58 protein-coding genes (2 of these 58 cut by a window edge) are annotated in these 54678 nt (G+C 70.2%); 30 read left to right on the forward strand and 28 right to left on the reverse strand.

Translation table 11 applies throughout. From position 1 onward, the window contains the following. Positions 1-962 carry the 3' portion of a MocR-like pyridoxine biosynthesis transcription factor PdxR gene (pdxR, locus tag VPH61_RS14920; RefSeq protein ID WP_332064294.1) on the forward strand. 490 nt of this gene lie to the left of the window's left edge, so 962 of the gene's 1452 nt are visible here — the last part of the coding sequence; the start codon falls outside the window, past its left edge; its stop codon occupies positions 960-962. 38 nt (positions 963-1000) lie between these two features. Here pdxR and VPH61_RS14925 read toward each other — a convergent pair whose 3' ends face one another. After that, positions 1001-2149: an epoxide hydrolase family protein gene (locus VPH61_RS14925; protein ID WP_332064295.1), complete on the reverse strand. Its 1149-nt coding sequence runs from the start codon at positions 2147-2149 to the stop codon at positions 1001-1003. Then, positions 2146-2997: an MBL fold metallo-hydrolase gene (locus tag VPH61_RS14930; protein WP_332064296.1), complete on the reverse strand. Its 852-nt coding sequence runs from the start codon at positions 2995-2997 to the stop codon at positions 2146-2148. The genes VPH61_RS14925 and VPH61_RS14930 overlap by 4 nt, the downstream gene beginning before the upstream one ends. 161 nt (positions 2998-3158) lie before the next feature. Here VPH61_RS14930 and VPH61_RS14935 point away from each other — a divergent pair, with 161 nt between their 5' ends. Then, on the forward strand, positions 3159-3887 hold the full coding sequence (locus VPH61_RS14935; protein WP_332064413.1) for a GTP pyrophosphokinase: 729 nt from the start codon (positions 3159-3161) through the stop codon (positions 3885-3887). A 9-nt stretch (positions 3888-3896) separates the two neighbouring features. Here VPH61_RS14935 and VPH61_RS14940 read toward each other — a convergent pair whose 3' ends face one another. Continuing rightward, positions 3897-4592 carry an ArsR/SmtB family transcription factor gene (locus VPH61_RS14940; RefSeq protein WP_332064297.1) on the reverse strand — a complete coding sequence of 232 codons (696 nt, stop codon included), beginning with the start codon at positions 4590-4592 and terminating at the stop codon, positions 3897-3899. Between the two features lie 64 nt (positions 4593-4656). On the opposite strand from VPH61_RS14940, the gene VPH61_RS14945 reads away from it, so the two are divergent. After that, complete coding sequence (locus VPH61_RS14945; RefSeq protein ID WP_332064298.1) at positions 4657-5469, forward strand: hypothetical protein; 813 nt, start codon at positions 4657-4659, stop codon at positions 5467-5469. Beyond that, positions 5453-6286 carry an isocitrate lyase/PEP mutase family protein gene (locus VPH61_RS14950; RefSeq protein ID WP_332064299.1) on the forward strand — a complete coding sequence of 278 codons (834 nt, stop codon included), beginning with the start codon at positions 5453-5455 and terminating at the stop codon, positions 6284-6286. Before VPH61_RS14945 ends, VPH61_RS14950 begins: the two co-directional genes overlap by 17 nt. Position 6287: 1 nt before the next feature. Here the strand turns inward: VPH61_RS14950 and ligD are convergent, their stop codons facing one another. The 7 genes from ligD to VPH61_RS14985 all read right to left on the reverse strand — a co-directional run bounded on the left by ligD (position 6288) and on the right by VPH61_RS14985 (position 12322). Next, positions 6288-7307 (reverse strand): non-homologous end-joining DNA ligase, encoded by a 1020-nt coding sequence (gene ligD, locus VPH61_RS14955; RefSeq protein WP_332064300.1) that lies wholly within the window; start codon positions 7305-7307, stop codon positions 6288-6290. Positions 7308-7358: 51 nt separating this feature from the next. After that, positions 7359-7649, reverse strand: coding sequence for a DUF2277 domain-containing protein (locus VPH61_RS14960; protein ID WP_056008142.1), 291 nt, complete (start codon positions 7647-7649; stop codon positions 7359-7361). Between the two features lie 38 nt (positions 7650-7687). Next, positions 7688-8473 (reverse strand): lysophospholipid acyltransferase family protein, encoded by a 786-nt coding sequence (locus VPH61_RS14965; RefSeq protein ID WP_332064301.1) that lies wholly within the window; start codon positions 8471-8473, stop codon positions 7688-7690. A gap of 56 nt (positions 8474-8529) precedes the next feature. Beyond that, entirely contained in the window at positions 8530-9036 is a 507-nt protein-coding gene (locus tag VPH61_RS14970) for a nitroreductase family deazaflavin-dependent oxidoreductase (protein ID WP_332064302.1), read from the reverse strand. A 32-nt stretch (positions 9037-9068) separates the two neighbouring features. Further along, complete coding sequence (locus VPH61_RS14975) at positions 9069-10160, reverse strand: YihY/virulence factor BrkB family protein (RefSeq protein ID WP_332064303.1); 1092 nt, start codon at positions 10158-10160, stop codon at positions 9069-9071. 129 nt (positions 10161-10289) lie between these two features. After that, positions 10290-11090 (reverse strand): hypothetical protein, encoded by an 801-nt coding sequence (locus VPH61_RS14980; RefSeq protein ID WP_332064304.1) that lies wholly within the window; start codon positions 11088-11090, stop codon positions 10290-10292. A 299-nt stretch (positions 11091-11389) separates the two neighbouring features. Next, positions 11390-12322, reverse strand: a complete 933-nt coding sequence (locus VPH61_RS14985) for a lytic transglycosylase domain-containing protein (protein ID WP_332064305.1) — start codon at positions 12320-12322, stop codon at positions 11390-11392. Positions 12323-12534: 212 nt separating this feature from the next. On the opposite strand from VPH61_RS14985, the gene VPH61_RS14990 reads away from it, so the two are divergent. Genes VPH61_RS14990 through VPH61_RS15000 form a run of 3 tightly spaced genes read left to right on the forward strand, consistent with a single transcriptional unit; the run spans position 12535 to position 15895 of the window. Next, positions 12535-13074, forward strand: coding sequence for a hypothetical protein (locus VPH61_RS14990; protein ID WP_332064306.1), 540 nt, complete (start codon positions 12535-12537; stop codon positions 13072-13074). Beyond that, positions 13071-15053: an ABC transporter ATP-binding protein gene (locus tag VPH61_RS14995; protein WP_332064307.1), complete on the forward strand. Its 1983-nt coding sequence runs from the start codon at positions 13071-13073 to the stop codon at positions 15051-15053. Before VPH61_RS14990 ends, VPH61_RS14995 begins: the two co-directional genes overlap by 4 nt. Beyond that, positions 15050-15895, forward strand: a complete 846-nt coding sequence (locus tag VPH61_RS15000; RefSeq protein ID WP_332064308.1) for an ECF transporter S component — start codon at positions 15050-15052, stop codon at positions 15893-15895. The genes VPH61_RS14995 and VPH61_RS15000 overlap by 4 nt, the downstream gene beginning before the upstream one ends. Here VPH61_RS15000 and metH read toward each other — a convergent pair. After that, positions 15892-19464 (reverse strand): methionine synthase, encoded by a 3573-nt coding sequence (metH, locus tag VPH61_RS15005; protein WP_442879117.1) that lies wholly within the window; start codon positions 19462-19464, stop codon positions 15892-15894. The genes VPH61_RS15000 and metH overlap by 4 nt on opposite strands. A 186-nt stretch (positions 19465-19650) precedes the next feature. Between metH and VPH61_RS15010 the strand changes: the two genes are divergently transcribed. From VPH61_RS15010 to msrA, 3 genes are all read left to right on the forward strand, one after another. Continuing rightward, positions 19651-20937 carry a serpin family protein gene (locus tag VPH61_RS15010; RefSeq protein WP_332064310.1) on the forward strand — a complete coding sequence of 429 codons (1287 nt, stop codon included), beginning with the start codon at positions 19651-19653 and terminating at the stop codon, positions 20935-20937. Between the two features lie 183 nt (positions 20938-21120). Then, a complete protein-coding gene (gene msrB, locus VPH61_RS15015) occupies positions 21121-21582 on the forward strand; it encodes a peptide-methionine (R)-S-oxide reductase MsrB (RefSeq protein WP_332064311.1) in 462 nt (153 codons plus the stop codon). Beyond that, positions 21579-22100, forward strand: coding sequence for a peptide-methionine (S)-S-oxide reductase MsrA (msrA, locus tag VPH61_RS15020; RefSeq protein ID WP_332064312.1), 522 nt, complete (start codon positions 21579-21581; stop codon positions 22098-22100). The genes msrB and msrA overlap by 4 nt, the downstream gene beginning before the upstream one ends. A gap of 76 nt (positions 22101-22176) precedes the next feature. Here msrA and VPH61_RS15025 read toward each other — a convergent pair whose 3' ends face one another. From VPH61_RS15025 to VPH61_RS15035, 3 genes are all read right to left on the reverse strand, one after another. Continuing rightward, positions 22177-22410 carry a hypothetical protein gene (locus VPH61_RS15025; RefSeq protein WP_332064313.1) on the reverse strand — a complete coding sequence of 78 codons (234 nt, stop codon included), beginning with the start codon at positions 22408-22410 and terminating at the stop codon, positions 22177-22179. Between the two features lie 166 nt (positions 22411-22576). Then, entirely contained in the window at positions 22577-23482 is a 906-nt protein-coding gene (locus VPH61_RS15030) for a serine hydrolase (protein WP_332064314.1), read from the reverse strand. After that, positions 23472-24410, reverse strand: a complete 939-nt coding sequence (locus VPH61_RS15035; protein ID WP_332064315.1) for a LysR family transcriptional regulator — start codon at positions 24408-24410, stop codon at positions 23472-23474. The genes VPH61_RS15030 and VPH61_RS15035 overlap by 11 nt, the downstream gene beginning before the upstream one ends. A gap of 73 nt (positions 24411-24483) precedes the next feature. Between VPH61_RS15035 and bla the strand changes: the two genes are divergently transcribed. From bla to VPH61_RS15070, 7 genes are all read left to right on the forward strand, one after another. Beyond that, positions 24484-25407, forward strand: coding sequence for a class A beta-lactamase (gene bla, locus VPH61_RS15040; protein ID WP_332064316.1), 924 nt, complete (start codon positions 24484-24486; stop codon positions 25405-25407). 124 nt (positions 25408-25531) lie between these two features. Beyond that, positions 25532-26875, forward strand: coding sequence for a purine-cytosine permease family protein (locus VPH61_RS15045; RefSeq protein WP_332064317.1), 1344 nt, complete (start codon positions 25532-25534; stop codon positions 26873-26875). A 54-nt stretch (positions 26876-26929) separates the two neighbouring features. Next, entirely contained in the window at positions 26930-28477 is a 1548-nt protein-coding gene (locus tag VPH61_RS15050; protein WP_332064318.1) for a hydantoinase/oxoprolinase family protein, read from the forward strand. A gap of 1 nt (position 28478) precedes the next feature. After that, a complete protein-coding gene (locus tag VPH61_RS15055; RefSeq protein ID WP_332064319.1) occupies positions 28479-29582 on the forward strand; it encodes a DUF917 domain-containing protein in 1104 nt (367 codons plus the stop codon). Further along, positions 29579-30676: a DUF917 domain-containing protein gene (locus VPH61_RS15060; protein WP_332064320.1), complete on the forward strand. Its 1098-nt coding sequence runs from the start codon at positions 29579-29581 to the stop codon at positions 30674-30676. Before VPH61_RS15055 ends, VPH61_RS15060 begins: the two co-directional genes overlap by 4 nt. Positions 30677-30686: 10 nt before the next feature. Beyond that, the gene (locus tag VPH61_RS15065) at positions 30687-31724 is read left to right on the forward strand and encodes an S-methyl thiohydantoin desulfurase domain-containing protein (protein WP_332064321.1); all 1038 of its coding nucleotides are present in this window, start codon (positions 30687-30689) and stop codon (positions 31722-31724) included. Beyond that, the gene (locus VPH61_RS15070) at positions 31721-33238 is read left to right on the forward strand and encodes a PucR family transcriptional regulator (protein ID WP_332064322.1); all 1518 of its coding nucleotides are present in this window, start codon (positions 31721-31723) and stop codon (positions 33236-33238) included. The genes VPH61_RS15065 and VPH61_RS15070 overlap by 4 nt, the downstream gene beginning before the upstream one ends. A gap of 33 nt (positions 33239-33271) precedes the next feature. On the opposite strand, the gene soxR is transcribed toward VPH61_RS15070, so the two are convergent. Beyond that, the gene (gene soxR, locus VPH61_RS15075) at positions 33272-33766 is read right to left on the reverse strand and encodes a redox-sensitive transcriptional activator SoxR (protein WP_332064323.1); all 495 of its coding nucleotides are present in this window, start codon (positions 33764-33766) and stop codon (positions 33272-33274) included. Positions 33767-33846: 80 nt separating this feature from the next. Between soxR and fdxA the strand changes: the two genes are divergently transcribed. The 5 genes from fdxA to VPH61_RS15100 all read left to right on the forward strand — a co-directional run bounded on the left by fdxA (position 33847) and on the right by VPH61_RS15100 (position 36584). Beyond that, positions 33847-34194: a ferredoxin gene (gene fdxA / locus VPH61_RS15080; RefSeq protein WP_332064324.1), complete on the forward strand. Its 348-nt coding sequence runs from the start codon at positions 33847-33849 to the stop codon at positions 34192-34194. Next, the gene (locus tag VPH61_RS15085) at positions 34191-34730 is read left to right on the forward strand and encodes a flavin reductase family protein (RefSeq protein WP_332064325.1); all 540 of its coding nucleotides are present in this window, start codon (positions 34191-34193) and stop codon (positions 34728-34730) included. The genes fdxA and VPH61_RS15085 overlap by 4 nt, the downstream gene beginning before the upstream one ends. A 55-nt stretch (positions 34731-34785) precedes the next feature. After that, entirely contained in the window at positions 34786-35418 is a 633-nt protein-coding gene (locus VPH61_RS15090; RefSeq protein WP_332064326.1) for a superoxide dismutase, read from the forward strand. Positions 35419-35691: 273 nt separating this feature from the next. Next, positions 35692-36102, forward strand: coding sequence for a GreA/GreB family elongation factor (locus tag VPH61_RS15095; protein WP_332064327.1), 411 nt, complete (start codon positions 35692-35694; stop codon positions 36100-36102). A gap of 110 nt (positions 36103-36212) precedes the next feature. Continuing rightward, positions 36213-36584, forward strand: a complete 372-nt coding sequence (locus VPH61_RS15100; RefSeq protein ID WP_332064328.1) for a DUF4180 domain-containing protein — start codon at positions 36213-36215, stop codon at positions 36582-36584. Positions 36585-36600: 16 nt separating this feature from the next. On the opposite strand, the gene VPH61_RS15105 is transcribed toward VPH61_RS15100, so the two are convergent. Next, positions 36601-37182, reverse strand: coding sequence for a TetR/AcrR family transcriptional regulator (locus VPH61_RS15105; protein ID WP_332064329.1), 582 nt, complete (start codon positions 37180-37182; stop codon positions 36601-36603). Between the two features lie 191 nt (positions 37183-37373). Between VPH61_RS15105 and VPH61_RS15110 the strand changes: the two genes are divergently transcribed. The 3 genes from VPH61_RS15110 (at position 37374) to VPH61_RS15120 (ending at position 40156) form a co-directional block, all read left to right on the forward strand. Continuing rightward, on the forward strand, positions 37374-38492 hold the full coding sequence (locus VPH61_RS15110) for an aminotransferase-like domain-containing protein (RefSeq protein WP_332064330.1): 1119 nt from the start codon (positions 37374-37376) through the stop codon (positions 38490-38492). Between the two features lie 87 nt (positions 38493-38579). Beyond that, positions 38580-39464: an SDR family oxidoreductase gene (locus VPH61_RS15115; protein ID WP_332064331.1), complete on the forward strand. Its 885-nt coding sequence runs from the start codon at positions 38580-38582 to the stop codon at positions 39462-39464. Further along, positions 39464-40156 (forward strand): DUF4386 domain-containing protein, encoded by a 693-nt coding sequence (locus VPH61_RS15120; protein ID WP_332064332.1) that lies wholly within the window; start codon positions 39464-39466, stop codon positions 40154-40156. The genes VPH61_RS15115 and VPH61_RS15120 overlap by 1 nt, the downstream gene beginning before the upstream one ends. 42 nt (positions 40157-40198) lie before the next feature. On the opposite strand, the gene VPH61_RS15125 is transcribed toward VPH61_RS15120, so the two are convergent. After that, the gene (locus VPH61_RS15125; protein WP_332064333.1) at positions 40199-41230 is read right to left on the reverse strand and encodes an NADP-dependent oxidoreductase; all 1032 of its coding nucleotides are present in this window, start codon (positions 41228-41230) and stop codon (positions 40199-40201) included. 73 nt (positions 41231-41303) lie between these two features. Continuing rightward, positions 41304-41690, reverse strand: coding sequence for a DUF1304 domain-containing protein (locus VPH61_RS15130; protein WP_332064334.1), 387 nt, complete (start codon positions 41688-41690; stop codon positions 41304-41306). 101 nt (positions 41691-41791) lie between these two features. Between VPH61_RS15130 and VPH61_RS15135 the strand changes: the two genes are divergently transcribed. Further along, positions 41792-42367 (forward strand): TetR/AcrR family transcriptional regulator, encoded by a 576-nt coding sequence (locus VPH61_RS15135; RefSeq protein ID WP_332064335.1) that lies wholly within the window; start codon positions 41792-41794, stop codon positions 42365-42367. A gap of 26 nt (positions 42368-42393) precedes the next feature. Here the strand turns inward: VPH61_RS15135 and VPH61_RS15140 are convergent, their stop codons facing one another. The 4 genes from VPH61_RS15140 to VPH61_RS15155 form a co-directional block, all read right to left on the reverse strand. Then, entirely contained in the window at positions 42394-42906 is a 513-nt protein-coding gene (locus VPH61_RS15140; RefSeq protein ID WP_332064336.1) for a hypothetical protein, read from the reverse strand. Positions 42907-43068: 162 nt separating this feature from the next. Then, positions 43069-43521 carry a hypothetical protein gene (locus tag VPH61_RS15145; protein ID WP_332064337.1) on the reverse strand — a complete coding sequence of 151 codons (453 nt, stop codon included), beginning with the start codon at positions 43519-43521 and terminating at the stop codon, positions 43069-43071. Between the two features lie 5 nt (positions 43522-43526). Next, positions 43527-44066, reverse strand: coding sequence for an Imm21 family immunity protein (locus VPH61_RS15150; RefSeq protein WP_332064338.1), 540 nt, complete (start codon positions 44064-44066; stop codon positions 43527-43529). Continuing rightward, complete coding sequence (locus VPH61_RS15155; RefSeq protein WP_332064339.1) at positions 44066-44332, reverse strand: hypothetical protein; 267 nt, start codon at positions 44330-44332, stop codon at positions 44066-44068. Before VPH61_RS15155 ends, VPH61_RS15150 begins: the two co-directional genes overlap by 1 nt. An 80-nt stretch (positions 44333-44412) precedes the next feature. Here VPH61_RS15155 and VPH61_RS15160 point away from each other — a divergent pair, with 80 nt between their 5' ends. Then, the gene (locus VPH61_RS15160; RefSeq protein ID WP_442879113.1) at positions 44413-45768 is read left to right on the forward strand and encodes a flavin monoamine oxidase family protein; all 1356 of its coding nucleotides are present in this window, start codon (positions 44413-44415) and stop codon (positions 45766-45768) included. 13 nt (positions 45769-45781) lie between these two features. Here the strand turns inward: VPH61_RS15160 and VPH61_RS15165 are convergent, their stop codons facing one another. Then, positions 45782-46438, reverse strand: coding sequence for a M15 family metallopeptidase (locus VPH61_RS15165; RefSeq protein WP_332064341.1), 657 nt, complete (start codon positions 46436-46438; stop codon positions 45782-45784). An 88-nt stretch (positions 46439-46526) separates the two neighbouring features. Between VPH61_RS15165 and VPH61_RS15170 the strand changes: the two genes are divergently transcribed. From VPH61_RS15170 to VPH61_RS15180, 3 genes are read left to right on the forward strand one after another with little or no spacing between them, the layout of a single operon-like run. Beyond that, positions 46527-47222: a response regulator transcription factor gene (locus VPH61_RS15170; RefSeq protein ID WP_332064342.1), complete on the forward strand. Its 696-nt coding sequence runs from the start codon at positions 46527-46529 to the stop codon at positions 47220-47222. A gap of 10 nt (positions 47223-47232) precedes the next feature. Then, positions 47233-48309 (forward strand): sensor histidine kinase, encoded by a 1077-nt coding sequence (locus VPH61_RS15175; protein ID WP_332064343.1) that lies wholly within the window; start codon positions 47233-47235, stop codon positions 48307-48309. Beyond that, positions 48306-48983, forward strand: a complete 678-nt coding sequence (locus VPH61_RS15180; RefSeq protein ID WP_332064344.1) for a VanZ family protein — start codon at positions 48306-48308, stop codon at positions 48981-48983. Before VPH61_RS15175 ends, VPH61_RS15180 begins: the two co-directional genes overlap by 4 nt. A gap of 14 nt (positions 48984-48997) precedes the next feature. Here VPH61_RS15180 and VPH61_RS15185 read toward each other — a convergent pair whose 3' ends face one another. The 5 genes from VPH61_RS15185 to VPH61_RS15205 all read right to left on the reverse strand — a co-directional run. Next, complete coding sequence (locus VPH61_RS15185) at positions 48998-49849, reverse strand: DUF6999 family protein (protein WP_332064345.1); 852 nt, start codon at positions 49847-49849, stop codon at positions 48998-49000. A 1-nt stretch (position 49850) separates the two neighbouring features. Continuing rightward, positions 49851-50552 (reverse strand): iron-containing redox enzyme family protein, encoded by a 702-nt coding sequence (locus VPH61_RS15190; protein WP_332064346.1) that lies wholly within the window; start codon positions 50550-50552, stop codon positions 49851-49853. After that, positions 50549-51691 (reverse strand): 3-oxoacyl-[acyl-carrier-protein] synthase III C-terminal domain-containing protein, encoded by a 1143-nt coding sequence (locus tag VPH61_RS15195; RefSeq protein ID WP_332064347.1) that lies wholly within the window; start codon positions 51689-51691, stop codon positions 50549-50551. The genes VPH61_RS15190 and VPH61_RS15195 overlap by 4 nt, the downstream gene beginning before the upstream one ends. Positions 51692-51778: 87 nt before the next feature. Next, on the reverse strand, positions 51779-53416 hold the full coding sequence (locus VPH61_RS15200) for a GMC family oxidoreductase (RefSeq protein WP_332064348.1): 1638 nt from the start codon (positions 53414-53416) through the stop codon (positions 51779-51781). Next, positions 53413-54678: the 3' portion of an FGGY-family carbohydrate kinase gene (locus tag VPH61_RS15205; RefSeq protein WP_332064349.1), read on the reverse strand. 279 nt of this gene lie beyond the right edge of the window; 1266 of the gene's 1545 nt are visible here — the last part of the coding sequence; its start codon lies beyond the right edge, outside the window; it ends in the stop codon at positions 53413-53415. The genes VPH61_RS15200 and VPH61_RS15205 overlap by 4 nt, the downstream gene beginning before the upstream one ends.

Raw genomic sequence — 54678 nt, forward strand, 5'->3', positions numbered from 1 at the left:
GCGGCGTGTGGGCGAACGGTGCGGGCATCGCCGTGACCCGGGGTTTCGGCGCAGCCCTTGCGACGGTCGCGCGTGCGCTCGTGTCACAGGGTGCTCGACGCATCGCCGTCGAGGAGTACGGCCACGAGGCGCATCGCGGCATCCTCCGCGCCGCGGGACTCGACGTCGTGGCACTCGCCGTCGACGAGGACGGCGCCGTCATCAGCGAGCTGGCCGGCCTCGCGGTCGATGCCGTCCTCCTGACGCCGGCGCACCAGTTCCCGACCGGAGTCGCGCTCTCGCCCTCGCGGCGCCTCGAGGTCGTCGCATGGGCGGAACGCTCCGGCGCTCTCGTCATCGAAGACGACTACGACGGCGAGTTCCGCTACGACCGTCGTGCGATCGGCGCGCTGCAATCGCTCGCCCCCGACCTCGTCGTCTACCTCGGCACGGCGTCCAAGAGCCTCGCACCTGCTGTCGGCCTCGGCTGGGCCGTGGTGCCCGAGCGCCTGGCCACGGGGTTCGCCGAGCAGGTCGCCGCGGTGAACGGCATCGCCGACGCGCTGAATCAGTCGACGCTCGACGCCTTCATGACGGCGCACGAGTACGACCGCACCGTGCGCCGTCGCCGCGCCGAGTATCGCTCACGCCGGCTGCTCCTCGAGGAACGCGTCGCCGATGCGCTCCCCGGATGCCGGGTCAGCGGCATGCGGGCCGGCCTGCACTGCCTCATCGAGTTGCCGGCCGGCGTCGACGAGCGCGCCGTCACGGGCGCCGCCGCTCAGCTCGGGGTGCGGTTCGACGGCCTCGGATCCTTCCGGCTCGACGCGTCGATTGGGAGGGCGCCGCGTGCGCGGCGACCGCCGGCAATGGTCGCCGGCTACGGAGCACCGGCGCCGCATCGCTTCGCAGCGGCCCTCGACCGGGCGATCGCCGCGATCCGCGCGGAACTCGGAACCTCGACCGCGACCGATCGATCCTGAGCCGATCGTCGTCCGAGTGCCCGCGCCAGGCCGCTCCGTCAGCGGTCGCGCGGGCGACCGTGCTCGTCGAAGAACGCCGCGAGGTGACCGGCGAGCAGTTCGGGCTCCTCGTGCGCCATGAAATGGCCGCCGGATGTCGCGGGATGCCAGACCCTGACATCGCTGCAGGCGCGCTCGGCGATGCTCCTCGGCATGTCCCGGATGATCGCCTCGGCGCTCAGCGTGAATCCGGCGGGCACCGTGATCATCGGTCGCGGCCCGTTCGCCGGGAAGTCGAAGTACTGGCGGAACGAAGTGCCGATCGAGCCGGTCGACCAGTAGAGGGTCGCGAGGGTGAGGAGCGTCTCGCGATCGAACCGGCGCTCGAGGTCGCCGCCGGCGTCGCTCCAGTCACGCAGCTTGTCGACGATCCATGCGAGCAATCCGGCCGGCGAATCGACGAGCGCCGCCCCGATCGTGTCGGGCCGAGTGCCCATGATGGCGCTGTAGCCGCCGTCGCCCTCGTCGAACTCGGCTTCGGCCTCGAGCAGCGCGCGCTCGGCGGGTGTCAGCGGTTCCGTGAAGTCCGCGGGGAACGGCGGGTGGATCATGTACAGGCCGAGCACGCGATCGGGATGCTTCGCGGCGATCCAAGCGGCAACGGTGCCGCCGATGTCGCCGCCGTAGACCCCGAACCGCAGATCGCCGAAGAGCTGCTGCATGAGCTCGGTCATCACGTCGGCCATGCGTTCCCGGGTCAGGGCGCCGTCGGGCAGCTCCGAGAAGAGGAAGCCCGGCATGGACGGGATCACGAGATCGAATCGGATGCCGCGGGCCTCGCCCGCCGCCCGGAGCGCCTCGGCGAGCGGCAGCATCTCGAGGAAGCTCGACGGCCAGCCGTGCATGAGGAGGAGCGGCACTGCCTCACCGTCGGGCGCACCGACACTCGTGCGCACGAAGTGGACCCCGGCGCCCTGCACCAGGGCCCGCCGGTGGTCGAGCTCGTTCAGGTTCGTCTCGATCGCACGCCAGTCGAAGGCCTCCGCCCACTCGGAGACGAGGCTCCCGAGATAGCCGGGATCGACTCCGGCGGCCCAGGGCCGACTGCTGCTCGCCTCGACGAATCGGCTGCGACGCAGTCGTTCGCGGAGGTCCTCGAGCTCGGCATCGGAGAGGTGGATGGTGAAGGGGTCCCCGTCGAAGGTCATGCCCCAGTCTCCCGTGCATCGTCGAGTGCGAGATACGCCCGCTCGACGGCACCGGCGAGACCTTCGACCGGCATCGACCAGTCGACATGAGCAGCGAGCGCCTCGGCCGGCGTCAGCCCCGCTGCGTGCGCTGCACGGAAGCGGTCGGCGATGACTCCGAGTTCGGCCGCCTGCCGCTCCACGAACGCGCGATCGACGACGCGGCCGTGCCCCGGCACCACGGGGTCATCTGGCCGCATGGCGGCGGCGAGGTCGACGAGCACGCCCGGCCAGCCGAGCGGGTAACTGCCCGAGCCGTACATCACCGGCCCCGACTCCTCGATGAGGTCGCCGAGGATCCAGACCCGCTCGTCGGGCACGAAGAGCACGAGATCGGTGTCGGTGTGCGCGGGCGGCTGCGGTCGCAGCTCCACGAGGCGGTCGCCGAGGTTCAGCGAGAGTGATTCGACGAGCGGATGCGTCGGGGGTGTCAGCTCCACGTCCGTCCACTGCCGCTCGGGCTCGCGCGCGGGGTCGGTGCGCCAGGCGGCGAGACGCGGTCCCTCGAACTCCGCGAAGTGGGCGGCGATGTTCGCATGGCCGTAGATCGCGGCATCCGTCGCCGTGCCCGGCCCGAAGACCTGGTTGCCGAACGTGTGGTCGAAGTGCGCATGGGTGTTCACGACCCAGCGCACCGGGCGGTCGAACCGTGACGCGAGGTCATCGGCGAGCTCACGCGCCTCGCTCGGTTGCACTCGCGTGTCGACGAGCAACAGGCCGTCGGAGCCCTCGATCACGACGATCGAGATGTCGAACGGGTCGTACCGGCGCTGGTGGATGCCGGGCGCCACGGTGAGCCATCGAGTCATGCCTCGAGCGTAGCGACGCGTCCGACGCTGGGACGCTGCGCCTGCGGCGAACGCAGCGCGATTCAGGCGCAGATCAAAGCAAATGCAGAGGATCACGTCGTAGCGTGGCATCCGTGACTCCGCTCGACGGTACCCCGCCCACCCGGCACGGCACGCCGCCCATGCTCACGGCGCGCGCCCAACGCACGCTCGAGACGATCGACGGGCAGACGCTCGACGAGATGCGCGCCCTCCGCGACGAGACCGAGCGCTTCATGCTGCGCTACAAGTTCGGCATGGACGAGGTGATCACGAAGCTCTCGATCCTCCGCGAGGAGTTCAACCAGACGCACGACTACAACCCCATCGAGCACATCTCGAGCCGGCTGAAGAGCCTCGAGAGCGTCATCGAGAAGATGCAGCGCAAGGGAATCGACCCGACGTTCGACACGATCAGGGAGACGGTCACCGACATCGCCGGCGTGCGGGTGACGTGCAGCTTCGTCTCCGACGCGTACCGCATCTTCGAACTGCTCACCGCGCAGCGCGACATCCGGGTGCTGCGGGTCAAGGACTACATCGCCGAGCCGAAGTCCAACGGCTACCAGAGCCTGCACGTCATCGTCGAGGTGCCGGTGTTCCTCTCGACCGGCGCGCACCCGGTCGCCGTCGAGGTGCAGATCCGCACGATCGCGATGGACTTCTGGGCGAGCCTCGAGCACAAGATCTACTACAAGTACGACCGCCAGGTGCCGCAGGAACTGCTCGACGGCCTGACGGACGCCGCGCACACCGCCGCCGAGCTCGACACGCGCATGGAGCGCCTGCATCGCGAGGTGCACGGGGCACCGCGACCGCCCATCGGCGCCGACGTGCACCCCGTTGCTGGGCGGCCGGGCACCAAGGTCTGAGGGCCAGCTTCAGTCGCGAGCGAGTTCGGCGAACTTCCGCGACCCGGCCTCGGTCACCCGCAGCGAGCGGTCGCCCCGGCGCCGCTCGATCCACCCCTCGGTGATCACGTGCTCGAGCACATGGGCGCCGAGCCGCCCGGCGATGTGCGGGCGGCGCTCGGTCCAGTCGAGGCATCCGCGCAGCAAGGGCCGCCGCGTGGAGCCGCCAGCCGCGCCGACTCCTCCGGTGATGCCGAACCGCCGTGCAAGCGGGGTCGCCGGGTCGAGCACCCGCCCGGGCTCCCCCGCGACGAGCGGCGCGATCGCACCGTCGCGCACGAGCGCATCGGCGAGGTCGAGGGCGAGCCGGCCCGCGAGGTGGTCGTAGCACGAGCGCGCGAGCGCGAGTCGCTCCGCGGTGGCCGACTGCGAGTACGAGGAGACCTCGCGGCGCGGCGCGATCAGCTGCAGCGCCTCGACGGCGTTCGCCACCTCGGCGCTCGCGAGCGTGAAGTACCGATGCCGGCCGAGTCGCCGATCGGTCACCAGCCGGCCGGCGAGCAGTTGCGCGAGGTGCGTGCTCGCCGTCGAGGCGCTCACACCGGCCACCCCGGCGAGTTCGCTCGCCGGCAGCGACCTGCCGTCGAGCAGTGCCACGAGCATCGCGGCGCGGGCGGGCTCGCCCATGAGCCGGGCGGGTTCTGCGAGATCGGCGTCTCCGTGCATGCCCCCACGATACGTCGATGACACTTCGCCGGTCATCGAAGCGTTCCCGACGTAGCGTCGAGCCATGATCGAGATCACCGAGCGGGCCGAGGTCGAGCGGATCCTCTCGGATCCCGCATCGCGCGTGCCCCCCGCCGCCATCGCGGCGGCCCCCGTTCCGTCGCCGCTGGCATCCTTCCGCGCCGGCGTCTCGCGCTTCGTGAACGGGGCCGAGCACGACGTCAGGCGGACGAGGCTCGACGCACTGCTCGACGGGCTCGACCACGCGGCTCTCGCCGCCGACGCCGCCGCGCGTACCCGCGCCGCAACGCCCATCCGCGACCTTCCGGTCGCCGTGCTCGCGCACGCACTCGGCTTCGCCCGACCCGACGCCCTCCCAGCGCTCGTCGAGGTCGTCGCGGCCGCCTACCCCTTCGGCGAAGCGGCCGACCCCGATGAAGCGGATGCCGCGGTGACGGCGCTGCTCGAGGCATCCGCTGCCCTCGACGCCGACGAGCGCGTGCTGCGCGTGCAGCTGCTCGTGCAGGCGCACGCGGCGACCGTGGCCCTCGTCGAACGAGCCGTCGCCCTGGCCGGGTCGAGTGACGCCATGGTGTCGACTCGGTCGCTGCTCGAGTCCGTGCTCCGCGACGACTCGCCCGTGCCGGCGACGCGGCGGTTGGTGCCGGGAGGCGGTGCACCGGTCGTGCTGCGCCTCGACGGCCCCGACCGGGAGGCGACCGCCGACCGCCCGGCTCGGATCCTCGCGTTCGGCGCGGGCGCGCGAGCCTGTCCGGCGCCCCACCACGCGCTCGCGATCGCCGCCGCGATCGTCGACACCCTGCGAACCGGCCGGCCACGAGACGAGGAGAGCTCCCGCGATGCTGACCCCCGCTGAATTCCGTTCGCTCCACCGGCCGGGGGCTCCGATGCTGCTGCCGAATGCCTGGGATCTCGCTTCCGCACGATGGTTCGCCGCACGCGGCCACCGCGCGATCGGCACCACGAGCCTCGGCGTCGCCGTGGGCGCCGGCAAGCCCGACGGCGCCGGTGGGATCGCCGCCGAGTCGTTCGCGCTCACGGTCGAGGCTGCGCGGCACGGCATCGCCCTCAGCGTCGACCTCGAGGCCGGCTTCTCCGACGATCCCGACGAGGTCGGCCGATTCGCCGCCGAACTCGCGGCGATCGGATGCGTCGGGGTGAACATCGAGGACTCCACTGCAGACGGCGAGCTCGCCGACGTCGAGCTCGCGGCAGCGAAGGTCGCCGCCATCGCCGCCGCGGCACCGGCGCTCTACGTGAACGCGCGCACCGACGGATACTGGCTCGCCGGTGACGGCCGCCTCGACGAAGACGAGCCCGCCGACCGCTTCGACGAGGCGGTGACCCGGGCCGGGCGCTATCTTGCGGCGGGGGCATCCGGTGTCTTCGTGCCCGGCGTGCTGGACCCGAAGACGATCTCCGCGCTCGTGAGCGCGATCGAGGCGCCGCTCAACGTGCTCGTGCAGCCCGAGCTGCCGCTCGCGCGACTCGCCGAACTCGGGGTCGCCCGCGTGAGCACGGGCTCGCTGCTGTTCCGCATCGCGCTCGGCTCCGCGACTGCCGCCGTCGAGGCTCTCCTCGCCGGCCGCGACACGACGAGCCCGCCGGTCGGTGCGCGGCCCGCGGTGCCGTCGTATGCCGAGGTCGCCGCACTGCCCCTCGCCACCCCCTGAGTCAGGGCTGTTGCTTGGCCCGGCTCGGCTGCACGCGCATGGGCTCGCCCGGCATCTTCGGGAAATCGGGAGGGAAGGGCAGTTCGCCGAGACCGTCGTCGAGGTCGCGCTGCCACCACTCCAGAAGGGTGTCGATGCGCCCCGGCGCATCGTGCATGCCGTGCCACGGATCGCCGGACCGCTCCAGTCGTGCGGGCACCGTGCGCACCGTGTGATCGGCCGGGTCGGTCGAATCGAGTTCGTCCCACTCGAGCGGGCACGACACGGAGGCGCTCGGCAGCGGCCGCGGGCAGTACGCGCCCGCCATCGTGCGGTCGCGGTTCGCCTGGTTGTAGTCGATGAAGATGCGGTCGCCCCGCTCCTCCTTCCACCAGTTGGTGGTGACCCGGTCGGGCATGCGGCGTTCGAGTTCGCGGCCGAGCGCGATGACGGCGTGGCGCACGTCGAGGAACTCGTGCTCGGGCTCGATGGGAGCGAAGACGTGGATGCCGCGGCTGCCCGAGCTCTTCACGAACGCGGTCAGCCCGACCTCGCCGAGCAGCTTCCGGAGCTCGACCGCGACGGGTACCGCCTCGGCGAACCCCGTGCCGGGCTGCGGGTCGAGGTCGATGCGCAACTGGTCGGGATTGTCGGGGTCACCGGCTCGAGACGCCCACGGGTGGAAGACGATCGTGTTCATCTGCGCCGCCCAGACGGCCCCGGCGGGTTCGTCGATGACGAGCTGCGGGTGCGTGCGTCCGCTGGGGTAGGTGACCGGCACCGATCTCACCCAGTCGGGTGCACCCTTCGGCGGATTCTTGGAGAAGAACTGCTCGCCGTCGACGCCTCCTGGGAACCGCTGCAGCGACACGGGGCGATCGCCGTTCGCCTCGACGAACGGCACGCCCACGGCGATGAAGTACTCGGCGAGCTCGAGCTTGGTGACGCCGGCCTCGGGCCAGATCACGCGCGACGGACTCGAGATCCGCACGTCGCGATCGCCGTGCGGACCGGGGACGGTGAGAGTGACGGCATCAGCCATGAACGAGACGCTACTCCCCTCGCCGTCTCCGAGCCCAGGCGCGGCGGCGCGTCACGCGATCTGCGCGGTCGCCTGCGTCGCGTATCGCCGCGCCGCGCGTTCCCTGGCCTTGGCAGCCTCCTCGTCGCGGTTCTTCGGCGGCGCGGTGGTCACGAGGTCGTCGAGCAGGTGACGGGTCACGTGCGCGATCTCGGCCACGGCGCGGTCGAACGCTTCGGCGTTGGCCTTCGAGGGCTTCGTCGAGCCGCTCACCTTGCGCACGAACTGCAGCGCCGCGGCGTGCACCTCGTCATCGGTCGTCGCGGGCTCGAAATTGTGGAGGGTGTGGATGTTCCTGCACATACCACGAGCCTAACCCGCGAGTTCGAGGATGTCTCGGTTCAGCGCTGCTCGTCGCGAGCTTCCCGGGCCGCGTCGCGGGCGGCATCCCGAGCCGTGTCGGCGGCGGCGGCCTCTGCCGGCGTCGGGGCGGTGCCGCCGAGCGAACGGGGCTGCCACCACTTGCCCGTGCCGTCGACCGGGTACTCGGCCTGGAGTCGATCGACCATTCGCTGCAGTGTCTCGCGCAGTCGCTGGGTGACGGTGTGCGGGTCTTCGCCGGGGGCGACCGTGATCGGTTCGCCGAACGCGAAGCTCACCGGCACCCCGAACCGCTCGAAGAACCCGACCTTGCGACCCTTGGTCATGAGGCGGTGACCGCCCCATACCGCGACGGGGATGATCGGGACCCCGGCCTCAGCGGCGAGTCGGGCTGCACCGGTCTTCAGTTCGCGCACGGTGAAGGATGCGCTGACTCCCGCCTCGGGGAACACGCCGAGGAGTTCGCCGTCGCGGAGCGCCGAGACCGCTTTCGCGTACGCCGCGGCCCCGGCCTTCATGTCGACCGGGATGTGCTTCATGCTGCGCAGGAGCGACCCCACGACGGGCTTGTCGAACACGCTCTGCTTCGCCATGAACCGGATGCGCCGACGGTTCGCGAGCCACGTCGCCCACTCGACCAGCGCGAACTCGAAGTAGCCGAAGTGCGTCATGGCCACCACCGCGCCGCCGGTCGCGGGCATGTGCTCGGCACCCGTCACCCGGCGCTTCAGGCCCCAGAAGCCGAACAGCCCTCGCCCGGCGACGATCGCCGTGCTGTAGACCGGTTCACTCGGGCGTCTCGTCATGCTCCCAGCGTAGGCCGTGGCGCTGAGCGTGGCCTGCGTCCGCGCAGGCCGGAGCGTCACATCGATGCGTGATGCGTGTCGGCGACGGGTTGCAGGAGGAAGAGCCGCACGACCCGCCCCGACTCCCGTTCGTAGGCCCGGTACCCGGGCCACTGCGCCTCGATGCGCGCCCATGCGGCGTCGCGCTCGGCGTCGTCGATGCGGCTCGCCCGCACCGACATCCGCCTGCCTCGTACCGTGATCGCGGCATCGGGGTGTGCCATCAGGTTGTATGTCCAGCCGGGGTGGCGGTCGCGAGCGAAGCTCGTGCCGGCGACGATCGCGCGGCCGTGCCCGTCGGGCGTGTACATCAGTGCGGAGTCGCGCGGCTCGCCCGACTTCGCTCCCGTCGTGTGCAGCACGAGCGACGGCACGAGCAGGGCGCTCAGCTGCACCCGCCCGCCCGAGAGTGCGGCGATCACTCGCTCGATCGGTGGAAGAGCACGCGGGGCGCACCAGCGGAAGACCCGGGTACGGGTCAGCGGCGACACCACGGAACGGACGAGCAGCAGCACGGACGGCATCCGCCCATTCTGGTGCGTGAGCACGGTCGGCGTCACGCGCCCACGGCAGGCGGCTTCTCGGAACGCGTCGTCTGGGCACGCTCCTGCTCGACCGCTTCGCGCGCGGCGACGAGTTCTGCCGCGGCATCCGTCGCCCGTCGCTCGGCGCGCTGCATGCGCCGGATCGCCACCGTCGGCGCGCCGTAGCGCGCACGCACCCGATCGTGCTCGTCGTCGACGCCGGTCACGATGTAGGCGCCGGCGATGAGGATGACCTGGCTCGACAGGTTCAGCCAGATGAGCAACGCGATGAGCGAGCCGAACGAGGCGAGCAGCGGATTGCTCGTGGCGCCGCCGACGAAGAGGCCGGAGAGCACCTGCAGCACCGAGAGGCCGACGGCGCCGAGGAGCGCGCCGCTCCACAGCGAGCGGGCGCTCGGCCGCATGCCCGAGAGCACGCGGAACATGACCGCGATCAGCAGTGCGTCGATCACGAAGGTCACCGCGATCGTGATGAACCGGGAGGACGCGTCGAGCACCGCGTCGCCGCTCGAGATGCCGAGCCAGCCGAGCATGGTGCCGAGGGCGCTCGTGCTGAACACCGTGACCGTCGCCGCTGCCGCGAACGCGACGCCGAACCCGATCGCGAGGAGCAGGTCGCGGAGCATGACCCAGATGAAGAACGTCTGGTCGTCGGGTTGCGAGCCCAGCCGGCGGAAGGCGGTGCGGAGCGAACCGATCGCGCCGATCGCGGCACCGACGAGACCCACGAGCGCGAGGATGCCGGCGATGCTGAGCGTGAGCGGCTGCACGAGGTCGCTCGGGGCGATGAGGCCGCCCTCGCCGACCAGGCCCGGGATCGCCGCGTCGATCGACTGGACGAGCGCCTCGAGCGCGTCGGGATTGCCCGAGAGCCACACACCCGCGACCGCGAAGCCGAGGAAGACGCCCGCGAAGATCGAGAACAGCACCCGGTAGGTGACGCTGTCGGCGAGCATCGCGCCGTGCCGCTCGAGATAGAGCAGGAATGCCCGCACGGGCTTCAACGTGAGCGCCCATGCGGTCACCCGGGTTCCGAACGCCACGATTCGGGCGAAGGGCCCGTGTTTCGCGGCCTTGCCGGTCGCTGCCCCGTGCTCGGTCATGCCGTCAGGCTATCGAGGCGACCGGCCTCCGCGCAGTGGTTGACACGCGCCGAACCCGTCCTTCACGCGAAACGGCGACGACGCGGGCGAGGAGCCCGTGTCGCCGCCGTTCGGTCGATCTCGCGGGAATCAGTACCAGCCGGACGACTCCGACTTGTCCCACGCGGCGCACGGAGTTCCATAGCGGCCGGCGATGTACCCGAGGCCCCAGGTGATCTGGGTGGCGGGGTTCGTCTGCCAGTCGCTGCCGGCGGTGCCCATCTTGCTGCCGGGCAGGGCCTGCGGGATGCCGTAGGCGCCGCTCGACGTGTTCTCGGCGTAGACGTTCCAGCCCGACTCCCTGTCCCAGAGGGAGACGAGGCAACCGAACTGGTCGTCGCCCCAGCCGTACTGGGCAGCCATGAGGTCGCGGGCGATCGCCTGGGCGCCGCTCGGGTTCGCCGGTCCGCTCGGACGCGAGCCCGTCGACGGCGCCGCCGACTTCTCGGCCTCGGCGGCGGCAGCCGCAGCAGCCGCAGCGGCAGCGGCAGCGGCCTGTTCGGCCGCGATGCGATCGGCCTCGGCCACGGCGGCGCGCACCGGCGCCGCGTGCGCCTCGATGCGGTCGGCGAGTTCGAAGACCCGCTCGGGGGCCAGCAGGCGGTAGTTGCCGAGCGCTGCCGTCGACGAGGCGAGCTGCGAGGCATCCGCCTTGCCCTGGGCGGCGACGATCGTGTCGTTCGCGGCGGCGAGCGCATCGTTCGCCGTCTTGACCGCGCGGGCCTCGAGGATGCCGGCGTGCGAGCCGAGCTGCTCGACATCGAGGTTCGCGGCGTCGCGCAGGGCGTCGGTCGCGGCGACGCTGTCGTTCGTGGCGGCGACGGCAGACTGCACGGCGAACCCGGTGCCGACCATCGCACCGATGGCGACGACGGCGCCGGCTGCGAGCATGGGAGCGCTGCGCCAGAGAGGGCGGTTTCGGTGCGACCGGGGGCGAAGGGCTTCGGTCTCGCGGGCTTCGGACGGGGTGTTCTCAGAAGATGAAGGCTGGTTCTGCATGACTTTCACACGGCGGATCGATCGGCGCACTGCGCTGGACGACCCTTGTTCGACGTTCCACGAGCGGGGGCGCCCGGGCGAAGTGGCCAGTCTGCCGAGGCCTTCTGGACAGAACCTCAGCTTCTCCTGTGAAAGTCATCCGAAGCGGAGACCGGATCCTCATCGCTGAGGTAGTGCCAGTCGACCGGATTTCAGTACCAGTTGTTCGCCTGGAAGTGCGCCCATGCACCGCAGGGCGTGCCGTACCTTCCGGCCACGTAGCCGAGCCCCCAGCTGATCTGCGTGGCGGCATTCGTCTGCCAATCGGCGCCCGCCGAGGCCATCTTGCTCCCGGGCAGCGCCTGCGGAATCCCGTAGGCACCGCCGGGACTGCCAGCGGTGACATTCCACCCGGATTCCTTGTTCCAGAGCGCCACGATGCAGCCGAACTGGTCGTCGCCCCACCCGTAGCGGGCGATCATCATGTCGCGGGCGATGACCTGCGCCTCGCTCGGGTTCGCGGGTACCGCCGGTGCCGGTCCGCCGCCCGCGGGCGGCGTCGCGGCGTCGCGCTCGGCCGCTGCGCGTTCTGCAGCCGCGCGTTCGGCTGCGGCCTGCGCGGCTGCGGCCGCCTGCTCCGCGGCGAGGCGATCGAACTCGGCGACCGCCGCCTGCACGGTCACCGCGTGGGCGCGCGCGTCGTCGGCGAGCTCGAAGACGCGCTCGGGTGCGAGGAGTTCGTACGACCGCAGCGCGGCGACGGATGCCGCGAGGTCGGAGGCGTCCGATTTGCCGCCGGCTGCGGCGATCACGGCCTCGGCCTCGGTCAGCGCAGCCACCGCGTCCTGCGTGGCCCGCGCAGTGAGGATCCCCTCGTGCGTGCCCAGCTGACTCGCGTCGAGATCGGTGGCCGCCGAGAGCTGGGCGGTCTCGGCGACCTGTTCCGCAGCGAGTTGCGCGCGCTCCGCCACCGTGTCGGTCGAGATCACGCCGGTGCCCGCGACGGCGGCCAGCGCCACCACGGCCGCTCCGGAGAGGACCGCACGCCAGCGCCGGGGTCGTGGCCGGGTGCGTGGGAGCCCTGGTCCGGTCGGTCCGCCCGTCGAGGGTCGTGCGGTGGTCGAGACTCCGGACACGTCGCTCATGCTTCTCCCCAGTGGGGACGCGACGCTGCGGCCGATCCCCCATCGTGCGAGATCCGCGAGCGCCTTCCGCTCGCTGGAAGTTGCCGATTCGCACAGACTAACCGAAGGGTTCCTCGGGTTCGCAAGCCGATCGTGACAGGTGTCCCGCTCGTTCATGTCGCGGTGTTTCGCGCCACGGCTCAGCTGGACCGCGCGTCGGTAGGGTGGTCGTCGTGCGATCCCCCCTCATCTCCCTCCTCCTCGTCGGCGCCCTCGCATTGAGCGGCTGCGCCGCCGCGACGCCGTCGCCCGAAGCCGATCCGACCGCGGCCGCGACCACGGAGGCGAGCTCCGACGCGGGCGCCGGTGCGGACTGCGAGGGCATCGCCGTGATCGTCGACTTCGGCACGCTCGACGAGGATGCCGCGTCGGAATGCGTCGATGCGACATCCGCGACCGCAGCGGCCGACGCGCTCGACGAGGCCGGCGTCACGACCGAGGGGTCGGTCGAGTGGGGCGATGCGATCGTCTGCCGGGTGAACGACCGGCCAGGACCCGATGAGACCGTCGAGGTCGCGGGCGAGGCCTCGTTCGTCGAGTCCTGCCAGTCGATGCCCCCGGCCTACGCCTACTGGGCGCTCTGGGTGAAGCCCTCGGCCGGCGCCGAGTGGGAGTACGCGCAGGAAGGCCTCGGTACCCTCGAGCTCGAGCCCGGGCAGAGCGTCGGCCTCGTCTACACCACCGGCACGGAGACCCCGACCCCGGCTGGATGATGCGGTTCCGCGCGGCACCTCTGCGGGCGGCGGCGATCGTCGCGGCGGTGTTCGTGGCGTCGCGCGTCGCCTACCGGATCGTCTTCGGCGGGGCGTCCGGCGGCGGAGTACTGCTTCTCGACCTGCCACGTATCCCCCTCGACGGGCCGTTCGCGCACGTCGCCCTGTTCGGACCGGTCACGACCGGCGGCATCTGGAACGCTGCGGTCAGTGCGTTGCCGTTCGCGGCCGTCATCCTCGCGTTCGGCGTGCTCAACGCACTCGTCGACGTGCAGCGGCTCTTCGTGCGGGGATCGACCCGCGGGCCGATCCGCGCCGTCTCCCGTTCGCTCGTCATCGCCTGGGCCACCGCGCCGGCACTCGCCCAATCGGTTCGACGGATGCGCCGCGCCGCCGCCCTCAGGGGTGAACGGGGGCCCGCGGCCCTCCTGGTGCCGGTGTTCGAGCACACGATCGAGCGGGCGCTCGCCCTCGCCGCCTCGATGGAGGTACGCGGGTTCGCGGCATCCGCTCGACCCGTCGGCGATGCCCAACGCCCGGTGAGGTTCGCCGCGGCCTCACTCGACCTGGGCGGCGCGTGGCGCCTCGACGGCATCGACCTGGCGCTCATGCCCGGGAGCCTCGCGATCGTCTCGGGCGCGACCGGGTCGGGCAAGTCGAGCCTGCTGGGTGCCATGAGCGGGCTCTTCCAGCACTTCGAGGGCGGTCATCAGAACGGACGGATCGAGATCAGCGGGCTCGATCGGCTCCGACACCCTCCGCGTGAGACGGCGGGAGCCGTCGGCGTCGTCGCCCAGCAGGTACGACTGTCGTTCGTCGCCGAGACGGTGCACGACGAGATCGGCTTCGCACTCACGACGCAGGGCATCGACGGCGCGATCATCGACGAGCGCGTGCAGCGGATCGCCGGCGAACTCGACATCACCGGGCTGCTCGAGCGGCCCGTCACCGCACTCTCCGCCGGCGAGGCGACGCTCGTCGCGATCGCCGCAGCGCTCGTCGGCCGCCCGACCCTGTTGCTCGTCGACGAGCCGCTCGCCGAGCTCGATGCGGCAGCGCGACATCGCGTGTGCGAGGTGCTCGACCGGGTCGCGCACGAGTCGGGCGCCTGCGTCGTCGTCGCCGAGCATCGCACCGCCGAGTGGCGCGGCGTCGCCGACGCCTGGCTCGCGATCGGCGACGGGCGGGTCTCGAGCGTCGAAGCGCCGGCGCCCACCCCGGTGGTTGCGCCAGAGGTTGCGTGGCCAGTTCCGGACGGCGACGAAGCAGGCGACAGCGACCGGGTGACGCGGACGCCGCGGCATCCCCTCGTCTCGGTACTGGGCCTCGACGTTCGGCACGCCGACGTCGTCGCGGTCCGCGATGCGCGGCTCGCGCTGCATGCGGGCGAGGTCGTCGCGGTCACGGGAGCGAACGGCGCCGGCAAGTCCAGTCTGCTGGGTGCCATGGCGGTGCCGGGTGCCGCGGGCACGGTCCGGGTCGACGGCGTCGACGTCGCCTCGCTCGCCCCTGCAACACGGCGACGTGCGATCTCGCTCGTGCCCGAGCAGTTCGACGACCTCTTCTTCGCGACGACCGTCGCCGCGGAGTGCCACCGGGCGGATCGCCGGAACCGGCCGTCGGCGCCGACCGCCGAGACCTTCGGAGCGCTGCTCGGCCGTGACCTCGATGAGGGTCTGCTCCTGCGGCATCCGCGCGACCTCTCGGCGGGTGAGCGGCTGTGCCTCGCGATCGCGATCCAGCTCGCCTCCTCGCCCGCAGTGCTGCTCATCGACGAGCCCGCCCGGGGGCTCGACGCGGCGGCGAGGCGCCAGGTGGGTGCGGCGATCGTCGCCGCCGCGGCGACCGGGCGGGTCGTCCTGTTCGCCACCCACGATCGCGAGTTCGCCGCCCGCTACGCGATGCGCGAGTTCACGCTCGAGCACGGCAGGGTGTCGGCGTCGACGCGCGTCGCCGTCGCCGCCGAGGTGATCGCATGACCGCCGTCGAGGTGCCCGCGGTGCGACGACGCGAGCGTCTGACCACGGTCGCACTCCTCGCCGGCAGCACCCTCGCACTCGCCGCGTTCGGCTGGCCGCTCGTCGCGACCGCAGTGCCTGCCGATGCGCAGCGCGCCGCGCCGTTCGTGGCCTTCGCGGTGCTGCCCGCGATCATCGCCGTCGTGCTCGCCGCACTCGATCGGCAGATGCACTCGGCGAAGGCGGTGGCGCTCCTCGGGGTGCTCGCGGCGATCGGCGCCGGCATCCGCATCGCGGGGGCGGGGGTGGGCGGCATCGAGGCCGTGTTCGTCCTGCTGATCCTCGCGGGGCGGGTATTCGGCGCCCGCTTCGGGTTCCTCCTCGGCATGCTCACGATCGCCGTGTCGTCGGTGCTCTGGGGCGGCATCGGCCCATGGACGCCGTTCCAGATGTTCGCGTGCGCCTGGGTCGCCGCGGGGGCCGGCCTGCTGCCGGCCATCCGCCCGCGGGCGGCGACCACCTCGGCCGTGCGCCGCGCGACCGCGCTCGAGATCGGAATGCTCGCCGCGTACGGCGTGGTCGCGGCGTATGCCTTCGGGCTCGTGATGAACCTCTGGTTCTGGCCGTTCGCCGTCGGCACGGGCACCGGCATCTCCTACGACGGCGCGGCGCCGATCGGTGAGAACCTCGCCTCGTTCGCGCTGTACTCGCTCGTGACCTCGACGCTCACCTGGGACACGGTGCGCGCGGTCACGACCGTGCTCGGCATCGCGCTGATCGGTCCGGCCGTGCTCGCCGCCCTCCGGCGAGCGAAGCTGCCGTCGCAGCAACGCACGCAGCACGAGCCGGCCCGTCACCCCTAGACGGAGAAGTACTTCGCCTCGGGGTGGTGGAAGACGAAGGCGTCGGTCGACTGCTCGGGGTGCAGCTGCAGCTCCTCGGAAAGCACGACGCCCATGCGCTCGGGCTTCAGCAGTTCGACGACCTTCCGACGGTCCTCCATGTCGGGGCAGGCGGGGTAGCCGAGTGAGAACCGGGCACCGCGGTAGTGCAGCTTGAAGAGCCCGGCGACGTCGTCGGGGTCCTCACCTCCGAGACCGAGTTCGTCGCGCACGCGCGAGTGCCAGTACTCGGCGAGTGCCTCGGTGAGCTGCATGGCGAGGCCGTTGAGCTCGAGGTAGTCGCGATACCGGTTCTCGGCGAAGATCTTCGCCGTCGCTTCGCTGACCCGCTGGCCGGCCGTCACGAGCTGCACAGCGACGACGTCGACCTGACCGGAGTCGCGCCCGCGAACGAAGTCGGCGAGGCAGAGGTGGCGGTCGCGGCGCTGCCGCGGGAAGTTGAAGCGCAGCCGGTCGGTGCCGATCATGCCGCCCGAGCCGCCGTCGGGAGCGAGCAGGCCCGCTGCGCCGAGGATCCCGTCGGGGTCGTCGCCGTGGTGGAGCACGACCATGTCGTCGCCGTCGGCGACGACCGGGAAGTAGCCGTAGGCGACCGACGCATCGAGCAGTCCCTCGGCGAGGATGCGGTCGAGCCAGTACCGCAGTCGCGGCCGACCCTCGGTCTCGACGAGCTCATCGTAGCTCGCGCCGTCGTCGGCCCGGCTCGGCTTCAGGCCCCACTGCCCCATGAACGTGGCGCGCTCGTCGAGGAACGCGGAGTACTCGGCGAGCGCGATGCCCTTGACGATGCGGGTGCCCCAGAACGGCGGTGTCGGCACGGCGTTGTCGGCCGCGACATCCGATCGTGCCGGCGTCTGCTCGGGCTCGGTGACGGTGAGCAGTCCGGGCCGGTGGATGCGCTTCTTGAGCGCCGGAAGCCCGACGGTCGCCGGGTCGGCGCCACGGGAGATGGCCACGAGCGGCTCCATGAGCGCGAGCCCCTCGAAGGCGTCGCGGGCGTAACGCACCTGGCCGTCGAAGATGCCGGCGAGGTCGTCTTCGACATAGGTGCGGGTGAGGGCCGCGCCGCCGAGGATGACGGGCCAGCGCTTCGCGAGCCCGCGTGAATTGAGTTCGAGCAGATTCTCCTTCATCACCACGGTCGACTTCACGAGCAGTCCCGACATGCCGATGACGTCGGCATCGTGCTCTTCCGCCGCCTTGATGATGTCGGCGATGGGCTGCTTGATGCCGAGGTTGATCACCTCGTAGCCGTTGTTCGAGAGGATGATGTCGACGAGGTTCTTGCCGATGTCGTGCACGTCGCCCCGCACCGTGGCGATGACCATCTTGCCCTTGCCGCCGGCGGCCGACTTCTCCATGTGCGGTTCGAGCAGGGCCACCGCGCTCTTCATCACCTCGGCCGACTGCAGCACGAACGGCAGCTGCATCTCACCCGAGCCGAAGCGCTCGCCGACGACCTTCATGCCCTCGAGCAGGTGCACGTTGATGATGTCGATCGCGCTGAGGCCGCCGGCGCGCGCGAGGTCGAGATCTGCTTCGAGCCCCTTCGCCTCGCCGTCGATGATGCGGCGCTCGAGGCGCTCGCCGACGGGCAGTGCTGCGAGTTCCGCGGCTCGCGCGTCACGGATCGCGGCCATGTCGACACCCGCGAAGAGGTCGAGCATCGCGACGAGCGGGTCGTAGGTCAACGTGCCGTCGGCGTCGTACTCGCGGCGGTCCCACACGAGGTCGAGCGCGACCTTGCGGCGATCCTCGGGCACCGAGGCGAGCGGCACGATCTTCGCCGCGTCGACGATCGCGCTCGTGAGACCGGCCTCGACGGCCTCGTGCAGGAACACCGAGTTCAACACCGACCGCGCAGCGGGGTTCAGCCCGAACGACACGTTCGACACACCGAGCGTCGTGTTGATGCCCGGGTACTTCGCCGTGATCTGGCGGATCGCGTCGATCGTCTCGATGGCGTCGCGCCGCGTCTCCTCCTGCCCGGTCGCGATCGGGAAGGTCAGCGCATCGACGATGATGTCGTCGACACGCATGCCCCATTCGCCCACGAGCGTGTCGACGAGCCGCGAGGCGATGCGCACCTTGTTCTCGGCGGTACGAGCCTGCCCCTCCTCGTCGATCGTCAGGGCGATGACGGCGGCGCCGTGCTCCTTGACGAGCGGCATGATGCGGGCGAAGCGGCTGGTGCCGCCCTCGCCGTCCTCGAAGTTCACCGAGTTGACGACCGGGCGCCCGCCGATGAGCTCGAGCCCGGCCTGCAGCACCGCGGGTTCCGTGGAGTCGACGACGAGCGGCAGCGTCGAGGCGCTCGCGAGCCGTGAGACCACTTCGCGGATGTCGGCCACCCCGTCGCGGCCGACGTAGTCGACGCAGACGTCGAGCAGGTTGGCGCCGTCGCGCACCTGGTTGCGGGCGATGTCGACGCAGTCGTCCCACCGCTCGTCGAGCATCGCCTCGCGGAACGCCTTCGACCCGTTGGCGTTGGTGCGCTCGCCGATCGCGAGGTACGAGCTCTCCTGCTCGAAGCTGACGTGCTGATAGAGGCTCGCGACACCGGGGTCGGCCTCGACACGGCGAGCGGATGCCTCGGCGCCCCGCAGCCTCGCGACGACGGCGCTCATGTGCGCGGGCGTGGTGCCGCAGCATCCGCCGACCAGGCCGAGGCCGAACTCGCGCACGAACTGCTCGTGCGCGGTCGCGAGCTCATCCGGGGTGAGCGGGTAGCTCGCGCCGTTCGCGCCGAGCACCGGCAGGCCGGCGTTCGGCATGCACATGACGGGAACGTTCGAGAACTTCGAGAGGTGACGCAGGTGCTCGCTCATCTCGTCGGGCCCGGTCGCGCAGTTCAGGCCGATCGCATCGACGCCGAGCGGTTCGAGCGCCGTGAGGGCCGCGCCGATCTCGGAGCCCATGAGCATGGTGCCGGTCGTCTCGACGGTGACCTCGACGAAGATCGGCAACCGCACCCCGGTCGCGGCGATCGCCTGCTTGCAGCCGTTGACGGCGCTCTTGGTCTGCAGCAGGTCCTGCGAGGTCTCGACGAGGAAGGCGTCGGCGCCGCCGCGGATGAGGCCCTCGGCCTGCAGTGCGAAGGTCGACTTGAGGTGCGCGTAGCTCGTGTGACCGAGGCTCGGCAGCTTCGTGCCCGGCCCCATGGAGCCGAGCACCCAGCGCTCGCGCCCGTCACGGGCCTGCCACGCCTCGGCGCGCTCACGGGCGATCGCGGCGCCGGCCGCCGCGAGCTCCTCGATGCGGTCGTCGATGCCGTAGTCGGACAGGTTCGACCAGTTCGCGCCGAAGGTGTTCGTCTCGACGGCGTCGATGCCCGTCTCGAAGTAGGCGTCGTGGATCCGCCCGATGATGTCGGGGCGGCTGACGTTCAGGATCTCGTTGCAGCCCTCGAGCTGCTGGTAGTCGTCGAGGCTCGGGTCGTGCTCCTGCAGCATCGTGCCCATCGCCCCGTCGGCGATGACGACTCGCGAGGCGAGCGCCTCGAGCAGGTGCACCGATCTCTCGGGTCGCACGGCGCCCTCGATGTCGGTCGAGGCGGGGTCCGTCTGCGCTGGGGCCTGAGTCACCCGGCAATCGTAACGATCCGGGCTCTCGCCGCGCCTCCTGTGACGGCGCCGCCGTCATGTGCGGAGTTCGGCGCCGTGTGGTCGCCGGCCGGAGAACTGCAAGAAGCACCGACTTCCAGACACACTCTGTGTATGACCCGAGATGCACCGGCTGCCGCAGAGTCCCGCGTACCTGGACACAGGCTCACGTTGCGGGCCGGACTCGTCGTGGCGGTCACGCTCGCCCTCGCCGCCTGTGGCGGGGTCGTCGGCCAGCCGGGCGGCGGCGCGCGAGACGCCGTGAACGCCGATCTCGCGGGCGACCTGTCGGCCGAAGCCGCTGCCACGGCGGCCGACGGCGTCAACGCCTTCGGCTTCGATCTGCACACCGCCGTCGCACATGATGGCGCCAACACGGTCACCTCGCCGCTGTCGGCGTCGGTGCTGCTGGCGATGGTGGCCGCCGGTGCCGGTGGGGACAACGCTGAGGAGATGGTCGAACTCCTGCGCCTCGACGGCCCGCGGGACACACGGTATGCGGCGCTCCTCGCCGATCTGGTCGGTACCGATGACGTCACGCTGTCGATCGCGAACTCGCTGTGGGCGGCCGAAGGCCACCCGTTCGAGGACGACTACGTCTCGTTCGTGCAGGCCACGTACGGGGCGACGCTCGATAAGGTCGACCTCGGCTCGCAGGATGCCGCCGACGCTATCGACGACTGGGTCGACGAACGCACCGAGGGGCTGATCGATGAGATCGCCGCGGACCTCGACCTGCCCGACCCGCAGGCAGTGCTCGTGCTGCTCAACACCGTGTATTTCCTGGGCACGTGGACCACCGCATTCGACGAGGACGACACCCGGGAAGCGCCATTCGCCCTGACCGGCGGCGACGAGGTGATGGTGCCCACCATGCATCGCAGCGCAGCCGAAGTGGAAGCCTCGTTCGGTGATGGCTTCCAGATGCTCCGGCTTCCCTATGGCGACGACGAGCGCTTCGGCATGGAGGTGCTGCTGCCCGACGAGGACGTGGCCCTCGACGAGCTGCTCGACGACCTCGACGCCGAGGTCTGGCAGACGGCGGTCGACGACCTCGAGACGGCCACCTTCTCCGAGATCGCACTGCCGCGCTTCGAGCTCGAGTGGGACGCGAACCTCACCGAAGTCCTGCGGTCGCTCGGGATGGTGTCTGCGTTCGACGGCGGGGACTTCACCCCGATGTCGCCGGCCGAACCGTTCCTCGACACCGTCGTGCAGAAGACCTACCTCCAGGTCGACGAGAACGGCACCGAGGCCGCGGCGGTCACGGGCGGATTCATGGCGCAGTCTTCCGCAGGGCCGCCGCCGTTCCGGGTCGACCGGCCGTTCGCGTTCACCGTCAGCGACCGCGAGACCGGCGCCGTGCTCTTCCTCGGCAGCGTTCACGATCCCCGCGGCTGACATACCGCCACCGTGTGGGCTGACATGCCCCCACCGTGAGGTTCACAACCGTATGCGCGTCGGACGAGGCATCCGCTCACAGGAAACCCACAGCTGATAGCCCGTGCGAGCGGAACAGCACCGCCTCCCCCACTGTTCTTCTCAGTGGGCGTCGCAGCCGGCGGCGCCGAACAGGAGGACCACGTGTCACAGGACTACCGGAAGACTCCCGAGGCCATCGCCCGCCTCACCCCGAAGCAGTACTCGGTCACGCAGGAGGACGGCACAGAACCCGCCTTCCGCAACGAGTACTGGGACAATCACGAGCCCGGCCTCTACGTCGACGTCGTCTCGGGGCAGCCGCTGTTCGCCTCGACCGACAAGTACGACAGCCGTTCGGGATGGCCGAGCTTCACGAAGCCGATCGAGCCCGACGCGGTGACGGAGAAGACCGATCGCTCGCTCCTCATGAAGCGCGTCGAGGTGCGGTCGAGTGGTGCCGACAGCCACCTCGGCCACGTCTTCGACGACGGCCCTCGCGAGGCCGGCGGGCTTCGCTACTGCATGAACTCCGCGGCCCTGCGTTTCGTTCCGCTCGCCGAGCTGGACGAGGCGGGCTACGGTCGATACCGCGCACTGTTCGAGAACCAGGAGAACGCACGATGACTGCACGAACCGAGACCGCGATCCTCGCCGGCGGCTGTTTCTGGGGCATGGAAGACCTGATCCGCAAGCGCCCCGGGGTGATCAGCACCCGCGTCGGTTACACGGGCGGCGACGTGCCGAACGCGACGTACCGCAATCACGGCACGCACGCCGAGGCCATCGAGATCGTCTTCGACCCCGAGACGGAGTCGTTCCGCGACCTGCTCGAGTTCTTCTTCCAGATCCACGACCCGTCGACGAAGAACCGTCAGGGCAACGACATCGGCACGAGCTATCGTTCCGCGATCTTCCCGACGAGCGACGAGCAGGAGGTCGTCGCGTACGAGACGATCGCCGACGTCGACGCCTCGGGCCTCTGGCCGGGCCCGGCGACGACCGAGGTCACGCCCGCCGGCCCGTTCTGGGAGGCCGAGCCCGAGCACCAGGACTACCTGGAGAAGTACCCGAACGGCTACACCTGCCACTTCGTGCGGCCGGGCTGGAAGCTGCCGAAGCGCGACAGCGAGCCGGCGGCGTAGTCCGCCCATCACTCGAGCCCCGGCGATCGGTCGATCGCCGGGGCTCGACTGCGTCCGGGCCAGCGACGTTCGTTCCTCACGCCTCGTCGTCCGGCCCGAATTCCTCGCCCTCCTCGTCGTCGAGATCGACCGCCTCATCGGCGAGGTCGTTCTCGGCGTACTCGGGTTCCTGCTCGCGCGCCGCTCCTCCGGTGGGGCCGCTGTTTCCATCTCCTGGGCCGTCGAGGATGGTCTCACCGGCGACGGCGTCGTTGGTCACGGTCTCCTGCCAGGTCTCTTCGTCTTCGGGCATCCCCGTGGCATCGGTCATCGGTCTCATTCCTCCCCTGCTGCGGAGCACCGGATCGCTCCACCGGTCCAGTGAACGCCGGCCGCCTGCTTGCGGCAAGGGATGGACCTGCCACGATCGCGCGGCTATCGTGCCGACCGCGCTCACCCGACGCGGTGCTGCCAGGCCGCCGCGTCAGGCGGCCTCGTCAGGCGGCCGCCGAGCGGACCCGGTCGTGCAGCAGCTTCGCGGCGAGGCCAAGCGCCTGCTCGGCGGCAGGTTGACGCTGTGCCGGAACGGATGACTCGCTGAGCACTGCGACCGCCATGGCGCGCCCGTCGGCGTGCTCGAGCACGCCGATCTCATGGCGCAGGTGCAGGAACGTGCCGGTCTTCGAATGCCATGCCGCGTCGTCGGATTCCAGGTCGGGAGCGAGACGCTGCCGCATGACGTTCATCGCCAGGAGCCCGCGGAGCCGCTCCCGCTGGGGGGCGAGGACCGGTGAGCGCCAGATGCGGTCGAGGAGCTCGACGCACGCGTTCGCGGTACCTGCGTTCGCGCTCGAGACGTCGAGTTGGGGAATGAGGTGACCGCCGCCCCGGGTGGACGCGCGGATGGCGAGCGCGAGTGCCTGCGGCATCTGCTCGGGCGGCAGCACGCTCGCAAGGGTGCGGTGCAGCTCGCGGATCGAGTGCCGCACGGTGATGCCGGTGATTCCCGCCTGCCGCAGCGACGCCGTGACCGAGGCAGGCGGGCAGAGGTCGAACAGGGCGTCGGCCGCAGTGTCGTCGCTGAGGCAGACGGCCATGTAGAGCAGATCCTCGACGGCAACGGTGGTCGGGTGCTGGAAGCGACAGTAGCCGACCAGTCCGGGCGTTCGAACGTCGGGTCGGAGCGTCATCGTCTGGGCAGGATCGAGCCGGTTGTCGTCGATGGCCTGCAGCACGGCGAGCGCGAGGGGCAGCTTGACGACCGAGGCGAGCGGGTACGCGTCGTCGGCCGCGATCGACAACTGGCGTCCGCTTCCGAGGTCGCGCACCACGATGGAGGCGCGCAGGCCCGCCGAGCGGAGGACTTCGGCGGCGTCGCGGATGACGGCGCGGTCAGTCTGCATCAGTGCCGCCCTGCGCGGATCGCGCCTCCGTCGAGATGCCGGTGACCGGTGCAGACTGCAGCAGCTCGACGAGTCGGGGGCCGGCGACCTCGAGGAACCGGGACGCAAGGTCCCGTTCGCGCGAGGCGAGGGCATAGCCGCGCACCAGACGCAGATCGCCGAGCGCACGCCACCGCAGACCGAACACGGCTGCTTCCGCGCCCGTGCAGAGCACCAGATCGTCACCGCCCAGTGCCGCAGCCATCGCGGTCGTGAGTGATGCAGCCGGGCGGAGCTGGGTCGGCGCGAGTCCGGCGCCGTTCCGCACGAGTTCGAGCCGGTCGCGCACATGCGGCACGTCGTCCTCGGGCGCGAGCCACAACCTGACGACCGAGCGGATGCCGCGGGGCGGGCGGAGCTCGGTGAAGTAGAAGTCGCCGTCCGGCCCGCGACGGCCACCACTGCCGACCCCGAGCGGCGCCGCCCACCGGGCCCGATCCGGCGCGACCGGCTCGAGATTGAGCGAGAGTCGTCCTGCTCCGAACGCCGCCTCCCGCTCGTGCGGGAGCCCTGGAACGAACTCGACGTTCATCGACCGACCCGACCCGGCCGCCGCGATCTCGGCGGCCGCGGCCGGATCGTGGGCAAGGGGCACGCCGAGCGTCACGGGCAGTCGATGCGATCGCTCCGCGTCCTCGGAGAGTTCGAGCGCCGCGTCGACGAGCTTGATCGCACTCGGCAGCACGCCGCGCCCGAACTCGGTCAGCTCGACGCGACGCGAGGTCCGTTCGAACAGGCGCGCCCCGAGGTGCTTCTCGAGCGCCGCGATGCGCCGGCTCGCGACGGATTGGGTGACTCCGGCGCCCACGGCGCCCGCGGTGAAGCTCTCGCGTTCGGCGACGGACACGAAGGCCTCGCACGCGGCACGCAGGTCGAGGTGTCGCGCCATGCATTCGATTCTTGCATCGGTCGGATCGATTCGGCCTTTGCACGCATCGACGGGTCGCCGACAGACTCCCGATATGACCAATCGACCGACTTCCAGTCAGCTCTCCCGACGATCGCTCCTCGCGATCGGCGGCCTCACCACGGCCGGTGCGGCGGCCACGGCGTTCTCGTCGGCACCCGCTTTCGCGGCGCCGTCCGCCCCGGCCGTCGGCGGCCACCGGCGTCTGACCGACGCCATAGCGGAACTCGAGCGCGCGACATCCGTCACCATCGGTGTCACCGCCATCTGGCACGACTCGCGACGCACGTTCCGGTACCGCGGTGACCAGCGCTTCCCGATGTGCTCCGTGTTCAAGACCCTTGCGGCCGGCGCCCTCGTGCAGGCGCGGGGCTACGACGAGGCCTACTGGACGCGTCCCATCCCGTTCGCCTCGGCCGATGTCGTCGGCGGATCGACGAAGCTCGACACCACGACCTGGACGGCGACCCCGGAGCAGATGGCCGATGCCGCACTGCGATTCAGCGACAACACCGCAGGCAACCTACTGCTCAGGGAGCTCGGCGGGCCGCAGGCCGTCACGGCGTTCGCCCGCGCGCACGGTGCGACCCGAACGCGGCTCGATCGACCAGAACCCGAGGTCAACGAGGCGACGCCTGGCGACGAGCGCGACACGTCGACGCCCGACGACATCGCGTTCCTCTTCCAGAAGCTGCTCATCGACCAGGGAGCAGGCGCCCTCACCACGGCTCGACTGCAGGAATGGATGCTGCGGAACACGACCTCGGGCAAGCGCATCCTCGCGGGCCTGACGCCGCCGTTCGAGCTGGCGGACAAGACGGGGCTCGGCGGGTACGGCGTCGTCAACGATGCCGGCGTCATCTGGCGCCCGGGAGAGCAGGCGCTGACGCTCGCGATCCTCACCCGCACCGACCGCGCCGACGCACCGAGCAATCACGACGTGCTCGCCGACGTCACACGGCTCATCGTCACGGCCTGACCATCGCGGGCGATCTGTGCAGAACGTCGAATCCGTCCGTGATCTCGTGCACTCTGCACATGGGATGGGGGCTTTCCGCTGGCTAGCGTAGGCGCAAACGTTCCCCCACCCCTGAAGGACGCTCATGGCTCGCTTGGCTCACGCAGACGACTTCGCCCTCTCCCGCGTCACCCCCTCGGCACAGAAGCCGTGGTTCGGCATCGCCGTGCAGCGGTTCGGGCAGGTCTCGGCACTCTCGCAGTTCCTGCTCGGCGCCACGCTCGGCTACAGCATGACCTTCGGCGAGGCGGCGCTCGCCCTGCTGCTCGGCTCGATCATCCTCGAGGTGATCATGTGCATCGTCGGCATCATCGGCCAGAAGGAAGGGCTGAACACCGCGCTCCTCGCCCGCTGGACCGGCTTCGGCGAGATCGGCGCCTCGCTCGTCGGCCTTGCGATCGGCATCAGCCTGATCGGCTGGTTCGGCATCCAGAGCGCGATCTCGGCCGAGTCGCTCGACGTGCTCATGCCGGGCGTGATGCCCGCGTGGGCCTGGAGTCTCATCTTCGGCCTCGCCGTGACGGCGATCGTCGCGTTCGGATTCAAGGGCATGCAGTGGCTCGCGAACATCACGGTGCCCCTCTTCCTGATTCTCGTCGGCTGGTCGGTCATCAGCGAGCTCGCGCAGCACGACATCATGGAGCTGCTCACCGGCCCCGCCCCCGGCCCCGCGATGAGCGTGTGGACCGGCACCGGCGTCGTCGCCGGCGGCCTCATCGTCGGCGCGATCATCACCGCCGACATGACGCGCTTCAACCGCTCGAAGGCCGACGTGATCAAGCAGACCGTCGTGGGCGTCAGCCTCGGCGAGTTCGTGATCGGCCTCGCGGGCGTGCTGCTCGCGCACGCAGCGGCCTCGGGCAACATCGTCGCGATCGTCACCTCGTCGATCGGCTTCGTCGGCCTCATCATCGTGATCACGGGCACCCTGAAGATCAACGACTGGAACCTCTACTCCTCGACCCTCGGACTCGTGAACTTCATCTCGACGGCGTTCAACAAGAACCTGCACCGCGTGACGACCACGATCGTGCTCGGCATCGTCGGTTCCGTGCTCGCCGCCGTCGGCATCCTCGGCCAGTTCACCGAATTCCTCATCATCCTCGGCGTCGCCTTCCCGCCGATCGCGGGCATCATGGTCGCCGAGTACTTCGTGGTGAAGCGCTGGCGCCGCGACCTCGACGAGACTCGCGAAGCGGGCAAGCTCCCCTCGACCGCTCCGCGAATCGTGCCTGCGACGATCATCATCTGGATCGTCTCGGCACTCGTCGGCTACTTCGTCACGTGGGGCATCCCGCCGGTGCTCTCCCTCATCGTGTCGATGGTGCTGTACATCATCGCCGGCAAGCTCGGCTGGGTGAAGGGCATCGGCACCGCTCGCACCCACCAGGCCGAGGCACCCGTCGAGCAGGTCCCGGTCGAGTCCTAGGCCGCCGGCACAGCCGTACTCCGCATCACACGCACCACCCAGAAAGCGAGAACCATGCATATCGGCATCGACGTCGGCGGCACCAACACCGATGCAGTGCTCATGGACGGCACGCGAGTACTCGCGGGCGTCAAGCACTCCACCACTCCGGATGTCACGAGCGGCATCGTGCAGGCGATCGAAGACCTTCGTTCGGGGCACGCGTTCGACGGCGCCGACATCGACGCCGTCATGATCGGCACGACGCACTTCATCAACGCACTCGTGCAGGCCAAGCGCCTCGCGCCGACTGCGGCTCTCCGGCTCGGCCTGCCCGCGACGAAGGCCCTGCCGCCGCTCGTCGACTGGCCGGCGCCCCTTGTCGAGGCGATCAGCGCGAAGAGCTATCTCGCACACGGCGGGTACGAGTTCGACGGCCGTCCGATCTCCCCACTCGACCCCGACGAGCTGCGCCGCCACGCCGCCGACATGAAGGCGAGCGGCATCCGCTCGGTCGCGATCTCGTCGGTGTTCAGCCCGGTCAACCACGACCTCGAGGTCGAGGCCGGTCGCATCGTCGAGGAGGAGCTCGGACCCGAGGTCGCGATCTCACTCTCGCACGAGATCGGCCGCATCGGCCTGCTCGAGCGCGAGAACGCGACGATCATCAACGCGGCGCTGCGCGAGCTCGCGTCGGAGATCGTCGACGGCCTCACCGCCGCGGTGCGCAAGCAGGGCATCGAGGCGCCCATCTTCCTCAGCCAGAACGACGGCACCCTGATGGACGAGGACTACGTGCGCCTCTACCCCGTGGCGACGTTCGCGTCGGGGCCGACGAACTCCATGCGCGGCGCCGCGCTCACGAGCGGCCTCGAGACCTGCGCGGTCGTCGATGTGGGCGGCACGACCGCCGACATCGGCCTGCTCATCAACGGATTCCCCCGCGAGACGTCGAACGAGGTGAAGGTCGCCGGCATCCGCACGAACTTCCGCATGCCCGACGTGCTCTCGCTCGGCATCGGCGGCGGCAGCATCGTCGACGAGGAGACGGGCGAGGTCGGCCCCGAGTCGGTCGGCTACCGGCTCACGACCGAGGCGCTCGTCTTCGGCGGTTCGACCCTCACCGCGACCGACATCGCGGTCGCCGCGGGCCGCGCCGACATCGGCGACGCGTCGAAAGTGGCGCACCTCGACCCGGCGCTCGTCGAACGCGTGCTCGCGCGCATCGCCGAGCGCGTCGCGGAGGCCGTCGACCGCATGCGCACCTCGCCCGAACCGATCCCGGTGGTCGCCGTCGGCGGCGGCTCCATCCTGCTGCCCGACGCGCTGCCGCTCTTCGGCGAGGTGCACCGGCCCGAGAACTACGCAGTCGCCAATGCGATCGGCGCCTCGATCGCCCAGGTCGGCGGCGAGATCGACAAGGTCTACGCCATCGAGCCCGGCCGCCGCGACGAGGCGCTCGCCGCCGTGCGCGCCGAGGCGGTCGACAAGGCGATCGCCGCCGGGGCGGCGCCCCGGTCGGTCGCGATCGTCGACTTCGACGAAGTTCCGATCCCGTACCTTCCCGGCAACGCCACGCGCATCCGCGTGAAGGCGGTCGGCGACCTCGACATGGGGGCGTGACATGAGCTGGACGATCACCGCTGACCAGATCCCCGACCTCGCGCGTGGCGCTGCGGTGCTCGGCACCGGCGGCGGCGGCGACCCCTACATCGGTGCGCTGCTCGCGACCCAGGCGTTGCGCGAGCACGGCGAGGTCACAGTCGTCTCCCTCGATGAGGTGCCCGACGAGGCCGTCGTGCTGACTGTCGCGATGATGGGCGCGCCGACCGTCATGGTCGAGAAGCTCCCGAGCCTCGACGAGGTCACGGCGCCCGTGCATGCGCTCGGCGCCTACCTCGGGCGACCGGTGACGCACATCGCGTGCGCCGAGGTCGGCGGCGTGAACTCGACGATCCCGATCGCGGCTGCGGCCGCCCTCGGGTTGCCGCTCCTCGACGCCGACGGCATGGGCCGTGCGTTCCCCGAGCTGCAGATGGTGCTGCCGACGCTCTACGGCGTCACCGCTTCGCCGCTCGCGTTCAGCGACGAGAAGGGCAACATCGGCGTGCTGCAGACCGTCGACAACAGCTGGACGGAGCGCATCGCCCGCGTCGCGTGCGTCGAGATGGGTTGCTCGGTCATGATCTCGGGCTTCTCGATGTCGGGCGGGAAGGCTCGTGAGGCGCTCGTGCCCGGCTCGCTCTCGCTCTGCGCCGAGATCGGCCGCACGATCACTGCCGCACGGGGCGACAAGGCCGACCCCGTCGAGGCCGCCGTACGACTCCTCGGCGGGCGGGAGCTCTTCGCCGGCAAGGTCGTCGACGTGCAGCGAGCGACGACGACGGGCTTCGCGCGGGGCAGCGCACGAATCGAGGGCGCGGATGCCGCGGTGACCCTGTCGTTCCAGAACGAGCACCTGATCGCGGAGTCCGAGGGCACGATCCTCGCGACGACGCCCGACCTCATCATGGTGCTCGACCACGACTCGGGCGAGCCGATCACGACCGAGGCCCTCCGATACGGGCAACGGGTGCGCGTCATCAGTGCGCCGAGCGACGAGCGCTGGCACTCGGCCGAAGCGCTCGCGATGGTGGGCCCCGGCTACTTCGGCTACGACCTGCCCGCGCACCGCTTCGACGGCACGGTCGAGACGCCGGTCGCGGCATCCGTCGAGGCGGCGGCATGAGCTGGCAGCTGACGGCGGCCGACCTGCCCGACCTCGCCCGCGGCGCGACCCTGCTCGGCACGGGCGGCGGCGGCGACCCGTACATCGGCAAGATGCTCGTGGAGCGTGTGCTCGGCGACGGGTCGATCACGATCCTCGATCCCGACGAGCTCGACGACGACCTCTTCGTCATCCCCACCGCCCAGATGGGCGCACCGACGGTGATGATCGAGAAGATCCCCGCGGGCACCGAGCCGACACTCGCACTGCGCACCCTCGAGGAGCACCTCGGCAGGCGAGCGGATGCCACGATGCCGATCGAGTGCGGCGGCATCAACTCGATGATCCCGCTGGTCGTCGCGGCCGAGACCGGGCTCCCGGTCGTCGACGCCGACGGCATGGGCCGTGCGTTCCCCGAGCTCTCGATGGAGACGTTCGCCGTGTACGGCGTGCACGGCTCCCCGCTCGCCCTCGCGGGCGAACGCGGTGAGCAGGTCGTCATCGACACGGGCGACGACGACCGGCAGATGGAGTGGCTCGCCCGTGGCATCACGATCCGACTCGGCGGTGTCGGGCACATCGCCGAGTATTCGATGACCGGTGCCGATGTGAAGCGCACGGCGGTGCCGCGCACGATCTCGATGGCACTCGCGCTCGGCAGGGCCATCCGTCTCGCCCGCGAATCGCATCGTTCGCCGTTCGGGGCGATCGTCGACACGCTCGCGCCGACGCTCTATTCGCACGTGCGGGAGCTCTTCGTCGGCAAGGTGAGCGATGTCGAGCGACGCACGACCGACGGGTTCGCGAAGGGACGCGCGGTGATCTCGCCGCTCGATCCGGCGAGTTCGGAGACGTTCGAGATCTCGTTCCAGAACGAGAACCTCGTCGCACGCCGGAACGGCGAGGTCGTCGCCATCGTGCCCGACCTGATCTGCGTCGTCGATCACGAGTCGGCCGAGCCGATCACGACCGAGGGCCTGCGCTACGGTCAGCGGGTCCGCGTGCTCGGCATCTCGACGCCCGAGATGATGCGCACCGCCGCGGCGCTGCGCGCGTTCGGACCGTCGGCGTTCGGCCTCGTCGAACCCTTCGTGCCGGTGGAGTCGCGCGCCTAGGCTTGACGGCATGGCGACGGTACTCGAGCACACGCAGTTGCCTGCGCTCGCGCGGGGGTTCTCGCTGCTCGGGTCCGGTGGCGGCGGATCGACCACGATGCTCGAGTTGGCGCTGGCCGGCGACGAGCACTGGCCGCTCACCCTGCACGAGCTCGACGACCTCGATCCGGCGCTGCCGTGCCTCGGTGCCGCCTTCGTCGGCTCGACGATGCTGCTCGGCGAGCGTCTTCCCGGCGAGGCTCCGTTCGCGCGGTTGATCGCCGCCGCCGAACGCTGGCTCGGGCATCCGGTGCCCGTCGTGTGCTCGCTCGAGGGCGGCGGCCTGAACGGGCTCACTCCCTTCACGCTCGCCGCCGACCGTCTCGTCGTCGACGCCGACCTCACCGGGCGGGCAGTGCCGGGCCTCGACCAGATGTCGCTGCTCGTCGATCGGGTGCCCGGCGTCGTCGCCGCATGCGATACCGGAGCTGGCGGCGTGATGCTCGCGGAGACGGGCCGGCCCATCGACCTCGAACGTGTGATCCGCGCGGCGACGATCCAGGCCGGCGGCGTCGGCGGCACCGTGTTCGCCGGCTTCACGGTCGGCGACCTCGTCGAGCACTCGGTGCACGGCGGCACGCTGCGGGCCCTCGAGCTCGGCACGGCGTTCCTTCACGCGGCATCCGCTCCGCTCGGCGAACTCGCGACGGCGCTCGGCGGCCGGCTGCTCGGTCATGGCCGCATCTCCGCCGTCGAGCCCGACGCCCGCGACCCGCACGTGAACGCCATCGGCATCGACGGCGAGGGTGGCCGGGTGCACCGCATCATCACCCGCTCCGAGACGCTCGCGTTCATGACCGACGGTCGGGTCGAGGCATCCGCTCCCACGATCATCGTCGCGCTCGACACCGTCTCCCGCGACATCCTCGAGGTCACCGATCTCACGCTGGCTCGCAACGTCGCCGTGCTCGAACTGCCTGCACCGGCCTGGTGGACGCAGCGGCCCGAGCGCCTGCGCCACGTCGTGCCCTCGGCGTACGGCCTGGCAGATCTCGACGGCGCCGCATGAGCGACGAGCTCCGGCTGAGCGCACTGCTGGCCCATCCCTCGAACGGCGGCCTGCGAGTCGTCGCAGGCCCGACGGATGCATCATGGGCCGACGTCGTGATCGAGACGACGGAGGCCGAACTGCCCGGCCGCGGCGAGCGGCGCATCGCGATCCTCACCGCTCCTCCACCGTCGACACCCTGGCAGCAGGATGCACTGGTTCGGCGCACGCGCGATCGAGGATTTCTGGCGCTCGCGGTACCGGGCGCCGACGGATTCGGCAGCGGCACGCGCAGCCTCGCCGCGCGGCTCGGGCTGTCGCTCCTGCACGTCGACAAGCCCATGCAACTCGCCAAGGCCTGCTGGCACCTGCTCGAGGCGCGCGACGCACTCACCCTCGGCTACGTGCGCAAGGTCGCGCAGTCGATCGAGTACCACGCGGACGGCTTGCCCGACCTCTTGCGACACCTGAGCTCGAGCGTCGGACACGGCATCGCACTCGTCGACTCGGAGGGCGTGCTGCTCGAAGCGGGCGGCCACCTCGAGTCCGCGGTGCACGCGGCGATCGACTTCGCTCCGTGGGTGGACCTCGCCAGAGCCGACACGGGCACCGCGGCATCCGTGCGGGTCGACAGCCCGAGCCGTGAGGGGCTGCGTATCGCCTTCTTCGGCGATGGTCTCAGCGACCCGCAATTGAGCGCGCTCGCGGTCGCCGCCGAGGTCGCGATGCCAGCAGTGGCCGCGCGCATCCTCATCGACGAGGTCGCCGAGGTGAGCGACGCGTCGGTGTCATCTGCGGTGCTGCGGGACTTCATGGACCTGCGCGGTGCGCCCGACACCGACGTGGAACGCCGCATGCTCGAACGAGGCTGGCGCACGGCCGGCTACCACCTCGCGTTCCGCGTCATCGGCCGCGCCCGGCTCGATACCTTCCAACTGCTGCGTTTCGTGACGCGTGAACTCGGCGCGATCCCGGCCGACTCGCACGCCACGACGAGCGGCCGCGGGGTCACCGGCTGGCTCACCTTCGCCGAGCCTCCCCCGGCTCAGCAGGTCGAGGCGCACATCACGGCACTCCGATCTCTCCACGTCGCTGCACGTCGCGACTTCAACGTCGCGACGGGGGTCGGCTCGCTCGAGAGCGGGTCGGCGGGGCTCACCGAGTCGCTCAGCGAGGCAGCGGACGCCGCGCGCATCGCGGTCGATCGTTCGGCGACGGGATGGTTCGTGCGCGTCGACGGTCTGGGGCTCGAGCAACTGCTGCTCGCGTGGACCGGCAATGACACCTTCGTTCCTGCCGCGAGGTCGCTGCTCGCCCCGCTGCAGGAGGGCGGCGATGAGCTGTTCGAGACGCTGTCGGCCTACCTCGACCACGAGTCCGGTATCGCCGCGACTGCGGCCGCGCTGGGCCTGCACCGCAATACCGTCTCGACGCGCGTCCAGCGCGCTCAGCAGCTCCTCGGCGTCGACATGGCCGACCCCGAGGCGCGGCTCGCGCTGCACCTCGCCTGCCGTGCGGTGCGCGAATCGGGTTGACGGCGCCGGGCGATCTCGGCGCACGCGCCGGAGCTACTCCGGGAGCCGCTGCGGCCCCGACCCCTGCTCGCCGAGCTCGTCGTCGGGATTCAGCAGTCGGCACGCCTTCATCGAGAGGCACCCGCAGCCGATGCACCCGGTGAGCTCTCGCTCGAGCCGTTCGATGCCGAGGCGGCGCAGTTCGAGCTGTCGCTTCCAGCGGCGCGACGCCGCCTGCCAGTCCTCGTGGCTGGGGGTGGTGTCGAGCGGCACGTTCTCGAACGCCGTCTGCACGTCGGAGAGCGGGATGCCGAGCCGCTTCGCGACCGAGATGAGCGAGACGCGGCGCAGCATGTGGCGCGGGTAGCGTCGCTGGTTGCCGCCCGTGCGGTGCGAGGCGATGAGCCCGAGGTCTTCGTAGAAGCGCAGCGCCGACGGCGCCACCCCGGTGCGGCGGCTCATCTCGCCGACGGTGAGCAGTTCGTCGGGCGCGTGCTTGCCGATCGGGGCCGGCTCGGCCTCGATCTCCATTTCGTCGTGCTGCGACATCCGCACCCCTCGTTTTGACTTCAAGGGTACTTGAGGTTTTACGGTGGAGGCATGCGAATCGTGAAGTCGGTGGTTACCCCGTGACGTATGTGATCGCGCTGCCCTGCGTCGACGTGAAAGACAAGGCCTGCATCGACGAGTGCCCCGTCGACTGCATCTACGAGGGTGAACGCTCGCTCTACATCCACCCCGACGAATGCGTCGACTGCGGTGCCTGCGAGCCGGTCTGCCCCGTCGAGGCCATCTACTACGAAGACGACCTGCCCGACACCTGGGCCGACTACTACAAGGCGAACGTCGAGTTCTTCGAGATCTCGGCCGGGGCGCGATCGCCGCTCGGCTCGCCCGGCGGTGCCGCGAAGACCGGCATGCTCGACTTCGACCACCCGATCGTCGCCGTCCTGCCGCCGCAGGAGGCGCACGCATGACGGATGCCGCGACCGCGCGCCGCGCAACCGCCACCCCCGCCGTCCCCGCGACCGCCGACGCGTTCAAGGTCGCGTTCCGCGACCACCCCGCCGGAGTCGCGCTCATCACGGGCATCACGCCCGACGGGCCCGTCGGGCTCACGGCGTCGAGCGTCGCGTCGGTCTCGGCCGAGCCTGCCGCCCTGTCGTTCTCGGTGACGCGGGCCACTGGTTCCGCCGGCGGCCTGCTCGCCGCCGACAGCGTGCTCGTGCACTTCCTCGGCGCCCAGCACGTCGACGTCGCACGCGCCTTCGCCCGTTCGGGCCAGCCTCGGTTCACGCTCGAGCAGGGCTGGTCGCGGCTCGAGACGGGTGAGCCGTGGCTCGCCGACTCCCCCGCAGCACTGCGCTGCCGTACGCTGCACGTGGTGCAGGTCGGCGGTTCGTCGCTCGTCGTCGCCGAGGTGCTCGACGTGTTCCTCGGCGACCAGTCGCCGTCGCTCGTGTACCGCGATCGCCGGTTCCACCGCCTCGACCACACCGCCCGCGAACTCTGACTCCCGCCACCCGCCGCATCGCACGAGCGATCGGCACGAGAAAGGAAGCACCCGCATGCCCGCCTATTCACTGCCCGAACTGCCGTACGACTACTCCGCGCTCGAGCCGCACATCTCGGCGACGATCATGGAGCTGCACCACTCGAAGCACCACCAGGCCTACGTCACGGGCGCGAACACCGCGCTCGAGCAGCTCGCAGAAGCCCGCGAGAGCGGCAACCTCGCGAACGTCAACAAGCTCGAGAAGGATCTCGCGTTCAACCTCGGCGGCCACATCAACCACAGCGTCTTCTGGCAGAACATGTCGCCCGACGGTGGCGGTTCCCCTGACGGCGAGCTCGCAGCGGCGATCGACGACGGCTTCGGCTCGTTCGACGCCTTCCGCGCGCACTTCACGGCGACGGCGCTCGGCGTCCAGGGCTCGGGCTGGGCAGTGCTCGCCTGGGACAGCGTGGGCACCCGCCCCGTGATCTTCCAGCTCTTCGACCAGCAGGGCAACGCGCCGCTCGGCGTGACGCCACTGCTGCAGCTCGACGTGTGGGAGCACGCGTACTACCTCGACTACCGCAACGTGCGAGCCGACTACGTGAAGGCCTTCTGGGAGATCGTGAACTGGGCCGACGTGCGGGCGCGCTTCGCGGCCGCGAGCACCGCCACCAACGGCCTCATCGTGCCGAGGGCCAACTGAGCACGCCGCCCGAACCCTCTCGCGCGCCGCGGCGCCGGCGGAGACCCCGCCGGCGCCCGTCGGTCGCGCTCCTCGCGGTGCAGCTCCGACGCTGGGGGCTCCTCGCCCTGATCCTGCTCACCGCGATCGGCACGTTGATCGCCTGGCTGGCGCAGTAGGCGTAGTCTGCGGGAGCGTGCCGTTCCCGATGCCGCCGACACCGCCACCTCGACTAAGCTGGGAAGTTCTTTGCCAGACGACCCCGCGGGGCCGCCGAGAGGGAGGAACTCCCCGATGACCACCGAATCCGTATGGATGACCCCCGCCGCACTGGAGCGGCTCGAAGCCGAGCTCGCCGAGCTCTCGCGGCCCGGCCGAACGCTGACCGACACCGAGCAGGCTCGAGCCACCGAGCTCCGCGCGATGGTGCGCAACGCCGAGGTCGGCCTGAAGCCCGACGATGGGCTCGTCGAACCCGGCATGCGCATCACCGTGCGGTTCGACGACGACGCCGAACCCACGAGCTTCCTCCTCGGCAGCCGTGAGCTCGCAGATCTCGACGAGAGCCTCGAACTCGACGTCTACTCGCCCACCTCCCCGCTCGGTTCTGCGATCACGGGCCGCTACGTCGGCGACGCCGTCACCTACGAGGCACCGAACCGCACCGTGCAGGTCACGGTGCTCGAAGCGGTGCCGTTCGGCTGAGCCGAAAGATCGAGCGGATGCCGCGGGCGCATGTCGCCCACGGCATCCGCTCGTTTCGACCCGCCGTTCTCCGCACACCGCCCGGCGCACGATGGGGCTAGCGTGGCGTCATGCCCATCGAAGAACTGCACGGAGTGCGCGTCGATCGCCTCGAGGTCGACGGCCCCGCCATCGCGACCGACGACGACACGTCAGACCTGATCGGCGGCGCCTGGTCGAATCGGGCGACGCTCATCGCGATCCCCGTCGAACGACTCGACGAGCGATTCTTCGACCTCTCGAGCGGGTTCGCCGGCGAGGTCCTGGGCAAGCTCGGCAACTACCGCATTCGCGTCGCGATCGTGGGCGACGTCTCGGAGCACATGTCGGCGAGCGATGCGTTCGACGCGTTCGTGTGGGAGTCGAACCGCGGCGACGCCGCCTGGTTCGTGCCCGATTCCGCCGCCCTCGACGTGAAGCTCGCCGAGCGCTCGCGACGCTGAGCGCCCGCGTTCCGGGCTACCGGCGGAGTTCGGCCAGCGCCACGCCGATCGTGTGCTCGATGAGCGCCGCGTCGATCGTCTGGAGTCCGGGAAGCAGCGCTCGCATGAGGAGCGGTCCGGTCAGGAGGTCGCTGATCCACTCCACGTCGACGGATGCCTCGACCTCCCCGCGATCGATCGCCCGCTGAACGGCTCGCGTCGTCGCCGTCCGTCGAGGCGCGAGGAACTGCTCGGAGAAGTGCCGCGCGGCCTCCGGCTGCAGTGAGAGGTCGTCGATCAGTCCGGGCAGCCCGCGCACGATGAGCGGATGGGTGAAGAGCCCGAGGCGATGCTGCTGGATCATCCGCAGGTCCGTCTCGAGATCGCCGGTATCGACGCCCGGATCCGTGCCGAACCGATCGCCGAGCACCGCGATCGCGAGTTCGGCGGTGGTCCGGAACCGCCGGTACACCGCGGCACGCGTCGTCGCGGCGTCCTGCGCCACGCGTCCGATCGTGAGCGCCCGATAGTTCTCGACCTCGATGACCCGTGCCGCCGCGTCGAGGATCGCTCGATCGATGCTCTCGTGCCGGGGTCTTCCCAAGGTGGTTGCCGCCATACGATACATTCTGTACCGTAAGGCAACGAGTCCGCCATCCACCATTCGGCGGCCTCGCCCGGCCGGGGACACGATCGAGACGGCCACCTGATCCCGTTCGTTCCCCGACATCGCCCGGTGAGGTACCCGTGTCCGTCTTAGCCCTGCTCCCCCGCCCGTCCCGACGCTCAGGCGGCACGACCCGGTCACCGGTGCGCGATCTCCTCGCCCTCACCGAGAATCCCGACGTCATCTCATTCGCCGGCGGCCTGCCGGCTCCCGAGCTCTTCGACCTCGACGGCCTTCGACGTTCGTTCGACGCTGCGCTGCGCGAACCTGCCGGCCTGCAGTACTCGACCAGCGAAGGCAACCCGGCACTCCGCGAGTTCATCGCCGACCGGTACACGGCACACGGCCTGCCGACGACTCGTGACGAGATCCTCGTCACGACCGGGTCGCAGCAGGCGCTGAGCCTTCTGGCGATGACCCTGCTCGATCCCGGTGACACGGTCTTCGTCGAGCGTCCGAGCTACCTCGCCGCGCTCCAGGCCTTCACCCTCGCCGGGGCGCGCATCGTCAGCGTGCCCATGGGGGTCGACGGCGTCGACCTCCACGCACTCCGCGTTCTGGCCGAAGAGCACCGCCCGAAACTCATGTACACCGTGCCGACGTTCCAGAACCCCACGGGCACGAGTCTCGATGTCGCGAACCGCGAGGGCCTCGCCGCGCTCGCGACCGCCTACGGCTTCCGTATCGTCGAAGACGAGCCGTACCGCGAACTGCGCTACTCGGGCGATCCCCTGCCCTACTTGGCAGCGTTCTCGAACGAGCACGTCATCACGGTCGGCAGCTTCTCGAAGGTGCTCGCTCCGGGGCTCCGGCTCGGGTGGATCCGGACTCGAGGAGACATCCACTCGACGGTGGTGGTGACGAAGCAGGCCGCCGACCTGCACACCTCGACCGTCGACCAGGCCGCCGCGGCGCACTACCTGTCGAGCGGCGGACTCGAGACGGCACTCGACCGCATCCGTGCGGCGTACGGCGAGCGTCGCGACGCGATGCTCGCGGCCCTGCCGAGCACTCTCCCGGCCGGGAGCACGTGGAGCACCCCGGACGGCGGGATGTTCGTCTGGGCCACGATGCCGTCGCAGTACGACAGTACCCGGCAGCTCACAGCAGCGATCGAGCAGTCCGTCGCCTACGTGCCCGGGGCGCCGTTCTATCCCGATCGGCCGGACGCCTCCACGATGCGGCTCTCCTTCACGACGTACGAACCGGCCACGATCCGCGAGGGGCTGCGCCGCCTGGAGCGATCGTTCGCGCGACCGTGACCCGGGCGAGGTGACGGAACGAAGTCGGTCACGGGCGGGCGCGAGGCATCCGGACCATACTGGAGGTGCCACCGGAGGGAGGACGCCATGGCGCGACCATCCGAGGACCCACGCCCCCGCGTCGCGCTCATCACCGGCGCGAGCGGAGGCATCGGCAAGGCGACCGCACTCGGACTCGCCCGTGCGGGCATGCATGTCGCCGTCGTCGGTCGGGATCGACAGCGCACCGAGGCTGCGGCGCTCGAGATCCGCGACGCCGGCGCGGGTGCAGTGCACGTCCTCGTCGCGGATCTCTCATCGCAGGCCGAAGTGCGGCGAGTGGCCGACGAGGCGCTGCAAGAATTGCCGCGCATCGACGTGCTCGTCAACAACGTCGGCGGATTCTGGCAGACCCGGCATGTCACGGCCGACGGGCTCGAGCGCACCTTCGCGGTGAACCATCTCGCGCCGTTCCTGCTGACGAACCTCCTGCTCGGGCGGCTGGAGCAGAGCGCCCCGGCGCGGGTCGTCACGGTCTCGTCGAACGCGCATCGCACCGGTCGCATCGACTTCGACGACCTCCAGGGCCAGCAGAACTACTCCGGGGCTCGCGCCTACGACCAATCGAAACTCGCGAACGTGCTGTTCGCCTTCGAACTGGCGAGGCGCCTCCGCGGCACCGGGGTCACCTCGAACGCCCTGCACCCCGGGGTGGTGCGCACCTCGTTCGGTTCAGAGGATCCGGCAGCGGTGCAGCGTTTCGTCGTGCCCGTGCTCAAGCCCTTCATGAAGACACCCGCCCAGGGCGCGGCCACATCCATCCACCTGGCCACGGACCCCGACCTCGCACGGGTCACGGGCGGATTCTTCTCGAACAGCAGGCGCGTCCGACCGTCCAGGCGCAGCGAGGACCGAGCCGATGCCGAGCGCCTCTGGCGGGTGAGCGCCGAGCTCGTGGGCACGGACCCCTCAGCGACGAGAGGAGGCCCGTGATGACGACGTCTCCGGTCGCGAGCATTCTCCTGATCGTGCTGCCGATCGCGTTCAACCTCGCGTTCGCCGCGCTCGCGAAGGTCTTCGACTACCCCGACATCCTTCGCCGGCCGACACGGGAGGTCCTCGCGCGCTTCCGCGCGGGCGGCCCCGGCCTCGTGCTGCTCTGGTGGGGGTTCGCGATGACGGCCGTGCTCTTCGCGCCGCTCGCGGTGCTGCTCGCATTTCGGCTCGACGGCGCCGATCCGGTGCTGCTCGCGGTCGCCGCGACGGTCGGTGTGCTCGCAGCGGTCGTGCAGTTCCTGGGTCTCATCCGCTGGCCGTTCCTCGTGCCGTACCTTGCACGCGCCGATGCCGAACCCGACGCGACCGACGCTCGCCGGGCGGCGATCGACATCGTCTTCCAGTCCTTCAACCGGTACCTCGGCGTGGCCGTCGGAGAACACCTGGGTTTCCTGCTGACCGGCGTGTGGAGCGTCCTGTCGGGCGCCGCGCTGCTGCAGAGCCACGCCGTGCACCCGGTCATCGGCATCGCCGGCATCGTGATCGGCGCCGTGCTCGCGTTGTGCTCCCTCGAGTTCGTCGGCCCGTTCGAACCGCGCGGCTGGAGACTCGCCGCCGTGCTCACACCTGTGACGTACATCGCCTGGTCGCTCTGGCTGGCCGTCACCGGCGTCGCCCTGCTGCTCTGAACAAGTGCGCGAGCCCGACGGGTCGGACTCCCCCGGCCCGGCTCAAGCCCGCGCCGAACCGCCACCCACACGCACGAGCATCTTGCCGGTGTTGGCGCCGCGCATCATGTCGAGGAACGCATCGACCGTGCTGTCGATGCCGTCGACGATGGTCTCGTCGTAGGCGATGCGCCCTTCCGAGAACCATCCGGTCATGTGACGGTTGAAGTCCGGCGCCAGGTGGAGGTACGCCGCGAGCGTGAACCCCTTCATCGACAGGCCGCGAGTGATGATGTTGGCCAGGTTGTCGGGCCCCACGGCCTTCTCGGTCGTGTTGTAGCTCGTGATCGCGCCGCAGAGGGCGATCCGGCCGCCGTCGTTCATGACGTCGAGCGCGGCCTCGAGGTGGTCGCCGCCGACATTGTCGAAGAACACGTCGACGCCGTCGGGGGCGAGTTCGGCGAGCTGCTCCCGCACCGGGGCATCCTTGTAGTTGAACGCGGCGTCGTAGCCGTACTTCTCGGTCAGCAGGCGCACCTTCTCGGCTGAGCCGGCCGAGCCGATCACGCGGCCGGCCCCGAGGAGCTTCGCGATCTGGCCGGCGGCGGTGCCGACGGCGCCGGCGGCACCCGAGATGAAGACCGTGTCGCCGGGCTTCATGTTCGCGATGGCGGTGAGGCCGACGTAGCCTGTCAGCCCCGTCATTCCGAGCGTGCCGAGATAGAGCGACAGCGGTACCCCCGGGAGCTCGGGAACGACGCGGAACGTCGTCGCCTCGCCCTGCACGAGGTCGGACCATCCGTGCTGGTGCAGCACCACGCTGCCGACCGGGATCGATTCGGCCTCTGATGCCACGACACGGCCGATCGCGCCGCCGGCGATGGTCTCGCCGAGGGCGTACGGAGCGACGTAGCTGCGCACGTCGTTCATTCGGCCACGCATGTACGGGTCGACCGAGACGAACTCGTTCTGCACGCGGACCTGGCCCGGCTGCAGGTCACCGTATTCCACGGTCGCGATGCGGAAGTCGGCCGGCGTCGGCCATCCCTCGGGGCGGGCGATGAGCTGGATGTGCGTGCTGGTCGTGTTCGACAAGGTGGTGCTTCGCTTTCTCGGCCTCGTAAGCCGATGTCGTGTTGAGAGGGTGAGCGGATGCCGCGGGGCGCGGCTAGATCGAGAGGCCGATGACGAGCGCGATCACGGCGAGCAGCGGCACGGTGCCCTGCTTGAGGGCTGCGGCGCGCTTCGCCGGCGCGGAGAGGAGGAGGACGAGCGCAGCGGCTGCCATCGAGCCGACTCCGACGAACACGAGGGTCGCACCGATCGGCACCGCCCCAGCGGCGACGAAGACGATGCCGGCGATCGTCGTGATCGCGAGAAACAGGTTGTAGAAGCCCTGGTTGAAGGCGAGGAGCTTCGTCGTGGCCGCTTCGTCGGCCGTGAACCCGAAGGTCCTGCGGGCGCGTTCCCCCGTCCAGGCGATCGACTCCAAGAAGAAGATGTAGACGTGGATGAGCGCGGCGACGCCCGCGAGCACGAGTGCTGCGATGACCATTGGTGATTCCCTACTGCCCGTGGGCGTTCGTCGACGGTGCAATTGTGTACCGACCGTTCTAATATATACTGGACCGACCGTTACGCAAAAGGAGTCGACATATGGGTCGCGTGCAGTCGTTCGACACCGCGGAGGTCGTTCGCGCCGCGAGAACCGTGTTCTGGCAGCACGGGTACGAAGACGCCTCGATCCCCGACCTCGAAGCCGCGACGGGCCTCAAGCGGTCGAGCATCTACCACGCCTTCGACAGCAAGCGCGGGCTCTTCGACGCCGCCGTGAACAGCTATCTCGACGAGGTCGTCCGCCCGCGGCTCAGTCCGCTCACGGCCGCGCACATCTCCCCCGAGGCGGTCGTCGAGTACTTCACGGGCCTGCGTTCCGCACTCGAGCGAGTCGATTCCTTCACCGCTGAGAACGGTTGCCTGCTGATCAACGCCGCCGGCGGACCGATCGCCCACGACGACGCCGTGCGCGAGACCGTGGCCGAATACCGCGCCGAGCTGCACTCGGCCATGCGGAACGGCATCGCAGCGCGGCATCCCGAACGAACCGCCGACGAGATCGATCGTCTCGCCGAGACCTGCACGGCCCTCATCGTTGCGACATTCGCGCTCACCCGTGTCGATGTCGAGGCGGCGCTGGGCAGCCTCGACGCTGCGCGGCGGCTCGTCGACTGAGGCCGCTCCGCCGGAGCGGCGCCAGGTCACGGATTCCGGTCGAACCAGTCCGACGCAGTCATGGCGCGCGCTCTCGGCAGCCCCACCCGATCCATCACGGGTACCCACGTGCTGTCCGGCACGTCCTCGGCGAACCACTCGAACGCTCGCATCGTCGGGTGGGCGGCGATCGCCTCGGGATCCGTGCCCGACAGGCCCACGGCGTTCATGAGCACCAGCTCCTCGAGGAACGGGGCTTCAAGAACCGGGCGGAGGCCCGAGAGTCCCTTCATCGAGCCGATCTCCACGCGCTCCAGGTGCGTGAGTTCGGCCAATGAGGGAACCTCCCGCACCTGCGGCAGACCGTAGAGGCTCAGCAGCCGGAGGTTGGTCTGGCGGCCGAGCGCCGACAGGTCGTTCACTCCGCGAATCTGGTTGACAGCGAGGTAGGTCAGGCTGGTACAGCCGTCGACCGTGTCGATGGATGCCCCTGATCCCCCGCGAATGTCCAGCCACTGCAGTCGGGGCAGCGCGGCGAGCAAGCCCGTCGGCACCTTCACCGCCCAGAGCGTCAGACGCCGGACTTCGGAGAGCCACTCGGCATCCGCCGACCCGAGCGAGACATGATCGAGCCAGACCTCGTCGGCTGACCGCCACTGCGCGGCAGATCGGGCCGTCGTTCGTCGGTCGGCCGTCATGCGAGCGCCACGATCGATCGACGCTCAGCCATTCGGGCCGTCGTAGTAGCCGGGCCGCGCGACCAGGACCGACTGGAAGTAGTGGCCCTGCTCTTCGTCGGAGTTCTCGTCGTCGACGAACGGCCGCCACAGCGACAGCAGGAGCGACGGCGCCACGTAGCTGCGACCGCCCTCGTCCTCCTCCAGCTCCGTGAACTCGGAGAGCTGCTCCACGACCCGTGCGGCCGGCGTGCCCAGCAGATCGATGCCGCGGTACTCGATGCGCACCGGACCGTGGGGGCGGGACACCTCGATCGCCGCCACCGTTCCGCCAGGGGCGGGTTCGAGTTCGATCGACATGCCGCTGCCGTAGACGGCCGGCAACCCCGACTGCTGGTCGTGACCGTCGATCGAGGCGAGGGCCCGCTGCGCCTCGCCCATGGTCATGCCGAGACGGACCGGGCCCACGGCCTCGGGGGGAACGATGTCGATGATCATGCACTTCACCCTGTCATACCGGTCACCACGGGGGCGAGCCTGACGAGGACGAGCCAGGTGTCGTCGTCGGGCTCGACGTACGCGGACTCGACCAGGTAACGGCCGGGCACGAGATCGATGCGGAGCGACGTGGTGCTGCTGAGATCCTCCGCGGCGAAGGCCGAGTCGAAGAGCACGACGGGTCCCGGTACGTCCCACGCCGTCGCCCGCTCCCAGCTGGCCGTCTCCATCGCCCGCTCGAGCGCGCCCACCACGGCCTCACCGCTGTCGGCGGCCAGCTTGCGGACGAAGAGGGAGTGACGCGGCAGGAAGGTCGTCGGGGCCGGATCGTCACCGAGCACGAGCGCGGGCGTGCCGCCGACGTCGATCACTCCGGCATAGCCCTCCATGGCGCAGGCACGGCCGTAATCATCGGCGTGCTCGCCGAAGTCGTCCTCGTCGTCCTCGTCACCCGCCCCGTTCCACGCATCCAGCGCCGACTCGGCCACGGCGATGAGCGGCCCGCCTCCGGTGGTGACCCATGCGACGTTCGCGTCGTCGGCCATCAGGCGTCGATCCACTCCGTGCCATCGCCCGGGCGGATCCGGGCCATTCCCGTCAGGCCGAGCCCGACGAGCACTCCCAGCACGCGGCGCACCACCTCGTCGCGCGCTGCCGTTGGATCGATGTCGACGTCGAGGTGCGCCCCGAATGCGCCGGACCCCGCACCGCTCACCTCGCCGATGCCCGTGAGTGCCTCGTTCACTTCGTCTTCGACGTCGTCCCGGTCGATCGGAAGCGGGCGGTCGAAGCGGATCTCCATGAAGTCCATGGTTCCATCCTCACCCGGACACCCGACAGCGCTCCATCGCGTGCCACTCACGGCGTCGCCGACCGATAGCGTCGGAGGGCATGCGGCATCCGCTCGAAGGAGAATCGGTGAGAGACCAGGTGGACACGATCGTGATCGGGGCAGGAGTGGCGGGGCTGACCACCGCCCGGCTGCTGGCGAGGGCCGGCCGACGTGTCATCGTGCTCGAGGCGCGCGACCGAGTCGGCGGCAGGGTCTGGACCGACCGGGGCGACGGACTCGTCACCGACCTCGGCGCCTCGTGGATCCACGGCGTCGCCGGCAGCCCGGTCGCAGAGGCGGCTGAGGCGTTCGGCATGCGCATGATCGAGTTCACCGTCGGCGGGTACCAGCCCGACAGCCGCCCGATCGCGTATTACGGTCCCGACGGCGAGCGACTGACGGATGCCGCGGCGCAGGGTTTCGCGCGCGACATCCGCTCGGTCGACGCCGCCCTCGTCGAGGTGATCGCCGCCTCCGAACCGGATGCCTCGTACCGTGACGTGACCGAACGGGCGCTCACGCGGCAGGGCTGGGGCATCGAACGCGCGCAACGCGTGCGCGAGTTCCTCGAGCACCGGGCCGAGGAGCAGTACGGCGCGTGGATCGAGGACCTCGCCGCCCACGGCCTCGACGACGACTCCATCGACGGCGACGAGGTGGTGTTCCCGGGCGGCTACGACCGCCTGCCCGAAAGACTCGCGGGCGGGCTCGACATCCGGCTCGAGCACGTCGTCGCGCGTGTGCACTGGTCGCCTGGCGGTGTCACCGTCACGACCGACCGCGGGGCGTTCACAGCGGCGACCGCCGTCGTGACCGTGCCGGTGGGCGTTCTGCAGTCCGACGAGTTCGTCATCGAGCCGCCTCTGCCCGAACCGGTCGCGGGTGCCCTCGGCCGGCTGACGATGAACGCGTTCGAGAAGGTCGTGCTGCGATTTCCGACGAAGTTCTGGGACGACGGGGTGTACGCGATCCGCCAGCAGGGGCCCGAGAGCCGGCGCTGGCACTCCTGGTACGACCTCACGCCCCTGCACGGCACGCCGACACTCCTCACCTTCGCCGCCGGGCCGACCGCGAAGGAGACGAGCGGGTGGAGCGACCAGCAGGTCGTCGATTCCGTGCTCGCGCAACTGCGCCGGCTCTACGGCGAGCGCGTGGAACAGCCGAGCAGTGCGCGCGTCACCGCCTGGCAGCGCGACCCGTTCGCCCGAGGCTCGTACGCCTACATGACCGTCGGCTCGACGACCGCGGATCACGACGATCTCGCGACCCCCATCGGTGGCGTACTCCACCTCGCCGGTGAGGCGACCTGGACCGACGACCCCGCGACCGTGCCCGCCGCCATGTACTCCGGTCACCGGGCGGCAGCGGCCGTCCTGGGTCGGGAGATCGCGATCGACGAGGTGTGGGCCGACTGACGGCCGGCTGCCGTCACTGCTGCATCCGCGGGTCCTCCGTCGGGTCGAAGTACTTCGATGGGCATCCCTGATCGACCGCCTCGGGGTGCAGCTCGAAATGCCAGGGCTCGTTGTCGTAGATCGGGCAGAGCCCGTAGCGGGCACCGTGTTCCGACAACCAGTCGGTCGCGTCGTACGACCCGACGTCGACCGCGTTCCCGGCGACGTGCGCCGAGGTGTCGGCGGTCGCAACCCATCGAGCGGCCTCCTCCTCCGACCCGTAGTCGTGCACGGCATCGCGGAGCAGCTGCTCCTGGTACTCCGGCGAGCGCCAGCCGCTGTTGACGACGAACTCGATGCCCTCCTCGCGCGCATCCGACGCCGCGTCACGCAACGCCTGCAGCAACTCGGGGTCGAGGTTCGCCACACCGGGGTGCTGGTCGTCGAAGGCGGACACCCCGTTCGGCATCGCGCCGTCGGCCTCGGTGATCGCGCCGTCGGCCGTGGGCGAGAGCGTCGACGTGTCGCGTCCGTTCGGCGCGCCTCCGTCGAACGCGTCGGCGGATGTCGCGCCCAACGATCGGGCGAGGGATCCGACCATCATCGTCACTGCGGCGATGATCGCGATCAGGACCACAGCGGCCCAGACGATCCTGCGGCTCCGTGCTCGGGTCGGTGCATGGTGACTCATGCCGCCCAGTCAAGGCGGCCGGGTGTTGCCGGCCCGTATCCGGATTCGGATACGCCGGCGATATGCGGAGGCTCCTAGCATTGCCAGCATGCGTGTGCTGGTGGTTGAAGACGAACCCTTCATGGCGGAGGCCATTCGCGATGGACTGCGCCTCGAGGCGATCGCGGCCGACATCGCCGGCGACGGCGACACTGCCCTGGAACTGCTGAGTATCAATTCGTACGACATCGCCGTGCTCGACCGCGACATCCCGGGCCCTTCGGGTGACGAGATCGCCGAGACCATCGTCGCCTCGGGCAGCGGGATCCCGATCCTGATGCTCACCGCCGCCGACCGGCTCGACGACAAGGCCTCGGGGTTCGGCCTCGGGGCCGACGACTACCTGACCAAGCCGTTCGAGCTGCAGGAGCTCGTGCTGCGTCTCCGTGCGCTCGACCGGCGGCGGGCGCACAGCCGGCCGCCCGTGCGCGAGATCGCCGGGCTCCGTCTCGACCCGTTCCGCCGCGAGGTCTACCGCGACGGCCGCTACGTCGCCCTGACCCGCAAGCAGTTCGCCGTGCTCGAAGTGCTCATCGCTGCCGAGGGCGGGGTCATCAGCGCCGAGGAGCTGCTCGAGCGGGCGTGGGACGTGAACGCCGACCCGTTCACCAACGCCGTGCGCATCACCGTCTCCGCGCTGCGGAAGCGCCTCGGCGAACCCTGGGTCATCGCCACGGTGCCCGGCGTCGGCTATCGCATCGATGTCGGGGCTCCCTCCGAGGCCGCGCCGGAGCGACATGAGTAGGGCGCCCGGAATGAGCGTCCGGTGGAAGCTCGCGGTCAGCTACGCGGGATTCCTGATGGTCGCGAGCGTGCTGCTGCTCGCAGCGGTCTGGCTCTTCCTCCTGCGCTACGTGCCCGCGCGCGCGATCCAGACGATGGAGGGCTTCGTGCCCGGGCGCGACGACCTGGTGCGCGCCTTCGGCCCGGTCGTGGCGGTGGTGCTGGTGTTCCTGCTGGCCTTCGGGCTGCTCGGCGGCTGGTTCCTCGCCGGCCGCATGCTCGTTCCGCTCGATCGCATCACCGAGGCCACGCGCAAGGCGGCCAACGGGTCGCTGTCGTACCGCATCGAGCTGGAGGGCCGGAGCGACGAGTTCCGCGAACTCGCCGACAGCTTCGACGCCATGCTCGCACGACTCGAGGCGCTCGTCGCCGAACAGCAGCGTTTCGCGGCCAACGCCTCCCACGAGCTGCGCACCCCGCTCGCGATCACGCAGACCATGCTCGAGGTCGCGCGCAACGACCCGAGCCACGTCAGCCCGGCACTCATCGAACGCCTCGGTGCGATCAACACTCGAGCCATCGACCTCACCGAGGCGCTGCTCGTGCTCAGCCGCGCCGACCAGCGGTCCTTCGCCCGAGAGGAGGTCGATCTGTCGCTGATGGCCGAGGAGGCCGCGGAGATGCTGCTGCCGATGGCGGAGCGTCGCGGCATCACCCTCGAGACATCCGGTGACCTCGCCCTCACCGCAGGTTCGCGCCCGCTCCTACTGCAGGCGACCACGAACCTGCTGCACAACGCCATCGTGCACAACCTGCCCGAGGGCGGCACCGCGTCGATCACCACCACCGTCGAAGACGGCCGGGCCTCGCTGACGGTCGAGAACACCGGCGAACCGCTCTCACCGAGCCTCGTCGCCACGCTGACCGAACCGTTCCAACGCGGCACTGAACGCATTCGCGGTGACCACGGCGGCGTGGGTCTCGGTCTCGCGATCGTCAAGAGCATCACCCAGGCGCACGACGGCAGGCTCACGATCGTGGCCCGACCCGAGGGCGGTATGCGCGTGACGGTGCAACTGCCCGCGATGCCGACGGAGGCGGCTCGATGAGCGTCAAGGAGCTGCCGCGGTCATCGGCGGCAGACGGCGGAGCTAACCGCGAACCGGCTCGCGGCGCGCGGCGCTTCGTACTGCCCGCCCTCTTCGCGCTCTACCTCGTGCTGCTCGTCTGGATCGTGATCTGGAAGCTCGAACTCCCGTACGTCGGCACCGGCGAGCTGCGTCAGGTCAAGCTCACGCCATTCATCTCCGATGCCTGCAACGGGGCGAGCGCGCCGTCGGAGGTCGTCGTGAACGTCGTGCTCTTCATTCCGTTCGGCATGTACCTCGGGCTGCTCGCCCCCGCGCGGCCGTGGTGGCAGGCGATGATCGCGATCATCGGCGCGAGCCTGGCCCTCGAAGTCGCCCAGTTCGCGCTGGCGGTCGGCAGCTCCGACCTCACCGATGTCATCACCAACACCGTGGGCGGCCTGATCGGGCTCGTCCTCCTCGCCATCGCGCACCGGCGGCTCGGCGTGCGCGCCGCGCAGGTGATGATGCGAGTCTGCGCGGTCGTGACCGTGCTCCTCCTCGTCGCGACTGCAGCGTTCGTCGCGTCGCCGTTGAGCTTCGGCCCGCAACAGGATGTCTGGGTCGGCACGCCGGGCGACCCGCGAACGGCCCAGGTCATGCCGGCCAGTGAGCGCGATCGGATGCACCGGGAACTGCGCGACCCGCAGTGCTAGCGTGCCGCTTCGCGTCAGTCGAAGGCGGCGGCGGTCTGGCGGGGGTACTCTCCCCCGGCCAACTTCACGAGTCGCGCGTGCGCGTACTCGCAGACGAGGGCGTGCCGGTAGACCATCCGCGGCACGTCGACGTTGGAGTCCATCCAGAGGCTCATGCCTGCCAGCTTCCAGTGGCGGAACGTGTCGTCGTCGGTGACGAGGGCGAGGATCTCGAGGAACGAGTCGTCGAACCGGATGGAGTGCACCGCACGTCGGTACTCCTCGACCGTGAGCGCCATCGAGAACGGGATGTTCATGAAGCAGAGCGCGGTCTGGATGTCGAGGCGGATGAATCGGCGGCGCTGCCGTTCGGCATCGAGCGGCGGGATGTCGAGCTGCGTGAAATCGAGCCGCTCGGGCTTCGTCAGCTGCACCGCGTCGAGCGCGATGAGCACGTCGTAGACGTTGACGTCGTGCTCGACGACGGCCTGATCGCCGAGCCCTGAGAGCGCTTCGGGGCGGAGCGTCACCGGTTCCATGTCGACGGGCGTGTTGCGGATGATGAAGTTGACGAGATTCGTCTCGACGACGAAGTGCCGGATGAGGAGCTCCACGGCGTCGGGCGACACGAACCGCCGCAGGAACCAGACGCACAGCACGTCCATGGTGTGCAGCGGCATCCAGCGGAACGGCAGCACGCGCTTCACGATCGAGATGAGCGCCACCAGCACTCGCGACAGGACCCGCGCGATCGGGTAGAGCCAGCGCCGCGAGAGGCGCCGCTGGTCGTCGATGATCAGCCGCACGAGCGCCCGGTCGAGGGGCACGGATGGATCGGCGTACACCGCCTCCCACATGCTCGGGTCCGAACGGACGAACTCCGCCACGTCAGCGATCCAGTTCTTCGAGCTGCAGCGCGTAGAGCCGGGCGACCACTTGCGCGCAGCGCACGATCTCGTCGGCGGCGACGTCATCGATGAGACCCGACGTGAGGATCGCCTCGAGGTCACCGGTGTGCGCTCCGTCGGCCTCCTGGTGGTACTGCATGAAGTGCACTTGACTGTCGGCGAGCCCCAGCACCTCCTGGAACCGGCCGGCCCAACCCGCGGCTCGCTTCGCACCGAGCCCCTCGATGATGAACATCGCTCCGAGCAGGCCCACCGGGTTCGGCTGGTCGGCGTAGTGGAACATGTAGCCCGAGAGCGCCTCGGAGCCGATGTTCTTGCGGCCGGCGCGCAGTTCTTCGAGCGAGCCGCCGATCGCGACGTAGTCCCGTTCGAGCATGAGGTAGTCGCGGTGCTCCTCTTCGGCGTGCTTGATCGCCGCTGCTCGCAGCTCGAAGTGGTCGATGTCGAAGTTCGATGCGGCGCGGGAGATCCACGGCGACCCGTCGACGACCTGCTGGCGGAGGTTGAAGAGCAGCCGCCGGTAGTCGTCGATCGTCACCGTGCCGTCGTCGAGTCGGCTGAGCACGGGTACGCGCTCGAGCTGTTCCTCGAGCTCCGCCCAGACCTCGCCGAGCCGCTCGAAGAGCGTGGCGACATCCGCTGAATTCACGTCGTCGGTGGCGGGCGTCGTATCGATGGTCATGTCGAGGCTCCTTGCTGCTGAGGCGGGGCGACCACGGTGAGGTGGGCGAAGGCGAACGAGAATCGACCCGACTCGGGCACGGCCAGCAGGATCGTCTCGCCGGGACTGAAGCGGCCGGTGCTCCAGGCTTCTTCGAGGGCGATGAAGATGCTGGCCGAGCCGGTGTTGCCGCGAGTCTCGAGGTTCGAGTACCACTTGTCGGTGTCGAGCGTCGGGATGCGCCGGCGCAGGCCGTCGAACGCGGCATCCCGGAACGCGTTCGTGCTGTAGTGGCAGACGACGTGGTCGAGGTGGGTGACGTCGACGAGGCCGATGTCGACGAGTTCCTCGAACTGGCGGATGCCGGCTTCGGCGAGGTCGTCGAGCACGGTCACGTCCTGCCGCAGCACGAACATGCCCTCTGCTTCGGCGTCGGCGACGCCGACATCCTGCCAGGTGCTGCCGACGACGGGCTCGGTGCCGTCCATGCCGGCCCGCATGCACACCTCGTGCTCGTGCGCGAGCGAGACCTGGCGCACCCAGTCGACCCGGAGCGACGGCCGGGTCGGGTGCGGCTGGAACTCGACGACGACGGCGCCCGCGCCGTCGGAGAGCATCCAGCGCAGGAAATGCGAGTCCATGCCGGCGCGGATGTCGTCGAAGCGGCGCTGGCGGAGACTCCGGCTCGAAAGCTCCGACCCCACGACGGCGACGAGCGGGTGGTCGCCGAGCCTGACCTTGCTCACCGCCGCGTCGAGCGCCGCGAGGCCCGAGGCGCAGACCCCCGATGCCGACAGCAGCTGCATCGGGCCACCGCCGAGGCGGCCGTGCACCATCGACGCGAAGCCAGGCACGAGCACGTCGCCCATCGTCGTCGCGCAGGCGAGCATCCGCACGTCGGCCGCGTCGATGCCCCGGTCGTCGAACGCCGCGCGAAGTGCCTTGACGGCGAGCTCCTCGTTCAGCTCGGTGGGCTCGCCGTGCTCATCGAGCGCGTAGTGCCGCTGCCGGATGCCGTTCGCGTCGAGGATGCGGCGGCGGATGCGTTCGGTGACCGCATCGGTGCCGCCGAGTCGCGCCGCGATGCCGTCGTTGTCGACCGGATCGCCGGGAAGATACCGGCCGAAACCCGTGAGGTACGCCGTCGCAGTCGAGCCCATGGAGACGACCATAGGGCACACGGTGACCTCTGGCTCGAAAGCTGTGGACGAGGCTGCGGCGGAGCGGATTCCGGCCGGTCGGGTCGCCTATGCCACGCCGGCTCCGCGACGGCTCGGGTGCAGGATCATGTCGGCCGCCTTCTCGGCGATCATGACGACCGGCGACGCGGTGTTGCCCGAGACGATCTTCGGCATGATCGACGCGTCGATCACCCGCAGCCGCTCGACTCCGTGCACCCGCAGGTCCGTTCCCACCACCGAGCGCTCGTCGTCGCCCATCCTGCAGGTGCCGACCGGGTGGAAGATCGTCGTGCCGACGTTGCCCGCCTCGCGCGCCAGGTCCTCGTCGGTGACCACGGCGGGGCCGGGTCGCACCTCTTCTGGGCGGTACCTGCGCAGCGCAGACGTCGCCATGATCCGCCGCGCCTGCTTTATCGAGGCGACCGCGACCGCCCGGTCACGCTCGGTGGTCAGGTAGTTCAGCCGGATCTCGGGCTGAACCGCGAGGTCGCGACTGACGAGGTGGGTCGAGCCGACACTGTCGGGCCGGAGGTTCACGACCGACACCGTGATCGCCGGGAACCGGTGCAGCGGCTCGCCCAGCTTGTCGGTCGACAGCGGCTGCACGTGGTACTCGAGATCGGGCCGGTCCATCGACGGGTCGGACTTGGTGAACATGCCGAACTGGCTCGGCGCCATCGACATCGGCCCGGTGCGCTTCAGCGCGTACTCGAGGCCGATGCGCGCGAGGCCGATGGGCGAGTTGACGATCGTGTTGAGCGTCTTCGCGCCGTGCACCTTGAACACGGTGCGCACCTGCAGGTGATCCTGCAGGTTCTCGCCGACGGCCGCGTTCGCGTGCACGACGGGGATGCCGTGCTCAGCCAGGATCGACGGCGACCCGATGCCCGACAATTCGAGCAGTCGCGGCGAGTTGATCGCGCCGGCGGTGAGCAGCACCTCGGCGTCGGCGAACGCATCGAAGAGCGCGCCGCCCTGGCGGAAGCGGATGCCGGTTGCCCGCGTTCCCTCGAACAGGATCCGCTCGGCCGGGGCCTTCGTCAGCACCCGAAGGTTCGGGCGCTTGCTCGCCGGCGCCAGGAACGCCTTCGCTGCGTTCCAGCGCCAGCCGTTCCGCTGGTTGACGTCGAAGAATCCCGAGCCTTCGTTCTCGCCCGTGTTGAAATCCGCGCTCGGCATGATGCCGAGTTCCTCCGCGCCGCTCTGCACCGCGCGCAACACATCCCAGGTCAACCGCTGGGGCGACACCTTCCACTCGCCGCCCGCGCCGTGGAACTCGGTTTCACCGCCGTGGTAGTCCTCGGACTTCTTGAAGTAGGGCAGCACGTCGTCCCATCCCCAGCCGGCGTTGCCGAGATCTCGCCACTCGTCGTAGTCGCCCGACTGACCGCGCATGTAGATCATGCCGTTGACCGAGGTGCATCCGCCGAGCAGCTTGCCCAGCGGGTAGGCCAGTGCTCGCCCGTTCAGACCGGGCTCCGCGACGGTCTTCATCCGCCAGTCCGTGCGCGGGTTGTCGATGCAGTAGAGGTAACCGACGGGGATCTGGACCCAGTGGTAGCGGTCGTTCCCGCCGGCCTCGATCAGCAGCACGCGGGTTCGCGGGTCCTCGCTCAATCGGTTCGCCAGCACGCACCCCGCCGTGCCCGCGCCGACGATGATGTAGTCGTAGCGCCCTTCGAGCGTTCGAGCGTCGCTGTTCATTTCGCTTCCTCTTCTCCGTTGTTCTCGCGCCGGGCATCGCGGTACTGGCTGCTCCAGAATCCCTGGAGCGCCTCCGCGAGGTCGCGCGACGTGCTGTAGCGGTGGTCGTAATGGGCCCACATGTCAGGGTCCGGTTCGAACTCGCGTCGGATCCGGGTCATGCCGGAGACGGCTTCCTCGTAGCCGGCGAAGACGCCGACGCCGACACCGGCGCTCAGCGCCGCACCGAGCGCGCCGGTCTCCTCGCCGTCGGCGACGCTGATCGGCACGCCGAGGCAGTCGGCGAGCATCTGCGCCCAGACCTCACTGCGAGCCCCGCCCCCCGAGAGTGTCGCGTGGTCGATCACCGCGCCGGCGGCGCGGAGCCGCTCGACGTGCCGGCGGTGCTCGAAGACGACGCCTTCGAACACGGCCCGGATCAGGTGCCCCTCACCGTGCCATCCAGCGACGCCGTTGAATCCCGCCCGGTGCTCGGCACCCAGACGCGATCCGTAGAGGAAGGGGTGGAAATAGGGGTCGTCGAGCCGGGGTTCGACCTCGGCGAGCCGTCGGTGGCAGAAGCCGAAGGGGTCGTCGTGGTGGCCGCCGCGCTCGACGAACTCCCGCACGTACCACTCCAGGTGAGAGGCGGATGTCGCGCTGTTGTCCATGATCATGAACCGGTCGGGTCCGAACGCCGACACCATGAGCAGGTCGCGGTCGATCACCGGCTCGCTCGACACGTACTGGTTGACCGACCAGGTTCCGGCGATGATCGACGTGGCGCCCGCCTCGACCACGCCCGAGCCGAGCGCACTCGCGATGACGTCGAAGAGCCCGCCGACGACCGGCATGCCCTCGGCCAGTCCGGTCGCGGCTGCGGCCTCGGCGGTGACCGTGCCTGCGACATCGGTCGGATCGATCAGGTCCGGCAGAAGATGGCCGAGCCCCTGCAGCCCGTAGAGGGCGAGCAGTTCGTCGTCGTACCCGCACTCGGGCATGCGCAGCAGCCCGGCGCCCGACATGTCGGAGATGTCGGAGACCTTGCGCCCCGTGAGCTTGAAGGTGATGTAGTCCTTGCACATGACGAGCGTGCCGGCCTGCTCGAGCACCTCCGGGCGGTGTCGGCGCATCCACGACAGGAGCACCGGGGTCTGCGATGGCCACGGCTCCTGGAGCGTCGCCGCGTGGAGCGCCGCTCCGTGTTCGGCGGCGAGCTCCTCGGCGAGCGCTGCGGCCCTCGTGTCGAGGGACTGGATCCCGACGAGGGGCCGATCGTCGCC

It is taken from the genome of Agromyces sp. CCNWLW203, from assembly GCF_036576125.1.
Taxonomy (GTDB): Bacteria; Actinomycetota; Actinomycetes; order Actinomycetales; family Microbacteriaceae; genus Agromyces.

Bases quoted from the DNA above. Each gene is read 5' to 3' on its own strand.
- VPH61_RS14925 (WP_332064295.1), bottom strand. From the start codon at position 2,149: ATGACCTTCGACGGGGACCCCTTCACCATCCACCTCTCCGATGCCGAG.
- VPH61_RS14930 (WP_332064296.1), bottom strand. From the start codon at position 2,997: ATGACTCGATGGCTCACCGTGGCGCCCGGCATCCACCAGCGCCGGTAC.
- VPH61_RS14935 (WP_332064413.1), top strand. From the start codon at position 3,159: ATGCTCACGGCGCGCGCCCAACGCACGCTCGAGACGATCGACGGGCAG.
- VPH61_RS14940 (WP_332064297.1), bottom strand. From the start codon at position 4,592: ATGCACGGAGACGCCGATCTCGCAGAACCCGCCCGGCTCATGGGCGAG.
- VPH61_RS14945 (WP_332064298.1), top strand. From the start codon at position 4,657: ATGATCGAGATCACCGAGCGGGCCGAGGTCGAGCGGATCCTCTCGGAT.
- VPH61_RS14950 (WP_332064299.1), top strand. From the start codon at position 5,453: ATGCTGACCCCCGCTGAATTCCGTTCGCTCCACCGGCCGGGGGCTCCG.
- ligD (WP_332064300.1), bottom strand. From the start codon at position 7,307: ATGGCTGATGCCGTCACTCTCACCGTCCCCGGTCCGCACGGCGATCGC.
- VPH61_RS14960 (WP_056008142.1), bottom strand. From the start codon at position 7,649: ATGTGCAGGAACATCCACACCCTCCACAATTTCGAGCCCGCGACGACC.
- VPH61_RS14965 (WP_332064301.1), bottom strand. From the start codon at position 8,473: ATGACGAGACGCCCGAGTGAACCGGTCTACAGCACGGCGATCGTCGCC.
- VPH61_RS14970 (WP_332064302.1), bottom strand. From the start codon at position 9,036: ATGCCGTCCGTGCTGCTGCTCGTCCGTTCCGTGGTGTCGCCGCTGACC.
- VPH61_RS14975 (WP_332064303.1), bottom strand. From the start codon at position 10,160: ATGACCGAGCACGGGGCAGCGACCGGCAAGGCCGCGAAACACGGGCCC.
- VPH61_RS14980 (WP_332064304.1), bottom strand. From the start codon at position 11,090: ATGCTCGCAGCCGGCGCCGTCGTCGCCATCGGTGCGATGGTCGGCACC.
- VPH61_RS14985 (WP_332064305.1), bottom strand. From the start codon at position 12,322: ATGAGCGACGTGTCCGGAGTCTCGACCACCGCACGACCCTCGACGGGC.
- VPH61_RS14995 (WP_332064307.1), top strand. From the start codon at position 13,071: ATGATGCGGTTCCGCGCGGCACCTCTGCGGGCGGCGGCGATCGTCGCG.
- VPH61_RS15000 (WP_332064308.1), top strand. From the start codon at position 15,050: ATGACCGCCGTCGAGGTGCCCGCGGTGCGACGACGCGAGCGTCTGACC.
- VPH61_RS15010 (WP_332064310.1), top strand. From the start codon at position 19,651: ATGACCCGAGATGCACCGGCTGCCGCAGAGTCCCGCGTACCTGGACAC.
- msrA (WP_332064312.1), top strand. From the start codon at position 21,579: ATGACTGCACGAACCGAGACCGCGATCCTCGCCGGCGGCTGTTTCTGG.
- VPH61_RS15025 (WP_332064313.1), bottom strand. From the start codon at position 22,410: ATGACCGATGCCACGGGGATGCCCGAAGACGAAGAGACCTGGCAGGAG.
- VPH61_RS15030 (WP_332064314.1), bottom strand. From the start codon at position 23,482: ATGCAGACTGACCGCGCCGTCATCCGCGACGCCGCCGAAGTCCTCCGC.
- VPH61_RS15035 (WP_332064315.1), bottom strand. From the start codon at position 24,410: ATGGCGCGACACCTCGACCTGCGTGCCGCGTGCGAGGCCTTCGTGTCC.
- bla (WP_332064316.1), top strand. From the start codon at position 24,484: ATGACCAATCGACCGACTTCCAGTCAGCTCTCCCGACGATCGCTCCTC.
- VPH61_RS15045 (WP_332064317.1), top strand. From the start codon at position 25,532: ATGGCTCGCTTGGCTCACGCAGACGACTTCGCCCTCTCCCGCGTCACC.
- VPH61_RS15050 (WP_332064318.1), top strand. From the start codon at position 26,930: ATGCATATCGGCATCGACGTCGGCGGCACCAACACCGATGCAGTGCTC.
- VPH61_RS15055 (WP_332064319.1), top strand. From the start codon at position 28,479: ATGAGCTGGACGATCACCGCTGACCAGATCCCCGACCTCGCGCGTGGC.
- VPH61_RS15060 (WP_332064320.1), top strand. From the start codon at position 29,579: ATGAGCTGGCAGCTGACGGCGGCCGACCTGCCCGACCTCGCCCGCGGC.
- VPH61_RS15065 (WP_332064321.1), top strand. From the start codon at position 30,687: ATGGCGACGGTACTCGAGCACACGCAGTTGCCTGCGCTCGCGCGGGGG.
- VPH61_RS15070 (WP_332064322.1), top strand. From the start codon at position 31,721: ATGAGCGACGAGCTCCGGCTGAGCGCACTGCTGGCCCATCCCTCGAAC.
- soxR (WP_332064323.1), bottom strand. From the start codon at position 33,766: ATGTCGCAGCACGACGAAATGGAGATCGAGGCCGAGCCGGCCCCGATC.
- VPH61_RS15085 (WP_332064325.1), top strand. From the start codon at position 34,191: ATGACGGATGCCGCGACCGCGCGCCGCGCAACCGCCACCCCCGCCGTC.
- VPH61_RS15090 (WP_332064326.1), top strand. From the start codon at position 34,786: ATGCCCGCCTATTCACTGCCCGAACTGCCGTACGACTACTCCGCGCTC.
- VPH61_RS15095 (WP_332064327.1), top strand. From the start codon at position 35,692: ATGACCACCGAATCCGTATGGATGACCCCCGCCGCACTGGAGCGGCTC.
- VPH61_RS15100 (WP_332064328.1), top strand. From the start codon at position 36,213: ATGCCCATCGAAGAACTGCACGGAGTGCGCGTCGATCGCCTCGAGGTC.
- VPH61_RS15105 (WP_332064329.1), bottom strand. From the start codon at position 37,182: ATGGCGGCAACCACCTTGGGAAGACCCCGGCACGAGAGCATCGATCGA.
- VPH61_RS15115 (WP_332064331.1), top strand. From the start codon at position 38,580: ATGGCGCGACCATCCGAGGACCCACGCCCCCGCGTCGCGCTCATCACC.
- VPH61_RS15120 (WP_332064332.1), top strand. From the start codon at position 39,464: ATGACGACGTCTCCGGTCGCGAGCATTCTCCTGATCGTGCTGCCGATC.
- VPH61_RS15130 (WP_332064334.1), bottom strand. From the start codon at position 41,690: ATGGTCATCGCAGCACTCGTGCTCGCGGGCGTCGCCGCGCTCATCCAC.
- VPH61_RS15135 (WP_332064335.1), top strand. From the start codon at position 41,792: ATGGGTCGCGTGCAGTCGTTCGACACCGCGGAGGTCGTTCGCGCCGCG.
- VPH61_RS15145 (WP_332064337.1), bottom strand. From the start codon at position 43,521: ATGATCATCGACATCGTTCCCCCCGAGGCCGTGGGCCCGGTCCGTCTC.
- VPH61_RS15150 (WP_332064338.1), bottom strand. From the start codon at position 44,066: ATGGCCGACGACGCGAACGTCGCATGGGTCACCACCGGAGGCGGGCCG.
- VPH61_RS15155 (WP_332064339.1), bottom strand. From the start codon at position 44,332: ATGGACTTCATGGAGATCCGCTTCGACCGCCCGCTTCCGATCGACCGG.
- VPH61_RS15160 (WP_442879113.1), top strand. From the start codon at position 44,413: ATGCGGCATCCGCTCGAAGGAGAATCGGTGAGAGACCAGGTGGACACG.
- VPH61_RS15165 (WP_332064341.1), bottom strand. From the start codon at position 46,438: ATGAGTCACCATGCACCGACCCGAGCACGGAGCCGCAGGATCGTCTGG.
- VPH61_RS15170 (WP_332064342.1), top strand. From the start codon at position 46,527: ATGCGTGTGCTGGTGGTTGAAGACGAACCCTTCATGGCGGAGGCCATT.
- VPH61_RS15175 (WP_332064343.1), top strand. From the start codon at position 47,233: ATGAGCGTCCGGTGGAAGCTCGCGGTCAGCTACGCGGGATTCCTGATG.
- VPH61_RS15180 (WP_332064344.1), top strand. From the start codon at position 48,306: ATGAGCGTCAAGGAGCTGCCGCGGTCATCGGCGGCAGACGGCGGAGCT.
- VPH61_RS15190 (WP_332064346.1), bottom strand. From the start codon at position 50,552: ATGACCATCGATACGACGCCCGCCACCGACGACGTGAATTCAGCGGAT.
- VPH61_RS15195 (WP_332064347.1), bottom strand. From the start codon at position 51,691: ATGGGCTCGACTGCGACGGCGTACCTCACGGGTTTCGGCCGGTATCTT.
- VPH61_RS15200 (WP_332064348.1), bottom strand. From the start codon at position 53,416: ATGAACAGCGACGCTCGAACGCTCGAAGGGCGCTACGACTACATCATC.